This is a genomic window from Clostridium akagii DSM 12554, from assembly GCF_000686725.1.
Lineage (GTDB): Bacteria > Bacillota > Clostridia > Clostridiales > Clostridiaceae > Clostridium_I > Clostridium_I akagii.
The window spans coordinates 302,431-360,101 of the sequence record NZ_KK366008.1; the positions used below are offsets into that span (position 1 = coordinate 302,431).

Consider the following 57,671-nt stretch of genomic DNA (forward strand, 5'->3'; position numbering starts at 1 on the left):
ACATTATAATCGTTATTTAGTACTGAATTTGCTTTCCCATAATCATAAGATATACTGGTTCCTTCCCAATCATATATACTATTTGCTTTACCTAATGTACTGGTATTACCCTCAGCAATTTTTCTTGCAAAACTATCAATAACGCCATCTGACTTTATTGCGTCCTCTAGTGTTACTCCATTATAATATACAATAGTTTTTCCAATAGTATTCTGACTTCCTGCATTATTTACATCATTTTGTTTTACTACAACCTTCAAAGAATCACCAATTATTTCAGGGAGATTCTTTGCTACATTAGAATTAGTTATTGGTGTTAATAATTGCTTACAAAAATATTTATATGCATTTGAATCCGACAAATAATTATTGAACTGTTTGCTCGTACTAAACATTGATGCCACATTAAAAATAAACAAAACAACTAATAGATAACATATGCCTCTTGGTATTTCAAGCAATCCACCAATTATCCTTCTAAATAAGAACGCCTTGTTTTTTGTGATATTTTCAACTATATCTATTATATGATAAACCGTAATATTAACTATAAACATCAATATTAAATTTAATAATTTATATAAAATGTAGATTACTATAAGTAACACTATTGTGTATACAATGGTTGGATTTTGTTGCAATATATTTGAAACATTATTTGGTAGAACTCCAATTATGTTATTAATAACACTGTGTTCATTTATAATGAAAATATTTCTAAGATATTTAATTCCTATATAAATTGATAGAGCAAAAGAAATACTTGTTGTAAATCCATCTGTGTCCCTCTTAGCATTATAAGCAGAGAATCCCAAAATAATTCCTCTTAATATAGGATATAAAAAACTGCCTATTGTAATCAACGTTATTGGATTAAATTTCACCTAATCACCTCTATATATCAGTTTTTACCCATTACTTCTCTGATTTGCTTTTTTATTTGATCATTAGCAAAACCCCTACGCATTAAGTATTCCCATAATTTTTTATAAATTTTAGTTTCATCACTTTCTCTTTTTATAATTATATCATATCTCTTTTCAGCTGATACTTTTAGCTTCTCAAGATCCATAATATTTTTTTCATCATTAAATTCCTCATTTTCTTCCGATTCCTTTTTGTCTTTTAAAATTGTTTTAAGAATTTCATTTACCAATTCTCCATTATATCCAGCTCTAAAAAGGTAGCTTTTAAGTTTTGTATAAATTTTTGAGTAGTTACTTTCAGTTTTAACTATACTTTCGTATTTTTTTTTAGCTAAAATGTCTATGGCCGTTTTTTCTAAAATGGTTGAAACTTCATTTAATTTTTTATCAATAAGTTTAATATCAACGCCTTTTTTTAATAGATCATATTTTATCTTGATTTTACCATTCTTTTTTATCCTGTCACCTATATATAAGTCAATGTACTTATCGTCATCCACAAATCCATATTCTTTTAAAAACAAAAATACTCTTTCTATAACTTTTTCGTTATATTCCTTTTTTACAAGTTTTTCATGCATCTCTTTTTCCGTTTTATAGCTTCTGTCAATTACATTTAGTGCGTAATTTTTACAGGATATATAGTTATCTTCCTCAATTATTTTTTTAAGACTTTCAGCATCAAATTCATTACCAGTCTTTAATCCAAACATAAAAACCAAATCCGAACTGCAAGCGAAACTAAATTCTTCATTGATAAAAACATTAACCCTATTCTTTTTTCTTTTCTGTATTTCTATTTTAGTTATTTTATTATTCAAAATCATCACTCTCTTTTGACATAAGTATATGAACAGTTGGACTTGTAAATACTATTTTGGCACTTTCATAAATATCATGTTTTTTTATAACTTTCAAATTATTCATGTCACTTATAAATTCATATATGTCATCGCCGTCTACCATTTGTTGTATTATATAATCACATAGGCTTGTAGTATCTTCAATAATTGCTATTACTGATGTTTTTAATACTTTTTTCATTAATTCAATGTCACCATTTTTAAATAGATACTTCTCATTTGTTATATCTTCAATACATGACTCAATACAAGCCATGGCTTCTTCAGCATTTTTTTTACTTACAGAAGTATATATATATAAACTCTTTACAAAACTTGTAGTATCCAGTTCAGAATAAACATCATAGGCTAAACCTCTTTTTTCCCTCAATTCTCTGAACAGTATGGAGTTTCCACTTTCCCCAAATCTATGATTCAATATTTTCAGAGCTAATTCATGTTTTTTGTCGAGATTGTGAAAGGTATAAATATATATAATACTGCTTTGCTCTATATTATGCTTATAAGTTGTCTTCTTTATATTAATATTATCCTCAATTACTATTTCATCCTTAATAACCTCTAAAGGTATCCATTTACTAAAATATTTTTCCATCAATAAATGTACCTCTTCATATTCTAATGGTGATACTATAGATATGCAGCAATTATTCGGAACATAATATTTCTTATAAAAATCGAATATATCTTGTCTTGTGAATTTACTAATATTTTTTTCTGTCCCTATTGTATCATATTTTAAGGGACTATTTTTATAAGCCAATTTATGTGCTAATTTAAAGCTATAGTCTTCTACATCATCGGTACTAGTTCTTACTTCTGCTAATATGACTTCCCTTTCTTTCTCCATTTCATCCTTAGGGAAAATAGAATTAACAAGCATATCCGAAATAAGTTCTATTGCTTTTTCCAATTCATCGCTAATACCTGCAACATTTACAACCGTACAATTGTAGTCAGTATAAGCATTATATTCTCCACCTATATTTTCAAGTTCGTCATTTAATTTTTCATTATTCTTATTTTTTGTTCCTTTAAATAACATATGTTCGACAAAATGTGACATTCCGTTTTGCTCTTTATTTTCATATATTGATCCTATTTTCACTGCAGCATTAACTGAAAATAAGCCTGTTTCCCTTTTCACTACAGCTATTTGAAGTCCATTATTTAGAAAATACTCTCTAGAATCGAAAAAATCTTTATTCATAAAATCTCCTCATATTAATGTGTATTAATGATACTGTTAATTTTAAAGTCACATTTTTATTATACTCTAATAAGACCTTAAATGCTATATTATACAAAGCATTAAGGTCTTATTAGATATTATATTTAAATGTAAACTTTTTTTAAATTTAAAATACGTTTTAATCCATATGAAAATTTATCGTATTCTTTAAATATTAATTTAACTAGCTCATTAGCATCTAGCAAAGAACATAATTTTATAATCTCAGTATTGTTTTTTGCTAATGCTTCAAATCCGCCTAAACTAATTAAAATCAATTTATAATTTTCATTGATTTTGTTATTTTTAATTGCATTTTCCACATTGTTAACTTTAAGTTCTTTAACACTTTTAATAATTATTATTTTGCTTGAAAATTTCATCAGTTTGAAAGAATCCATATAAATAACATCAATTGAATACATCATATCATTTTCTTCCATATTTCTAAATATATACCCATTGGACCTGAATATCTCGTCCACAATTTTTAAAATCTCATTACTTTGTAAATTTTTCACTGTAACTTCACAGGAAGAGTATATTTTTTCAATCAAATCTATGTCTTTTGTAATTTCAAATTCCTCTTCACCATTTGAAATCAAATCATTAAATATTCTTTCAATTTCTGATTCATTATTTGTAATTTGATAAACCATTGAAGGTGAACTTAAAGAATTTTTTATTTCCTTTGAAATATTTGCTTGTAATATTGATTTATTAGTCCATTCCACTTTAATTATATTAGGTTCATCCTTTGAAACTTCAGGCAAAAAAACATAGTTATTTTTAACTGTTGCAAAATAATATGCCTCATCTTTATTACTATAAGTTATAATTTTATCATTGATATCGATTTCTCTACTAAATTTCCATAGTAGACTCTCAATTCTTATCCTAAATATAGGTGCCTCATTGTTATATACCTTATCGCACCTAACAAGCAATTTATCCTTTGTATCGTAATCTTTAGGATTTCCAATCTCACTAAATCCAATAGATACTATATTATTTTTTAACCACTTGTTTATTACTGCATTATCGTTATCATCATTTTTAATCATCCACCATTTTGGCACGTCATCACACCTCATCGTATAATTTAAATCATCAATTTGATATAATTTTAAATATTAATCCGGCATAATTATATCATAGTTTATAATTTAAGTCTAAATTGATTTTGATGCTATTTTAAACAAAATTTTACTACATTATTTCACTAACATGTAGTAAAATAATAAGATACTATGTCAAATTAAATTAGCTATCCAAAAATAGGCCACACTTTAGTCTATTTTCTTTGAGATAACTTATGGAGGAATTGAAAATGTCTCGTATTAAAAAAACAAAGCACAAAAGAATTAAGTTTTTACAATTTACTCTGTCATTAGTTATAATATGTGCTTTATTATTTTTTATTTATTCAAAACTTAAATCTAATGATTCAAAAAGCTATTCCACTGCAAATACCACTAATTCTACTACAGATAATAATACTCCTAACAATAAAACTGTTAATGAAGTAAACACATCTAATGATAATAATGTAAAAGTATCTACTGGTAATACTACTAATGGTAATAATATTACTCCTAATAAAACTGTTACTTCTAATTCAAGTACTTCCAATAAAACAAGTACGGGTAACACAGCTACAAATAAAACAAATTATGTAGTAGAACTACCAACTAACGCTGAATCTTCAAAAGGTAATGAAATTACCGTAGATAATGCTACAAAGCTTCTAACTACTAAACTTAATGGTAAAGGCTCCAAAATAAAAATCAGTTATGATCATACTCAAAATAAAAACAACATAAATTATTATGTTTTTCAAGCATTTGATTCTCAAGGTACATCTTCAACCTCAGACAATCATAGTGATACCTTAGGGTGGTACTATGTAAATGTTACTACTGGAGATTTGTTTACCTATGATTTAAATAATGACGTTCTAAATCCTTTAAAATAATTAAAAATGCTTAGTGAATATACTCAGATAAAGTGGTAATACTTATGTTAAGTGTTACCACTTTATCTGAGTATATTTTCTAAATAGTTTGATAATAATATTATTATATGGTATCATGAGTTGTTAAATTAAATATAGAAAGAGGATAACTGATGAAAAACATTACATTTGCAGAACTTGAATTAAGCGAAACTGTCCTAAAAGCCATCACTGAAATGGGATTTGAAAATCCTTCAGAAATACAAAGTGAAAGTATTCCAACTATACTAGATGGTTTTGATATAATAGGTCAAGCACAAACCGGTACAGGTAAAACCCTTGCTTTCGGTGCACCAATAATAAGTATGATTGACACTGAAAACAAAAATATTCAGGCAATTATATTAACTCCAACAAGAGAATTGGCAATTCAAATATATGAAGAATTGAAAAGAATTTCTAAATATAGTAATGTCCGTTCTTTACCAATTTATGGAGGTCAATCCATAGATAAGCAAATACAGGAAATTAGAAGAGGCGTTTCTATTATAGTTGGAACTCCAGGAAGAGTTTTGGATCATATAAAGAGAAAAACATTAAAACTTAGCCACGTTAAACACCTTGTGCTTGACGAAGCTGATGAAATGTTAAACATGGGCTTTATAGATGATATCGAAACTATAATCAAAGCTACAAACGAAGAGCGTCAAACATTATTATTTTCAGCAACAATGCCAAGACAAATTAAAAAGCTTGCAGAGCAATATCTTAAACCTGATAACAAGCATATAATGGTGTTAAAAAAATCAATGACAGTTTCATTAGTAGAACAATATTATTATGAAGTACAAAATAATGCAAGACTAGAAACTTTATGTAGAATCTTAGATGCAGAAAATCCTGAAAGTGCTATTATCTTTTGTAAAACAAAAAGAAATGTAGATGAACTTGTTGGAACTATGCAAGCAAAAGGCTTTATTGTTGAAGGTATGCATGGTGATATGAAACAATCTCAAAGAATGTCAACTCTAGCAAAATTCAAATCTGGAAAGTTGAACTTCCTTGCTGCAACAGATGTAGCTGCAAGAGGAATTGATGTTGAAAACATATCTCACGTAATAAACTATGAACTTCCTCAAGATACAGAATCATATGTTCATAGAATAGGTAGAACCGGAAGAGCAAATAAATCTGGTACAGCTTTAAGTATTGTTACAAAAAAAGAAATTTCAAAGTTAAAGCAGATTGAAAGAGAAATAAAGAGTAAAATAACTAAAAAACCAATACCTTCAATGAAAGATATAATGGCAGCTAAATCACAAAGTGTTATTAGTGGTATTGAAGATATACTTAAAGATGAAGCTAATTGTGATAAATTTTTACCTTTAGTTGAAACTCTAAATAAAGATTATTCTTTAGAAAGAATAACCGCAGCACTTCTAAAAGATATATTTGATAGAGAAGTTTCAATGGATTATAATGATGATAGTAAATCATTAAAAGTTGAAAGTTCAGTTAGATTATTTATTTCTGTTGGTCGTAAAGATGGTATAAATGTTAAATTACTTTTGGAACTTATTGATAATACATCTGGAGTTAATTCAAACTTTATTGGTTCAGTTGATATATTAGATAAATTCTCATTTGTAGATGTTGTTGAAAACAAAGTGCCTATAATCTTACAAAAGACCAGTGGTGAAAAATATAATGGCAGAAGAATAAATATTGAAATAGCTAAAGGCAGAAATAATTAACCTTTAAATTGTAAACTACTATGAATTAACATAGTAGTTTTATTATGTCTTAATTTTCATATATTTTGTAGTTTATGTCCTTGAAGATATTATCCAAAGATTCTATTTTTGTAAGATTCTTTACATTTATAGTATTCTTTGTAATTTCTTCACAAATTATATTAAACCTTTCTAAATGTGTATTAATTCTTTTAATTGCATAATTCACAGTGGTATTGTTTTTTATTATAAATGACCAATCTGAAGACTCTGCAAGCATTAATTCTCTAGCGGCCTGATTTAAAGCCCTTTTCTGAATTCCATTTGGCTTTTTATAAGTTTTTGCAAGTCTTATCATTATTTCCTCGCATTTATGCAAATCCTTATATATCCACTGATTTGAATCATTTATCCAAACTGAATAGTCACTATTTTCTCCCCAACTTGATGGGTTAGGACTGGAACATTGGACTATAGGATTCTTACTTAGATATTCTTTTGGTGTAGTTAACTCATAACAAGTTGGTTCTTCAGCACTTTTCCTTATAAATGCATCTATAAAATCAGGTCCCTCAAACCACCAGTGTCCAAACAATTCTGCATCATAAGGGCATGTTATTATAGGTGGCTTTTCCATCTGTTCTTGTAAAGCATTTATTTGTTCATTTCTACAAGATGCAAAATGCGCACCATGTTCTTTTGCTTTTTCCATTGCCTTTTCCCTATTATAAAGTTCCTTATTTTCAGTTTTCCCTGTAATCTTATAATATTTTATACCAGTATCTAGCCTAATACCTGAACTATTTATATATGGTCCTATGTAATCCATTGGCAATTCATATCCTATATCCCTATAAAATTCTCTATAACTAAAATCTCCCGGATAACCTATAAAATCGCTCCACACCTGATAAGATGATTCCATATCCCTTCCAAAAGCACACACACCACTTGGAGTAGATATTGGAGTTGCCGTTCCGTGCAGTGGTCTTGGCGATGCGAAAAGCACTGCTTTGCTCTCAGCAATAAAATATTTTATTCCATATTCCTTAAGCATAGAATCTAAAGAGTATGTATAGGCACATTCAGGAAGCCAGATTCCAGTTGGTGGATGCCCCATAACATCTATATAAGATTGTACTCCAGTTGCAAGTTGTGCTTTTATAGCTTCAGGATTAATAGCTAGAAGTGGCAAAAGAGCATGTGTGGCTGAACACGTTATCACTTCAAGTCTTCCTAATTTATCAAATTTTTTAAAGGCATTCATAAGCCTAGAATCATATTTTTCGTAAGTTTTCTTCAAATTATTAAATCTATCATTATAAAATACAGCCAGTTTATTTAGTTCACTATTATGTTTTGTTCTTATTAATTCCTTTTCAGCAAGCTCTATGGATTTATTCAAATACTCCATGTATCTCTTGTTTAGGTATTCGTCTTCAAGCATCGCCATAAGTGGTGGTGTTATAGACATAGTTATTTTAAAATTGATTTCATCTCTTAATAATCCATCATACACATTTATAAGCGGTATATAGCATTCATTCATTGCTTCAAACAACCATCGTTCTTCCATTGAATCTTTCACTTCTGGATGCCTTATAAACGGCATATGTCCATGTAATATCATAGATACATAACCTTTTTTCATATCTATCCCCCCTGCACTGCTTTTTAGCTAGTTCAACATTATGCCTTTTTGCTAGCATTGATGAAAATTTATTTAACCGGTGAACTAGGATAATCTCCATATTTTTTTAGAGAATCATCTATGTCTTTTTGGATAACTCCATTACGAAATACATTATAATATATATTTATTTTTGGATATGGTTCATTTTTTTTTTCTGTTCCATAAAAGGATAGGGTTTAGGTTCCCTATGAATATTGGATGGCTCATGACTATGTTTTGTGGTTGGTAGTTTGTCAATTTCAGTAGACTCCTGCTGTGAAACATCCAAATAATATACTGATAAATCATTTGACTGTTCTGACCTAGGCGTGGTAACCGTGTTTGATAATGCAACTGGAATAAATGTATCATCTGGTAAAATTCTTCCAAGCTTGACAAAAACATCAATGCCAGATTTATCAAGATTTATAAACCAGTTATTTGCAAATGCATCCAAATAAACTACTTTGACTTCATTTGCATTTCCATTATCTATTTCGAATACTTTTAATATTGGTTTTGAATTTTTCCAAGAATCCTGTCCATTTTGATCTTCAAAATCTTTAATCATTAATGGAGAAATACTAAAATAGCAAAATACCTTATGGGCATTTTGTACTAATAAAGCTATTGCAAATTTATTATCACTTATCATATAATCACCTCTATTATAGTGGTTGGCTAGTATAATTATAACTTAATATTACGTTAAAGTCATCCTCGAATATCGCATTTAAGTTAATTTTATTATATTTCCTTCATACAATTAACTGAGGTGATTTCTATGTCAATTTTCAAAAAACTCCTTATTGTTTTAATTAGTATTTTAATGCTAGAAATAATTATAATATTTGTCAACTATAAACTCCTACTTAGATAATAAAAAAACCGCAAAGTGTTTCACTTTGCAGTTTTTATAGTACAACTTATTTAATAACTGAATTTTTTAGTTGTTTTACCAATATCACACCGAAAATAGCTGGTATTATTTGTCCAATACATAAACTCAAAGCTAGTGCCTTGTATGGAATATGCGTAAGATACGAAAGCCATATTGGTACAACAAGACCTGGAATAAAAATTATAGGTATAATCATAAACCAATCGTTTAATTTAAGTTTTTTTATAAAATAAACTACTGATGCGGTTACTACTCCTACTAACGCACCTCCAATCATATCAAATGGTCCTAGTCCTCCCATTATGGTATTGCTAATAAGATTGCTTAACCCCATTGGTAAAATCAAAAACGGATATATTGATGTTAACGCATATAAAGATGTTGCTATTCTTATTTGATACTGTCCAAAGGCGAACCCTTGGGTAAAATACATTATCACTACATATATTGCAATTACAATTCCTGATATAGTTATCCTTCTTATTGATGAATCATTTTTCATATTTATCTCCTATTGACAAAAATTTTTTCCATAAATACAACAACCATAAGCCCCGTTGTATTGAGCATCGTCTATTACTACTACTTTCTCATAATCTTTTTTTAGATATCTTATTAATGCACTATTTTTGGAAGCTCCACCTGATAATAGCAAGGTCTCGCTTTTAAATTTGGAAAGAAGTGGCTTAAGCCTTTTATATAAAGAAAAGTTAACTCCTGCACACAGTTTTTCTAATGAATAACCTTCTGCTATTTTTCCAATTAGCTCTGATTCTGAAAATACAGCACAAGTAGAATTAAGTTCTACAGGATCATCACTAAAATTGAACATATCTAGTAATGGTACTTCAAGTACATTAGCCATATTCTCTAAATACCTTCCACAAGATGCAGCACATTTTTCATTAAGCTCTAAATCTGTTACAATCCCCTTTTCTACCATAATAACCTTGACATCCTGCCCTCCAACGTCTAAAAGCACAAAATTTTTTAGACCTGTACTATATATTGCACCATATACATGGGCTTTTATCTCTGTGATAGGCTTAAAAAGTTTAATATCTATATTATTTCTACCATAACCAGTGGACACAGCTTTGTCCACTTTATATATATTTAATTTTTTTAAATCCACCATTATCTTTCCGTCATAACTACAATAATCCCTATAAAAAGCCATGGTATTTACCATGAATTTATTGATTATTTTTTTATCCTCCATAAGCATAATTTTCACTTTCCTACTGCCAAGATCTATTCCTAATGTTATCACTTATCTCTCACTTCCTATCAATTAGCATATCTAAAAATGCCTCAATTCTTAATTTTGTCCTAGCATCTAAAACATTAAGTTTATCTCCCTCAACGTTTAGTATAGGTATATCTAGAGATTCCTTAATAATTATGTGCTCAATTTGTCTATAACAAAAAGCCTGAGTATAATTTATAACTCCATCTATTTTTCGCTGTTTAATTTGTTTCTTTATTTCCTGAATTCTGAATTCAATATCGTATGGATATGTATAATCATAATATTGTTCGTAAATATTTTTATAATTTATGCCTCTAGGAAAAGCGAACTCCCTTTGTACTTCGTTATACACTATTCTAGAATTAAATTTTTCTACAAAATCATATATATCACTGGTCATGGGAGGTGTACCTATATATGCTAATCTAAGCTTTTTTTCTATTGTTTTTCTACTCCTAATCTCTTTTATCTTGTTTCTTAATTCATCTTCAAAATTGTGATCATTACCATTAAAATCAGAACAACTTATTTGATAAATATGATTTTCAAGTGCTGTTGCTTTATTATCAATATAAGTGAGTTCATCTATCTTTTTCACTAAATTTCTTATTTTATTTAATCTTATCCGCACTTGCTCAACTTCACCCAATGACACTTTAAAAATATTCATAAAATGATCCAGTGAATTTTTTAAATCTGATAACTTATGATTGCTAGGATAGGCAAAAGGGTATACTTTTATCCCCTTCATTCTAAAAACCTCTTCTAATGCTTTTGAATTAGAACAATCCCCTTCAGTAACCCCCACTATTTCTTTAAAATCATTGTCCATGGCAGCACCATAAACTCCTTTTTTAAATGCACAAGAACTACTTGGAAATCCATCCCTTTCAGCCTTTTCAATTAATCCGGCATATTTATTAGACATTATAAATATATTGTTTAGATCCACCACCTCATATCCTGCTGCAATGAGAATTTCGATTGGAACTGTTGTGGTTATACCTATTTTTTTCATATTACCCTCCTTTCATTATTTATTGTACTTAATCCATCTATTATCCAGACAATAACACAAAAAAAAATAGAGCAGAAATCTGCTCTATAAACATAATGCATCTAAAATAAAATAACATACTTTATAGTTATTTCATCAAATTGCTAAATAAAAAAGAAGCATATTTTGCCTCTATAACCTCAATAAAAACACCACTATGCTGGTGATTCCTGGTTTTGTTTATAGACAGGATGGATTTCGAACTGTCTTTAAGCGCTTCATCAACAAAATAGCAATTCTATACTCTAATCTATTTTATTGTACGCTCTGCTATTGTACTTTATTTATTATATTAAGTCAAATAATTAACAACTCAAATGGTAACACTATTACAGAATATATACTTATATTTAACTAGTAAAATATCTAAAGACTTAAAACAATAAGGAGGCACCTAAATGAGAATTCCAAACCATGTGGCAATAATACCCGACGGTAACAGACGTTGGGCTGTTAAAAATGGATATTCCAAAGAGGCAGGCTATATACATGGGCTAATACCAGGGATAAAACTATTTAAATGCTGTGAAACACTTGGTATTAAAGAGCTAACATTTTATGGTTTTACTGTTGATAATAATAAAAGACCACCCTCTCAAAAAAAAGCCTTTACAACTGCTTGTATTGAAGCTGTTAAAATGCTTTCAAAAAACAATGCTTCTCTTTTAGTCATAGGCAATTATGACTCACCTATGTTTCCCAAAGAACTTTTACCATTTACCAAACGAAGAGATGTTGGTTATGGAGGCATTAAAATAAATTTTTTGGTAAACTATGGATGGGAGTGGGACCTTATGAACTTAAGTGATTCTAATTGTCATTCAAGGCAGAATATTTATGATAATATTAAATCAAAGGACATAAGCAGAGTTGATTTACTTATACGGTGGGGCGGAATGAGACGATTAAGTGGATTTTTGCCAGTTCAGAGCGTATATACTGATTTTTATGTTATTGATAATATGTGGCCGGACTTTACAGAAAATCAATTTTATGCTGCAATAAAATGGTATGATAAGCAAGATATAACTTTAGGTGGTTAAAAACAAAGAGGATATAGCAAAATATTTTTAATTATTTTGCTATATCCTCTTTATTCTAATAATTGTTATCTAATAATTGTTATCTAATAATTGTTTTTTTATATTACTTTTTACGCCTTTGACTATATTTACTATATCCATATAAGCATCTTGGGTTCCTTTGGTAACAATTGGTCTACCAAATCTAACCCAATTAAGTTTTCTTGACGTATACCCACCAATCTTCATTAGAAAATTCACCGCTGGCTTAGTATCCGCCATAAATAACTGATCAGTACTTCCATGAAAAATGCAATACATGTCTGCAATAGCTGGTATTACAAGGTTAGGTACATACTGCCTAGCCAAGGTATAAATTTTAGTTTTTGTTTCATCCTCTCCAATATAAATAAGATGACCCAGCTGCTCTTTTTTAATTTTATCAAATGTTGGCAAACTAAGTAGCTCATTTTTGCTTGGAATTCTATCCATTGGTAATTTATTAATATGTATATTGGCAGCAGTTGCTGCGGAGTGAGCACCACCTACATCATGATATATTACTATCATAAGTTTCACCTACTTTTTAATAGTTATATATATAGTATTTTAATAAAATACAAATATATTCAACAATTTAAGAGTAAGTTACTTTTAAGGCTAATATCCATACTTTAATTAATTTTGTATTATATGATTTTTATATTCTTATCATAACTATTTAGTATCTCACAACCATCTTTTGTAACTAAAACCAAATCTTCAATTCTCACGCCAAATTCATTTGGCAAATATATTCCTGGCTCAATGGAGAATACCATTCCTTCTTCAACTTCTGAATTATTTATACTGCTAACATCCGTTGGCTCATGAACATCAATTCCTACATTATGCCCTGTCCTGTGAGTAAAATATTCACCATATCCAGCATTAGCAATCACATCTCTTGCTGCTTTATCTATATCCGAAAATTTCGTGCCTGGTCTAACTGCTTTGATGCCTTGCAAATTTGCTTGATGCACAAGATTGTATATTTCCTTTTGTCTTTCACTTATTTCTCCATAAAATACTGTTCTTGTCATATCCGAACAATATCCATTGGTTTTTCCACCTATATCAATTATAATACTATTTCCTTTTTTCAAAATACTATTATCAGAACTGTGATGAGGTTCTGCACCATTCTTTCCAAAAGCAATCAATGGTTCAAATGAAAACTGTTCTGTTCCATGTTTTGCGTATATATCCACTAGATTTCTAGCCAAATCAACTTCTTTGCTACCTTCACTTATATTTTTAATGAGTTCATCAATCACCATATCATTAATCTTAGATGCCTCTTTAAGCAATTGTATTTCATCATCATCTTTTATTATTCTAACTTCATCCATTATAAAAGACCCATTTACCACAGAAATTCCTTGTAGTTTATCCATAAGTCTTATTAAAAATGATGATTGCCAGTTTTTATCTATACCTAGAACAGCCTTTTTATCAATAAATGGTGTCAACTTTTCTATAGGGTCTTCGCTATCATTAAAAGTAATGATATCAAATCCCGTATCATCATTTATTGGAAACAATGCATTTATCACAAATTTTTTTACTCCACTTTGATCTATAAATATAGCGCACATTCTTTCCCCTGATTCTATCCATTTGCCTGTTAAATAAAAAATTGCTGAAGGTGAAGTTATAATAAGCTGTGGAATTTTATATTTTTCCATACTAGTCAATATTCTGTCTAATCTTTTTTCTTCCATAATTCTATCTCCTCTGTGACTCATCTATTATGATGTAGCTTTTAGGTATCTAAAAACTGTAAGTATTTTACTTTTTTTCAGGTGCCTTAGATATTTTTACATCTTCATTAAGATTTACTCCTAAAATATCAATGAAGAAAATAAACATAGGAATTCCAAGTAATAAACCCCAAACCCCCATAAAGTGTTCTGAAAATATCAGTATTACAAACGTGAAAAATATTGGTAATTTAGTATTATGGGACATGAGTTTTGGATTTAATATATAGCTTTCCATTATATGAACAATAGCTATCATAATCAGTACATATAAAACCTTTATAAGTCCTCCTATTTTAAAACCAATCAAAACAAGTGGAATTAAAGATATTATAACCCCTGCCACAGGAATAAGACTTAATATAAATATCATGAACCCCAAAGCCAAAAGCTTAGGAAATCCTAAAATAGTAAGAAATATTACTGAAACTCCAGTATTAAACATAGCTATTACAACTTGTGCCTTTATAACTTTACCAAAAGAATTCAAGAAGTTGTTTCCAAAAAATTTAAAATATCTATAAATTCCGGAAACTTTACTGTATTCAAATTTTTTAACAAAGTCTTTAACTCTATCTTTTTCAAGCATATAAAACAGGCTTAATATCAATGCAATAAACAGATTACTACTCCATTTGCCTACATTTGTAGCTGCGCGAATAGCAAAATCCACACCAGATTGGGTATAATTTTTCATATTTATCTTTCTCAGCATTGGAAAAAGATAATTGCCCCACCCTCTTGGCAGATCCGATATAGCAATATTTTCGTAGAAATTTTCTCCTTGCTTTGTAATACTTATAATCTGATTAATTAATACTGGTACGTAGTTATATAATGCCACTATTATAAATGTAAATAGAATTATATATAAAATCAAAGTGATAATCCCTTTTTTAATGGGAATATATTTTTTTAAACTACCCACCACTAAATTTTCTAGACTATTAATCAAATACGTAAGTATAAATGTTAGTAACACTAAATTAAGTATACTTTTTATTATATACAAAAATAATGCAACAAACGCTATAAACAGTAAGCTTTTTACTAAATCCATACTAAATATCTTTTTCAAAAAATCCAACATTTCCACCTCATAAGACCTATTTTTTTACAAGTTTATTAAATCTATGCAAATATAATTATATTCATATGAATGATGCATTAATTTCTCATATGCACTATTATGTAACATTTTAAGTCCCCTTTATAAATTTAATTTTTTGTATTATAATTATATTTATAAGAATAAATTGTTAATACTAATTATACTATACCTTTTGGAAAATTCCAATTTATACTTTATTAATAATTGTCATATGCATTTAACAAAAATGACATATAATTGTCACAGTTTTTGTCTATTATTAAAGCATATGATTTATGAATTTGGGAGGTAGACGATATGAGCGAATTTAATGATAAAAGTAATGATAAAGATAAAAAAGATAATACAGATAATGCAGATGAATTTTCAATGTCAAATTACTCTGGGTATAATGTATCACATACTGAAAACTATGATTCCAGCAGTAATAGTGATAACGCTGATTATGATTATGAAGTTAAAACTCTAGAAAACAATGAAAAAAAGCATGGAAAAGGAATGGGAAAAAGGATTGCGTCCTATGTAGCAGTTGGTCTAATTTGTAGTTTACTTGGAGGTACTGTCTCTGGAGTAGCATCTATATATCTTCTTCCTAAGACAAGTTTCTTTAAGAATACTCCATTATATAAAAACCTGGCTAATGCTAATAGTAATTCAAACATGTATACAGATGCCTCCTCTGGGAGCAAAAATGTTAATGCCTCCCCTACTGTTTCAAGCGGTAGTAGTCTTACAGTGGCACAAATTGCAAAAGAGGTTGGTCCAGCAGTAGTTGGAGTTTCAACCAAGATACTCTCTTCAGATAATAATTATGGTTTAGGTAATGGTAGTAGTGAAGCAGAAGGGGTAGGATCTGGTATTATCATAAATAAAGATGGATATATATTAACGAATTATCATGTTATTCAAGGTGCTCAAACAATCACCATTACCCTGAACAATAAAAAAACGGCAAAAGCTAAAGTAATCAACTACGATTCTTCCATGGATTTAGCTGTAATTAAAATTTCCGATAGTACGATTACAATGCCTGGCGTTGCTGAGCTAGGTAGTTCTAGTTCTTTACAAGTAGGGGATTCTGTTGTGGCTATTGGAAATCCATTGGGACTTGAGTTCTTTGGCTCAGTAACTACAGGTGTTGTTAGTGCTTTAAATAGACAGGTTTCAGTAGGAAATTCTAAATCACAAACTCTAATTCAGACAGATGCTGCTATAAATCCTGGAAACAGTGGTGGTCCACTTGTGAATTCACAAGGTCAGGTAATTGGTATAACAAGTTCCAAACTAACAGATACTGGTGAAGGAGTTTCTGCAGAGGGAATGGGTTTTGCTATTCCTATTGATGTTGTTAAACCAAAAATAACTTCACTAACAAAACCAATGTTAATGCTTGGCATCACAGTTGAAGATGTAACTCAAGATGATTCACAATCTAATAATGTACCACAAGGAGCTGAAGTTAAAAACGTAACTTCAGGTAGTTCAGCAGATAAAGCCGGACTTGAATCCAGTGATATCATCACAAAATTTGGTGGTAAAACTGTAAAGAGCTCAGATGATTTAAATAATGCAAAAGCAGAACATAGCGCAGGTGATAAGGTAGCTGTTGAGATTTACAGAAATGGAGTAAATAAAAGCCTTACTATAACACTTGCAACTGCAAATTAAATAAACATGAAAATAGCCGCAAGGGACATGATAATTTTCTTGCGGCTACTTTCATGTTTAAAAATAAACTAATTGAAAATCTCATCCATAGCTTTACTTTAATTTCATATGTGTTTATCTTTATTTAAGCAGAAATAAAATGATACTCCACCAGGGTAATTTTCTACACCAAAATCGCTATTATGAAGAATAAGTATGTTTTTTGTAATAGCAAGACCTAGCCCCGTTCCTCCAAGATTTCTATTTCTAGATTTATCTATTTTAAAAAACTTATCCCATATCTTAACCAAATCTGGCTGGTCAATATTTTCTCCAGAATTTTTTACAACTACATATACTTTATCCGAATCTTCCTCCATATCAATTTTAATATTTCCATTTTCTTGCGTATGTCTAATTGCATTAGTAATAAAATTAGTAAGTACTTGTTCTATTCTCATTGTATCCCCATATACAAGTACATTATTGCCTAAATTCAATTCCACATCGATTTTTTTGCTATTAAAGATATTATAATACTTTTTAGCTGTTACATTTATAAGTTTATCAATGTAAAAACCTTCCCACTTTAATTTAAAATTCCCATTTTCAAGCTGTGCTAAATCTAACATATCTGATACAAGCACACCCATCTTTTTAGCTTCATCAATTATAACATCTACATAATACTCCCTATCATTCTCTTGAAAAACATCATCTTTAATTCCTTCCGCATATCCTTCAATAAGACTAATAGGAGTTTTAAGCTCATGAGAAATTCCACCAACAAATTCCCTTCTCATCTTTTCTAGGCTTCTCTCCTTTTCAATATCACCCTTTAATTTTAAATTAGCCGATTTTAATGATTTAAGTGCACCATCCAAGTTTTCTGACAAAAAGTTTAATGTAACTCCGAGACTACCTAATTCATCTTGACTGTCCACTTTGTATTTCTCGGAAAAATCTAACTTTGACATTTTTAGTGCTGTTTTATTTAATTTTATTAATGGTTTAGCAATCATATTTGAATATATAATTGATAGTAATATGGTAAGTGCAAAAGCCCCTATGTAAATATAAATAAATATTTTTTGAATTACTGCTGAGGCCTCATTGATTGGTTGCAAGGAAGATACTACAAAAATCACCTCATTTTTAGTTTGATTTGGTACAATACTTATAATTGTCTTAGTATCATAATTATTATTCTTAAATATATATGTTTTTATCTTGCCACTTCTCTTCATATCAACAAAGGCGCCAGGTTCTGAAGTAAGGTCGTTCATTGCCGCCCTTATAACTCTTACATTTGAAGATTCTTCTCTGGGGTCACTATTTGAAGCAAATTTTAAATAGCCGTTTTTATCTAAAATTCCAACCTTACTATTATTACTATCCTGGAAATTAACTAATAACTTTAAAATCTCATCTTCCCCACTAACCTTGTTATAACTTTCCTCAAGGTGTTGTGCATTTTTCTCCAATGTATCCATTTTCCAATTTGTATAGAATTTTTGAAAAAACAGAGTTTCAAATATAAATATACAACTCGTAAATATTGCCAGGAATATTAATGTAATAATAAAAATTTTTTTCGCTATGCTTTTGTTTATTTCACTTATTCCTTTAATTCTATTTATTTTAATTCTATTAATTTTCACTTTTTTACCTCTAATTTATATCCACTCCCTCTAACTGTAGTTATCAGGTAAGCCTTCTGCTTTAATTTTTCTCTTAACCTTTTAATATGAGTATCCACCGTTCGCAAATCTCCAAAATAATCCATTCCCCATACACCATCCAAAATTTTGTCCCTAGTAAGCAATATTCCTTTGTTTTTAGCAAAATATAATAACAAATCATATTCTTTAGGTGAGAGGTATATTTCCTTATCCTCTATTAGAACCTCATGGCTTAGTTCATCAATTATTAAACCCTCTATATTAATTGGGTAATTTGTATATTTTTCATCGGGGTAATATCTTTTAACTAGAGCTTTAGTTTTAGCAACTAAAATTTTAGGACTAAATGGCTTCGTTACATAATCATCAGCTCCTAATTCATAACCAAATAACTTATCATCTTCTTCTGCTTTTGCAGTTAAAATTATGATTGGAACATTTGATTCTTTACGTATATATTTGCATACATCAAACCCATCCATAAAAGGCATCATTATATCCAATATTATTAGGCCAATTTTGTTAGAATCAAAAGTTCTAATTGCTTCTAAACCATCTTTTGCTTTAAGCGTATTAAATTTTTCCTTTCTTAAATATGCTTCAATTAAATTTCTCATTCTTTCTTCGTCTTCAACAATTAATATACTGTCTTCCATAACGTTTCCCCTTTTAATATCCTTAGGATTTTAACTTATTTTCATTATATCATAATAAAAATATATAAAAATTAAAATATTGTTAACTCGAGTTTTTAGCACAATTTGGAAGTTGTATTTTCTTATATGATACATAATTAAATTAACTAAGCAAATAATATAAATATATTCATGACAGAAAAACTGAAAATAATAAAAAGAAGATGACATAATGCAAGTTTTGTTAAAATCAAGAAAAATTCTGTATATGGTTTTTTTTATAATACTTTTATTGTTAGTACTTACCTCAAAGTCTTATGCCAAAGAAACTATTGAAAACAATGATAAAAAAACCGTTTATTTGACCTTTGATGATGGTCCCAGTATTATAACTGATAAGCTCCTTGATACTTTAAAGAGTTGCAACGTAAAAGCCACTTTTTTCGTAGTTGGAAAAGAAATTCCTGGAAGAGAAAAAGTTCTAAAAAGAATATATAATGAAGGTCATAGCATCGGTCTTCATACCTATTCTCATAATTTTAAAAAAATTTATAAAAGCGATGATATTTTCATTAACGAAATGCTTTCCTCTCAAGAAAAAATAAAAGAGGTTACAGGTTATTCTTCTAATTTCATTAGATTTCCAGGTGGAAGTTCCAAACATTTAAGTGGATCCATGCTTGAAAAAATTCATAAAAATAATTTAAGAGTCTTTGACTGGAATTCCAGTTTAGAAGATGGTGTTAAACCAAATCTTTCTGTAGATGATTTGGTGAAAAATTCAAAGAAATGTAGAGTGTGTGATCATAGGATAATCCTACTCATGCACTGTAATTCAAACAATACAAATACAATAAAAGCTCTTCCAAAAATTATAGATTGTTATAGAAATCGTGGCTATGAAATTAAGCCCATTATTGATTCAACCCCTGAATATTACTACAAATTTAAAAAATAGCTACTGAATATATCAGTAGCTATCTAAATACAATTCAATTATTTTCTGAAACCTCTGTTGCTTTGTGCCTTCCTTGCTTTTCTGCATTCAGGACATCTTACAGGGTCATTTTCGAAACCTTTTTCTTTATAAAATTCTTGCTCACCTTCAGTGAATATGAATTCTTTACCACAATCTTTGCATACAACTGTCTTATCTGCCATCTAAACATACCTCCTTTTTTAGAATTAGGGATCTAACGGCTCATAAATTACACTTCCCGGAAAAAAAGGAGAATGCTAGTTTCATGATATTAAATCTCTCGATTACAAACAAATTATATCATACGCCCTTTTAAAACACAATATAAATAACCAATATTTTACTTTAAATGTTAAATTATAAAATATTTTCTATAATTCCCCCTCCAAGTAATAAATCGTCATTATAGAATACTACCGATTGGCCCTTTGTAATAGCCCTCACAGGTTTTTCAAACACCACCCTGACTTTTTCCTCACCAAGAGGATACACCATTGCTTCAGTAGGTTTGGATGCATATCTTATTTTAGCCTGAACCTTAATTGGCTCTTCAATTTTATCAAAAGGGATAAAATTCAAATTACCTGCTATGAGTTCTTTTTTAAATATGCCTTCTTCATTTCCTAAAACCACTTCATTTGTCAATGCTTTTATATCTTTTACAAATACAGGCTTTCCAAATGCTATTCCAAGACCCTTCCTCTGACCTATAGTATAATAAACTAATCCTTTGTGTTTTCCTAATATATTTCCAGTATCATCCACAAAATTTCCTTCTTTAACACTTTGTGGTCTTTCTCTTTTTATATAAGAACCATGATCATTGTCAGGAATAAAACAAATTTCTTCACTGTCCTTCTTATTATGAACATTCAATCCTATTTCCTTAGCTATTTCTCTTATTCTATCCTTCTTATAAGTTCCACAAGGCATCAACGTATGCTCTAACTGATATTGAGTCATATTATATAAAACATAGGTCTGATCTTTTTTATCATCTTCAGATTTTTTAATTAAATATCTACCATTCTCTTTATAAATGGTTGAATAATGACCTGTTGATACATAATCAGCACCTAATTCTTTGGCTTTTTTTAAAAATGCATCAAATTTTATATATTTGTTGCAAGCTATACATGGATTAGGGGTTTGCCCTTTTAGATACTCATCTATAAATGGTTCTATTACCTTTTCCTTGAATATATCTTTAAAATTTATTACGTAGAATGGTATTTGGAGTTTATATGCCACTCTTCTAGCATCCTCCACTGATGAGAGGGAACAACAACCATTCTCTCTGTCCTGAAATTCCTCATCCTCTGGCCATACCTGCATAGTTATTCCAATAACGTCATAACCTTGCTCTTTTAAAAGATATGCAGTTACTGAGCTGTCCACTCCGCCGCTCATACCTACTACAACTTTTTTATTCATAAGTTCACCTCATCTAAACATTTTGTATATTACGTATTATCTCTTTTAATGCTTTAACTGTATTCTCAACTTCTTGCTCCGAAGTTGAACTACCAAAACTAAATCTCATAGAACTCCTTGAATTTTCTTCACTAAGTCCCATTGCTATAAGCACATGAGACGGCTCAAGCGATCCTGCGGAACACGCACTTCCAACAGAAGCGCAAATTCCTCGTAAGTCTAGAGCCATAAGCAAAGTCTCTGCCTCTATTCCATGAAAACAAATATTTGAGTTACCTGGAATTCTATTAACCAGGTCACCATTTATAGATGTTCCATGAATTTCTAACACTTCCTTTAAGAACTTATCCCGTAGGCTTTTTAATCTAACTGTTTCAGTACTAATGCTAGAATTAGATTTTTCAATTGCTTTCCCAAGTCCCACAATTGCAGGGGTATTTTCCGTACCAGCTCTTCTTGCTCTTTCCTGCTCTCCACCATGAAAATAATTATCTACTTTCATGCCCTTTTTAATATACAGAACTCCGATTCCTTTAGGTCCATAAAACTTATGTGCTGACATAGATAACATATCCACTTTTAATTTTTGGACATCTACATTAATATGACCGATTGCCTGAACTGCATCTGTATGAAAAGCAATATTTTTTTCAGTACATATTTTTCCTATTTCTTCTATAGGCTCTAACGTACCAACCTCATTATTTGCTAGCATAATAGAAATTAAAATAGTCTTACTATTTATTGATTTTTCAAGGTAATCTAAATCTACCATACCATTTTTTTTAACAGGTACATATGTTACATCAAACCCTTGAGTTTCTAAATATCTGCACGTATTTAATACTGCTGGGTGCTCTATTTCACTAGTTATAATATGATTCCCACTTTTTCGTTTTGCAAAGGCTGTACCTTTTATTGCCCAATTATCACTTTCAGTACCACCACTTGTAAAAAATATTTCTTCTCTTTTACAATTTATTGCCTTAGCTACCCTACTTCTTGCTTTATCAATTGCCATTTTAGGCTCTAAAGAAAAAGCGGACACTGAAGAAGGATTTCCATAGAACGAACAAAAATATGGTTCCATTTCTTTAAATACATCCTTGTCTACAGGTGTAGTCGCTCCATAATCCATATATATTATTTTGTTATTCATCTTTTCATTACCTCAGCTTTTATATAAAAATAATTACGGTGCAAATAATTCTTGCACCGTAATCTACTATAACTCGCTTCATAAAAAGAAGCAACATGATTTTTTTATTTTAGGCTTCTAAAATGGAATATCAAGTCAAAATACTAGCCTATTTTATTAAAAATGCCTCAATCAAATACTGTAGTTGATAAATATCTTTGTCCTGTATCTGGAAGTATAACAACTATATTCTTACCTTTAAATTCAGGGCGCTTTGCAACTTCAATTGCTGCATATGCTGCTGCTCCAGAAGAAATTCCAACTAAAAGGCCTTCAATTCTTGCCAAATTTCTAGTTGTCTCAAAAGCATTTTCATTTGAAACAGATATTATTTCATCAACTAGATCTAAGTTTAAAACATCTGGTACAAATCCTGCTCCTATGCCTTGAAGTTTGTGAGGTCCTGGTTTTCCACCTTCAAGTACTGGTGAATCACTTGGTTCAACTGCAATTATTTTCACATTTGGATTATTTTTCTTCAATACCTTTGCAACGCCTGTAAGTGTACCACCTGTACCAACTCCAGCTATAAACACATCTACATTTCCATCAGTATCATCCCAAATTTCAACTGCCGTAGTCTTTTCATGATAAGCAGGATTTGATGGATTTTTAAATTGTTGTGGGATAAATGCATTTTCATATTCTTTTGCTAATTCCTCAGCTTTATTTATTGCACCTTTCATACCATCTGGTCCTGGTGTTAATACAAGCTCTGCACCATAAGCTATCAAAAGTTTTCTTCTCTCAATACTCATTGTCTCTGGCATTGTAAGAATTAATTTATATCCCTTAGCTACAGCTACAAGTGCAAGGCCAACACCTGTGTTTCCGCTTGTTGGCTCAATTATAACTGTATCCTTGTTTATTAAACCCTTTTGTTCAGCATCCTCAATCATTGCAAGTCCAATTCTATCCTTAACACTTCCAGCTGGATTAAAATACTCTACTTTTGCCAGTACCCTAGCACTAAGCTTATTAATCTCCTCGAATTTTGTAAGTTCAATTAGTGGCGTTTTTCCTATTAATTCAGTAACATTTTTATAAATTTTTGACATAAAATCACCTCATATTTTAAATATAATACATAAATACATCATTTGCAAGTTTGTTATATTTCATCACTAAATCTTCTAAAGTAATTGAGTCAACAATATCATTTATACTATCATTGATCTTACTCCAAACATTGTAGTTCACACATTGTTCCATTCTATCTTCATTTTTTAATTCACTTGCATCAACAACGTTCAAGTCACCCTCAAGAGCCCTTAAAATATCGCCAACAGATATATCACTTGGTGAATATCCTAAAATGTAACCACCTTGGGAACCCTTTTTACCTTGTATAAGACCTTTTTTTCTCAGAGAAGCAAAAATCTGTTCTAGGTACCCTTCTGATATTTTTTGTCTTTCACTTATACTCTTTAACGTAACACTATCATTAACTGCATTTATTGCCAAATCTATCATTGCTTTAAGTCCGTATCTGCCTTTTGTAGAAATTTTCATTTGCACACCTCATATTACTTAGTATTTCTATTTGTTTACTAGATTATATTATGAATCTCACTATTTGTCAATTGTTTCATGAAAAAATTTTATGGCTTTTCTATTTCTTTATTATTGTCGTCTATATTAGTTTTTAATACATCCCGTTTAAAAAGTATGGCAGCCGCCACTGCAGTTATTGGAATTGTACAAATTAGCCCAATGCTTCCGGCAAGAGAATTTAATACTGCTGATGCAATGGCATCTTGGTCCAAAATTCTATACATTGGGAGTTTATAGGAAGTCACAAGCATTATAACGTACATAGAACCGCCCACATAGGCTAATATTAAAGTATTGGCCATAGTTCCCATTATATCACGTCCTATGTTCATACCTGACATTATAAGTTCTGATGTTGTACTGTTAGGTCTATTTTGTTTTACCTCATTAATTGAAGATGCAATAGACATACTAACATCCATAACTGCCCCTAGAGCACCCATCAAAATACCAGCAAACATAAGTCCTCTAAAATTAAATTCAGTGTTTTGGGATATGTATATCATCATCTGTATTTCTTCATCCGTAAGTCCCGTAAGATTCAATTTATTACTAAAATATACAGCTATAAGAGCCGCTATAATTACTCCACCAATGGTGCCTATTATTGCCGCCACTGTTTTTTTATTTTTACCACTAATAATTAATAAACTTAATATACTGATACCTATACTTAATATTACCGATACAACTATTGGATTGAACCCTGCAATAATAAGTGGTATTAGTACTTTTAATATTACGATTCCTGTTATGATTAATGCTAGCACTGCTTTTAACCCTTTTATTCCACCAACAATTCCTAAAAGTAATACAAAAATCAATATTAATAAATATAATGGTTCATATCTATCAAGTTCATACATATAAGCTGATTTTATAGTTCCATTTGGATTTTCAGTTATATTTATAAGTACATCATCGCCTTTAGTTGCAGTGGTTTCCCTATATGTTTTGTCATTAATAAGATTGTCTAAAGACAATGTCTCGCCCTTATGATCTCCAGTTGAAATTTTAACTTGAACTTTGCCATGGGCAATTCCATTTTTACTGTTTTGTGCTTTGGAATTAGAACTAGAGTTCACATTATCCGATATAATTTTAGCATGAATCGGTTGATTTTCTCCATTAACCATTACAAAATTCTTTAAGCAAAAAATTATTACCACCAATAACAAAACTATTGCTGTAATAATAATTTCTTTCTTTTTTTTATCCATTTTCTTCACCTCTGTAAAATAACTCCTTTAATAATACTAATGTAATTAAAACTATTAATCAACATAAATAAAAATAATTCATAGTAATTTAATTAAGTTACTATGAATCTTTAACTCTCCAGTAACTCATCCTGCTAACTGGTTATTTTTTTCAGCATATTTAAGTGCAATAACAACATAAATTAATGTTATTATTGCATATAGAAATGTCCAATATGGAATATCTATTTTAAAAACAGACAATACTGTATCAAGAAATAACGGTGCTGTTAGTGAATATATACTTATTTTATACAAACTCTCAAAATCAATATTAATTCTCCTATAAAAAATTTGTACAAAAATAGAAACTATAAGTGCAATTAGTAGCCCTCCAATAAAATATCCTATGATTATTCCCAAAGTAATAAATGGTGGTATCATTCTCAATAATGGTAAATATTCATTAATTGTATCTTGGTTAATAATATTGCTACCAAAAGAATTGAAATATATAACTTGTATATTATATTTGTCAATTTTCTCAATAAGTTTATCTTTTAAAATAAGTATTCCTCTATCATATTTATTAAGCGCCGATTGCACGGTTTTTCCAGACGTATCTATTAAATAGTAATCATTACTTCTATTTGATATAATAATTGGCATTTTTTTATCAATCTTAAACTCACCATCTTTAATCTGAAAATTCCGAAGTTTTTGATTATACACATTTTTAAAATCTGTAATTTCTAAATTGCTATTAATTACTCCCCTCATAGAACCCAAAATTCCAAATATCAATGAGATTAAAAATAAATACAAAATTGCCTTGCCCAAGGTTTCTTTTAAAAAATTTGTATAGGATTTTAAGTTTGTAATACTGTTAAATATTTTATAGAATAAATTTATTTTCATATTCTCGCTATTATATTTCATATAATTCCCCCAATTATAATTTACCCAATATCTTAATAATAAATTAACATAATATATTATTCAACAAAAATACTCTCTATTAATTTAAAAATTACAATGTTGTATTATAGAGCAATAATAAATTATAATGGTATTGGGCGTTTTGTGAAAAATAGATAGTCTATTTTATTTAATACACCTTAGTCTTATTAACTGTTAGGAGATATTTATATATGAAAAAGATACAATTTAAGGGTGGAACTATGTTAAACCCAGTACCCGTAGTACTTGTTACCTCTAAAAATTCAAAAGGCGATACAAATGTTTTTACTGTGGCTTGGGCTGGAACTGCGTGCACTAAACCACCTATGCTAACTATCTCAGTAAGACCAGAAAGATTATCTTATGAATATATAAAAGAAAGTATGGAGTTTGTAGTAAACTTACCATCAGAGCAGCTAACAAAAAAAGTTGATTATTGCGGTGTTAAATCTGGTAGGATCACAGATAAAATTAAAGATATGGGCTTCACTCTTTCCCCTGGGATAGAAATTGATTGTCCTATAATTCAAGATTGTCCTATATCCTTAGAATGTAAAGTAAGAAGTATAACCCCCTTAGGTAGTCATGATTTGTTTTTAGCTGAAATTGTTAAAGTTCACGTAGATGAAAGTTTAATTGATAAGAGTGGAAAAATACATTTTGAAAATGCAAAACTCATAAACTATTGCCATGGTGAATATTATCCCATGACCACTCAACCTATTGGTAAGTTTGGGTTTTCAGTACAAAAACGCAAATAAACATATTCAGTATTCAAGTTAAAAAGATTTTTCGGCTTAGGCCGAAAAATCAATATAATACGCCTTCAAAAAAATAGCCATCCAGTATCTTAGTCTATTTTTTTCTCCACAAATTCTCTTTTATCTACATCCCATTCTGTATCTGATGCCTCTTGTTTTGTTGATTCATATATTTTAACAGTTAATCTGGCTACTTCATTCCATGTGTATTTTTCTTTAACTAACTTCTCAGCGTTTTTTTTCACATAACGCGAAAGTTTATTATCCGTTAACAGTTCAATAACATTATAAGCAAGACTATTAACATCTCCGTTAATCATCTTCATACCTGTATATTTATGCTTAATAATTTCCCCAAGGCCACCAGTATCTGATACTACCACAGGACATCCTGCCGCCATAGCCTCAAGAGCTACAATTCCAAATGGTTCATAAAGAGATGGAAACACTGCAACACTAGCCACCCTATATAGATTACTTTTGTTATAGTTATCCATGTACCCAACAAAAATTATCTTATTTTCATAACCCATATCTTTAACCTTACGTTTTAATTCTTCCGTCATTGGTCCTTGCCCTGCTAAAACAAATTTAACCTTATTATGTTTTTCCATTATTTGCGGTGCAGCATCAATCAATAGCTGTATTCCCTTTTCAAAAACATGTCTACCAATAAAAAATATTATCTTTTCATCATCCTTAGCATACTGCCTTCTAAAAGAAGATAGATCAGTTTCAATATCATATTTTTCAGTATTAACGCCATTTGGAATAACCTCAACTTTTTCTTCCAAAACATTAAAGGTACTTATAATTTGACTCTTCATATAATCGCTACAAGCAATTATTTTCCAAGATTCATAACATAATAGCCACTCAGTGGAGGATATATACCTCTGCATATCAGTTCTTATTCCATTGTTTCTTCCTGATTCTGTTGCATGTATTGTTGAAACCATTGGTATGTTAAATGCCCACTTTATGGCTTTTGCTGAATATGTAGAGAGCCAATCATGAGCATGAATAATATCTATCCTACCTAATTTTCTTATAATCCTTATACATTCTTCAATCATTGAAAAATTAAGTTGCATAATCCATTTGCTAAAATCTTCTGTTTCTATTCTATATGGAGTTACCCTATGTACAATAACTCCATTATCGTTCTCTTCTACTGGTGCTGTTCCTTCTTCACAGGTTATGATATGTACCTCATGACCAAGTAAAGTCAAACCTTTACACAAATTATAAACATGATTAGATAATCCACCTACGTTCCTAGGTGGGTATTCCCAAGAAATCATTACTATCCTCATTAAAAGCGCCCCTTTTCAATGTTGTAATAACAATATTAGCCATAAGGAAAATATAAACTTTATAATTCCATAATATTATATATATAATTACAAGTAAATTGTTTATATTTTAAATTTAAACTAAATTCAATATTTCTATATTGGTTTCTGAATCTTTTTCATAATCAATGCCCTCATAACCGAATCCAAATAATTTAAAAAAGTCATTTCTAAATATATTTATATCTGTGATCTGTTGTATGTTTTCTGTAGTAACTTTATCCCACAATTCAGCGATTTTTCCTTGAACATCCGCCCTCATTTCTCTGTCATCAATTCTTAACCTACCCCTATCATCTACAATGACATTTCCAGAGGCAATTTCTGAATATAACCTATAAATTTGCTGAACAGAATCCTCTTCCAAGTTTTTTTCCTTAAGAACCTTGCCAAGTAATGAAATATATAAAGGTACTACTGGTATAGCGGAACTTGATTGAGTGACTAGTCCTTTGTTTATAGAAATATATGCACTTCCCCCAATTTGCTTAAGCTTCTCATTTACCTTTGACGATACTCTTTCTAAATCCTCTTTTGCCTTTCCAATAGTTCCATTTCTATATATAGGGTATGTTATTTTAGGTCCAATATAAGAATATGAAATAACATTTGCTCCCTTTTCAAGAACCTCTGCATTTAAAAGCTTGTCTACCCACATTTCTAGGTCTTCACCACCCATTACATTGATGGTTTGCTCTATTTCATTATCATTTGCAGGCTGGATTTCCACATCTGACACTTCAAAAGTATGAAAATTCACTGACTTGTTTTTAAACGATTCGCCTACAGGTTTAAGCGCTGAATAGGATAGCTCTCCAGTGATTGGATGTTTTCTCCTTGGCGAAGCAATACTATAAATAACAAGATCAATCTTCCCAAGATCATTTTTTATTAGTTCAATAGTTTTTGCCTTAATTGCTTCTGAAAAAGCATCACCATTTATTGTCTTTGCATAGTGACCTTCTTCTATTGCTCTTCTCTCAAAAGCAACTGTATTATACCATCCTGCTGTGGCAGTTCGATTTTCTGTTCCAGGCTTTTCAAATACCACACCTATTGTACTTGCATCCCATCCAAAGGTTGAAACTATTCTTGATGATAAACCATATCCAGTTGATGCCCCAATTATTAATACTCTTTTAAATTTATTACTTATTTTATCTTTTTTCACATAATCGATCTGCATATCCACATTCTTTTTACATCCATCAGGATGTGCTGTTACGCAGATGAAGTCTCTAAATCTTGGCTTTATTATCATTTTTTTTACCACCTCTCTAATTATTTATTAAAGTACAATTGTATTATATCATTTGCTAAAACACATGATATGTAAATATAAAAAAGCTTAAAGACTTATATTTTATAAAATATTCGTCTTTAAGCACAGAAGGAGCTTATTTTTTAAGCATTTCACCAATAGCCGCTATACTTCCAAATGAAGAAAGTATTTCGTTAGGAAGTATCAACTTGTTAGCAGGATTTTTAGCCATTTCCTTTAATGCTTCAATCTGCTTTAATGCTATAACAGTTTCATTTGTCCCAGATTCTATAATTGCTCTATTTACCTTTGTAATAGCGCCGGCCTCTGCGATTGCTATTACCTCTATTGCACGAGATTTACCTTCTGCCTCAAGTAATTGTGATTCCTTTAAGCCTTCAGCGCGCCTTATATTAGATTGTTTATCAGCCTCTGCTTGAAGTATCTTAGCCTGTTTTTCACCTTCTGCTTTTGTGATAGAACTTTGTCTGTCACCTTCTGCTTGAAGTATTTTAGCTCTCTTTTCTCTTTCGGCTTTCATCTGAGTTTCCATGCTAATTCTAATATCTTCAGGAGGCATTATGTTTTTAATTTCTACTGATATAATTTCTATTCCAAATGTTGATGTAATAGCTTCAACATTCTTTAAAATCTCTATATTTATTTCATGTCTCTTTGAAAGTATTTCATCTAAAGTCATTGAACCAACGGTATTTCTCATTTGAATAGTTGCAGTATAAATAATACCCGCTCTAAAGCTTTCTATGTTATAAACTGCATCTCTTGCATTTTTTACAACATAAGAACAGACATTATCTATAGTAATTTTAACGTTGTCAAGTGTTATAACAGCTTGAGGTTCAATATCAATGTAAGTTATTTTCATGGAGATTCTTTTTCTTACATACTCAATAACTGGAACAACAATATGCCATCCTGGCTCTAAAGTTCTGTTATATTCACCAAATCTTTCTACTACTACTAAATAACCTGTACTAACAACTCGAACACTTGAAACCAAAATCAATAAAATAATAACAACTATAACTAGTATAATAATTAATTGCATAAACATCACTCCTATTTTTATATTTTTTTCTATCTCTTTATTTTATCATAGTTTTTCCTAATTTTATCTACTAATTAAATCATTATAATTTATATTTTTGTTAAGCTATGTTTTATACTTACTTATTTGTGTATTGAATATAAGTAGCACTTTATGATAATCTATTAGTTATAACTAAAATATACAATACAATATAAAATTGGAGTGAAAAAAATGATAGATTCTTTCATAAAAGTATCTGCTGCATGTCCTAAAACTAAAGTTGCAGATATTGATTTTAATTTAGATAACATAGAAGAATGTGTTAATAAAGCACTAAAGGATAGCTCAAAACTTGTGATTTTCCCAGAGCTTTGTATAACTTCCTATACTTGTGCTGATCTATTTTCTCAGCAAATTTTAATAGATAAATCTTATGATTCCATAAAACAACTTTGTTCTTTTTCAAAGCAAAAGGATATACTCATATGCATCGGAGCACCTCTATTAAATAATTACAACTTGTATAATTGCGCTTATATAATATTTAAAGGCAAAATATTAGGTATTGTTCCTAAAAGTTATTTGCCTAATTATACTGAATTTTACGAAAAAAGATGGTTTACTGAAGGCATTGGCATAAAAGATACTACCATAAGCCTTTCTTTTCAACAAGATATCCCCTTTGGCACTAATTTAATTTTTCAAGCCGGTAAGTTAAAACTTGGCCTAGAAATCTGTGAAGACCTTTGGGTTACAATACCTCCAAGTTCTTATTTAAGTCTTGCCGGTGCTAATGTACTTGGAAATCTTTCCGCCTCAAATGAAATTGTAAGTAAAGCTGATTATAGAAAAAGTCTTGTGCAAGGTCAGAGTGGACGTTGTATATCCTCTTATGTATATTCATCTTCTGGTATTGGTGAATCTTCCACTGACCTAGTTTTCAGTGGCCATCTTTTGATTGGAGACAATGGTTCTATAATAAATGAAAATCATAGATTTCAAAGAGAAAATCAAGTTATTACTTCTATAATAGATTTAGATAGATTAGATATGGAACGTTCAAAAAATATAAGCTTCAGCGACAGTATGAAATTTTGCCCATATGAAGTAAAAAACATCCAATTTGAATATGAAAACATGGATATTGGAGTTTTTAATAAAACTATTGAAAAACATCCTTTTGTTCCTTCTGATAAAAAGGTTAGAGATTATAGGTGCAAAGAAATATTTAATATTCAAACATCTGCGCTGGCTAAAAGATTGGAACATACTGGTATAAAAAAGGCCATCGTAGGCATTTCTGGTGGACTTGATTCAACTTTAGCTCTGCTTGTAATAGTAAAAACTTTTGATCTTTTAAAAATACCTAGAAAAAACATAATAACTATTACCATGCCTGGTTTTGGAACTACAGATAGAACCTATAACAATGCTGTTAACCTTTGTAAAAACTTAAATACTGATTTTAGGGAGATTAACATAGTTGCGGCATGTCTGCAACATTTTAAAGATATTGGTCACCCAGTAGAAAAGCATGACGTAACCTATGAAAATGTTCAGGCAAGAGAAAGAACTCAAATACTTATGGATATTGCCAATAAGGAAGGAGGTCTAGTCATTGGTACTGGGGATCTGTCAGAACTGGCTTTAGGTTGGTGTACCTATAACGGTGACCATATGTCTATGTATTCAGTAAATTGTTCAATTCCAAAAACATTAGTTAAATTTTTAGTTAAATATGTTTCACAAAAGGAATCAGATAAAAATATCTCTGACCTTTTAGTAGATATACTAGACACTCCAATTAGCCCAGAACTTTTACCAAAGGATAGTGAAGGAAATATAGCTCAAAAAACGGAGGATTTAGTTGGACCTTATGAGCTCCATGATTTTTTTCTTTATTATTTTGTGCGACATGGTGCAACACCTGAAAAAATACGTTTTCTTGCAAACATTGCCTTTAAATCTATATATGATGATGAAACTATTGCGAAATGGCTAAAAAAATTCATTACAAGATTTTTTACGCAGCAATTTAAACGTTCTGCAATTCCTGACGGTCCAAAGGTAGGAACAATAAGCCTTTCTCCAAGAGGTGACTGGCGAATGCCCTCTGATGCTTCATATAATTCATGGCTCTAAACATAAAAAAGCATTCCCTATAGGCTAGCCCTATGGAGAATGTTTTTTACTTGTAAATATCGACGATTAAACCTGAAATTTCATCTATAGTAGAAGCTACATTCAATTTTTCTCTTTCTTCACTAAGAAGCATTTTTGTAAGATCTTCTAGCTTGCTATCAATTACATCCACTGTAATAAAATACTGTGTCTGCCAAAAACTTATATCCTTCTTAATTGAATACATGTGGCTTAATACTGACGTAAGATATTCTTTTATCATATTTTTATATGCCTTTACATCAACATAACACTTTGTAATAGAAAGTCTATTACCTTTTTTTTTAATTTTATCATGCATATCTTTTAGTTGCTGTTCTGATTTATGTTCCCTAGCAAAATTAAAACTCTGTGAAAAGTCCTTCTTCATGGTAGCCTGTTTTTTTTCCATAGGTGCCATAGAACTACTTTTAAGCCTTGATATCTCCATTAATTTCACCTCTCAAATTAATTTCCAATCACACTGCACTAATATTTCAACAAACTTTTTAAAGTATTCTTCTTCCAGTTCTCCAAATCTTGCAACAGTCGGGCTATCTATATCCAGTACTCCAACTAGTTTTTCATCAATTACAATTGGCAGAACAATTTCAGAGTTACTTGCACTATCACAAGCAATATGTCCTTTAAATTCATGGACATTGTCGATTCTCATAATCTTTTTAGTGGCCGCAGCAGTTCCACAAACGCCTTTTCCAATCTTAATCCTGTTACACGCAGGCATCCCTTGAAATGGCCCAAGTATTAATTCATTATCACCTGCTAAATAAAACCCTGCCCAATTTATATCGTTAGTCATAGCCTTTACTATAGCAGAAGCATTGCTTAAGTTTGCTATTATGTTCATTTCATCACTTATTTGACCCTTTAGCATCAATAGCATTGTGTCATAATTATCTTTTATATTATCAGTTTTATAAATGTTTTCATCCATAACTATTACCTCACAATAAATGTCATTCAATTAATCTCTTTAATGAATATATTATCACACATATATATTTTTTAATAGTATTAAAACATTCAATCAAATTATATTTTTTATTCCAATGTACATTATCAAATTAAAGAAGAACCATTTCAAAATGATTTTACTCATGTGAAATAGCTCTTCTTTAAGTATTTTTTAATTTATTTCCCTAACAATTCCTGTATCTTTGGTGTGCATCTTCTACCACCGCATCCACCCGAACCTGCTCCTGTTATTTTTTGCACATCTTCTAATGTTTTAGCACCGCCGGCAATAGCCTCTTTAATTTTAGCTCTGGTTATGCTTTTACAAATACAAACCTTAGTTAATTTGTCCATAACTTCTTTACTTGCGTTATTCTCCATTTGTATCACCTCAGATCTCTTTTAGAATCTAAATTTGTTTATATATTTAGTCCTTTCCTTCTCTCCTCTATAATTGCTTCAAGTTTATCTGCTGCCTTAACTACATCACCTTCAATTATAAGTTTTCCGCCTGTGATATTAACCAGGTCTTTTGTAAGTGTTTGGGTAACAACTTCACTACCATCAATAAATGGTGAAATTGCTACGTGAAGTGGAAGTCCTAAAGTAAGTCCAAATGCAGCATCTGCGAGTGCCTGTTCTTCTAACCATTGTGGTGCTGAAAGCACCAATGGAAGCTGTGGAATATCAATGTTTAATACTTTAGCAAGTTCTACTGCCACCATTTCAAGTCTTCCTATAGCAAGACATGGTCCAAAATTAAGTACTGGTGGAATCCCTAAGGCTAAACATACTTCTTTAAGATTATTACCAGCAAGATTTGCTGCACTCATTGACATAAGTCCTACATTTTCAAGTCCACCTGAAGAACATCCTGCTGAAAGAACTAGGATATCTCTTTTAATAAGTTCTTTTGTAAGTTCAACGGTAAATACATCATGACCCTTAGCCGTAAGATTGGAACATCCAACAACGCCTGCTATTCCTTTTATTTTACCCTGAGCAATTAATTTTATTAGTGGCTCAAAACTTCCACCTAAGAAATCCTTTAACGAACCTTCGCTTACTCCAGTTATAACATCATCATAACCGTGATCTTTTGGTATGTCTATATCTACGATTTTTCTTCTACTATTATAACTTTTTAATGCTTCATCTATTAACTTTTCACTTATGTCTTCTGCTTTGTCCATATCAAATGGAATATAATCTGCATCTTTCTTTTTAGCCACGTCATCTATACATATCATTTTAACCTGATATTTTTCTGCTATAGTTTCGATACCCGGTATTGTGCAATTAAATTCTGAAACCACAAGATCAATTCCTCCGGTAGCAAGAACCGCTTCGCTAGTATAATTATTTCCCGCATGTCCAGCAAATACTTCCTTATAATGCTCTCCTCTTAATTGTAAATCCTGACCAACACAAGTACATCCCACTAGCCTAAAGCCTTTTGCACCAGCCTCTTTCGCTCTAAGTTTAACCTGTTCTGTGATAAGTCTATCCTGAAGATCTGCAATATCTGAATGTTGATGTCCCGTAACCATTATATTAATGTAATCTGCATCTATAACTCTAAAACCAACCTTGGCTTCTCTAATCTTTGGTTTTCCTAGCATAACATCATTCAACAAATTTGTAAGCATGAGTCCATAAATTCCTGTTGAAACCCCAAGATTTAATGCATTCATCAGCATATCTATTGGATCACTACTTAGATTTGTAGAAGTTTTCACTATAGCATCAAAAACTTCTGACTTTGCGCCTCCTGGAAGTATTCCTATCTTTTTCCAGTTCTCATACCTTGGTCCATAAGCAAGTTTTTTTACAAGTTCCATCTTTTCAAACCTTGGTTTATAAAGATCTGATATAACAGCCTCTGCAACCTTTACTGCTTTTTTATTTATATCTCCTTCCTCAATGTCAAAAATGTGAGCAAGCATATCTAAAGTTTCTGGGCTTTTAATATTTAAATTTCCACTTCCACTACCAATTTTCTTTAAATTCCAAGCAGTATTTTCAACCACATGAAGATAACAAGCTGTTCCAGCTGCAATAGCCCTCAAAAAATTCCTAGCAACTATTGTATCTGCATCAGCTCCACATACACCACGGGGGGATTTGGGTGTAATTCTACATGGCCCGTTGGAACAGAGTTTACAGCATACTCCATCCTTTCCAAATTTACATTTATGGCTTTGCTTTTCTACTCTGTTAAAAGATGTTTCGAGGTCACCTTTAGTTTCAAGATAGTTAGTTAATTTACAATCTGCTGATTCACACAATGACATATACATTTTCCTCCTTAAATTTAGAAACTATACTAAATCAGTATAGTTTAATATATAACATCCCATATAAAATTCCAAGTCTAATATGTAAAATTGTATAACATACTGACTAGTTATTTTTTAAGATGCCTAAAATAGGATTACCCTATCTTTTAACTTTACCACGCGCCCTGTTTAAGCTCTTCGAAATTTATGCTTTCTAGTTCATTAATCATTTTTGACTGAACATTATGTAGTGCCATATGAATTGCGCAATTATCGCCCTTGCCCGCTGAACATGTTGCTTTATCATAAAGACATCTATTTATCCATATGGGTCCTTCTATAGATTCTATAATCATTCTTAAATTTATTTCTTTTGGACTCTTTTCAAGTGAATATCCTCCATTTGTTCCTCTATGTGATTTTATAATTCCAACTTGAGTTAATTTTCTTAAAAACTTGAGCAAAAACCTTATAGGTATGCCTCCAAGTTCACTTATTGTATTGGCAGTTAAAACCTCCTGCTCAGAACTTTTGGACATAATTAATACTGCTCTTATTGCATAATCACTTTCTTGAGTAATATTCATTTTATCCCGCCTATTTACAATACTATACCTTTTTGGTACACTTTTATATTATATGTATTGATTTTATTTGTCAATATATAATTCTTTCATTCTTTTTTATGTTAATATTATCATGGAACGCAATACCTTCTATTTAGGCATATTTTAAATGTCATGCTGTTTTTTGGCTTTATTTCTGCTTTTATGGAATTTGAATTATATAAAAATCAATAGTATAATACCACATGTAGTATGTGTTATCGCTAATAGCACTACATATTGTATCTGTAAGGAGGAACAAAATGAACAACATAAAAGATTTATTCAAAAGAGTTTTTACTAAAGAGTTAGATTTACAAGGAGATAAAACAGTATACGATCTATTTAATTGGAAAAAGGTAGACGTATTTATGAAGGATTTTAAAACAGGCAAAGTCTTAATTGATATGAAAGATTTGGAATTTCCCGAACATTATTCTCAAAATTCCTGTGATATAATTGCTTCAAAATATTTTAGAAAAGCTGGCATTCCCGAAGCGCCGCATTATGAAAATAGCCTAAGGCTTGTAGCTCATAGATTAGTGAATTTTTGGCGTGAAGCTCTAAAAGATGAAGGTCTCATTGAAACAGAAGAGGAGAGCAAAATATTTTACGATGAATTGGTTTTTGCATTTTTAAATCAAATGTACGCTCCAAACTCCCCTCAATGGTTTAATACAGGTCTTGCCCAAAGCTACAATATAAAAGGAAAAAAGCAAGGTAACTACTATTATGATGAAAAAGAAAAAAAAGTAGTTCTCTCGGATGACAATTATACTAGAACTCAAGCCTCTGCTTGCTTTATCATCTCAATTGAAGATAAACTTTTAGGCAATCATTCTATATCTAATCAATACGTTACCGAAACAAAGCTATTTAAAGGTGGTTCAGGAACAGGTACAAATTTTTCAACCATAAGAGCAAAGGGTGAAAAATTATCTGGTGGTGGGTATTCTTCCGGTCTCATGAGCTTCTTAAGAGGTTTTGATAGGAATGCTGGTGCCATAAAATCAGGTGGTACCACAAGACGTGCTGCTAAAATGCTTTGTCTTGACATAGATCATCCTGAAATATTTGACTATATAACTTGGAAAGCTAAAGAAGAAGATAAAGTTCGTGCACTAGGTAAAATGGGATATGACATAGGTTTTGAAGGTGAAGCTTATGAAACTGTATCAGGTCAAAACGGAAACAACTCGGTTATGTTTTCAAATGAATTCATGACTAAGGTTAAAAATCTTCATAAAAATCCTGATGAAACTATTGAGCTAAAAGGAAGACTTGATACTTCAGTAAATAAAGTTGTAAAGGTTAAAGACCTTTGGGATACATTTAACAAATCAGCTTGGGAATGTGCTGACCCTGCACCTCTTTTTGGGGACACCTTAAACGATTGGCATACTTGTCCTAATGGTGAAGATGGTAAATATAACGCTACTTATAATAAAATAAACTCCACAAATCCTTGCGGAGAATATGCATTTTTAGATGATACATCCTGTAATCTTGCTTCTATCAATGTGTACAAATTTTATGATAATACAACTAAACATTTTGATTTAGAAGGTTATCAGCATATAATTGGTCTAGCACAATTACTGCTAGAAGCATCCATTCACTGGGGTCAATTTCCAACTGAAGATGTGGCAAGAAGGACCCATTTATTTAGAACTACAGGTCTTGGTATATGTAATTTAGCATCGCTTTTAATGGTTAAAGGTTATCCTTACGATTCCGAGAAAGCTAGAACTTTGGGAGCTTCACTAGTTGGAATACTAACAGGTCGTGCATATTATGTATCAGCCTTAATGGCAGAAAAAGTTCACAGTTTCCCTAAATATGAAATCAATAAAGACAGCATGAACAGAGTAATAAGAAACCACGCAAGAGTAGCTGGTGCAATTGATTCCCCCTACGAAAATCTTCATTACAAACCAATAAAAGTTAACCATAATCTGTTAAAAAGTGAACATTTAGAAGATTTAAGTAAAGCTTTAAAAGAAAACTTTAAAAATGCTATAGAATATGGCAAAAAGTTTGGATATAGAAATGCTCAAGTTTCAGTTATTGCACCTACAGGAACTATTTCATTTGCAATGGACTCTGGAGCTACTTCAATAGAACCATTTTTCAGTCATGTTATCTACAAGAAATTATCTGGTGGAGGATTCATGACAATAATAAATCCAATTATAGCTGCTGCTCTAGAAAATTTAAATTACACTAAAGAACAGATAAAAGATATAATGAACTATATTTTAAGAAAAGAAACCGTGCAAGAAGGCGACTATTCATATGAAAAGATAATAGATGGAAAAATAGAAGGTGCCCCTCATCTTAAAGAAGAACACTTTGCTATATTTGACTGTGCTAATAAATGTGGTAGTGGTGAAAGATATATTGCGCCTAATGGTCATGTGCATATGGTAGCAGCTCTAGTTCCTCTTATATCGGGTTCTATATCTAAAACTGTTAACCTTCCTAAAAACGCTACTATAGATGATTTTAAAGCCGTTGTTTTAAAATCTTGGGAACTTGGAGTTAAAGGTATTACTCTTTATAGAGATTCATCAAAAGCAAGTCAACCATTAAATACTACGCTTGACGAAGATACTGATGTAAAACTTGAAAACATGACCTATAATGCATTAATTGAAAAAGTTAAAAGCTTAGAAATACATGCTCCAAAACCAAGTCGCGTAAAGCCAATGGGCATAAGACATGGCACAACACATCCTGCACAAATTGCTGATGTTAAAATATACACTACAGTAAATAGAGATGAAAATGGAAAAATAAACGAAATATATATAACTACAGATAGAGAAGGTACCATAATTACAGGGCTTTTAAATTCTCTTTCGAAATCTATTTCAGTTATGCTACAATACCATGTTCCACCAAAGGATATTTCAAGAATGCTAAAAGGACAGAAGTATGAGCCTTACGGTTTTGTTCAAAAACATCCTTATATTAAACATGTTTCATCTATTTCAGATCTTATAAGCAAAATCATAGATATTGAAATGGACGATTTTTCAAGCTGCCAAGTTAAACCAGCAGATTATGCTACTCTGGATAAAACAGATTATACTTCCCTTGATAAAATCGAAAAAAGTTCTGATTCAGAGAGAGTGTATGATGCTACTTGTACTACTTGTTCCTCCACTCGAATGGTTCGAAACGGAACCTGCCTAGTTTGTATGGATTGTGGTACAACAACTGGATGCAGTTGATACATTAACGTGAAAAAACTAAAATAAAAATACAACTAAGTGGTATTCTAAGACAATTAACTACTGCCTAAATACCACTTAGTTATTTTTTGATGTAATTGTTTTTATCCTTGCAAATAATGTTACCTACTTAAAGCACTATAGGAGTAGGTTGAGTTTTTTAATTGCCCATTGAGCCATTTCTCTTACCTTTTCATTACCGTCATTACATGCATCAAAGATAGATTCCTTATATTGCTGCTTATACTCATTTACCATTACATTTATTGCATTAACTTTCCATTTCCAGACATCTTCTTTTTTTATATACCAAAATTTGGGTTGTATTGTATTTTCTAAAAATTCATAGTCCATCTTAAGTATTTTTTCTAATGATATATGTTGACCTAATTCATGTAAATTAGGGAATTCTTCTGCGTCCTTCCAACAATTTTTATTCATAGGACAAATATCCTGACAGACATCGCACCCATAAACCCAATTTCCAATATGATCATTATATTTTTCGTTTGGCATGTCCCTGCCCCGAAATGTGGTAAGGTTAGAAATACACGATACTATGTTCATAGTATATGGTTGTGATAACGATGCTGTAGGACAAGCTTTAATGCACAAATCACATTTTTCAGGACAAGCTCTCACATTTGGTATTTCTATAGATTCTAATTCCTTATCAATCAACCATGCTTCTAAAAACATCCATGAACCATCTTCTGTATAAAAAAAATTATTTTTACGAATTACTCCAAGTCCAGCTTTCAGCGCTGCCCAGCGCAATGCAGTAAGACCAAATTTTCGTTCAGTTTCTGCCCTAAGTCCAGTACCTTTCATATATTTTTCGAATTTTAAACTGTCTTGAAAATCTTTAGAATTTTCGTCTGTTCTACTATCAACTAAATAGGATTTTGCAATCATACCTTTTAGATGCTCTGGCACATGATATTTTCCATATTTCCTTACACATATAACAATGGATTTTGCCCATGGATATTCCTCTTTAAGGCGAGCAAAACGATAAAATCCTTTATAATAAGGCTTAGCCTCTGGAACTCGGTTAATACGTTCATTAAGTTTTTCCTCATAACCTGACATATCAGATATTTTAATAATACCGCACTTTTCATAACCCATATTAATCGCTGCATTTTTTATTTGAGATGATGCTGAATACATTTATTAATCACCCCTTTTTTATTTTTATCCATTTTCTATATCTTCTTTTATAGCCTTTAACTGCCTAATTTGATAATAGACCGTACAGTCTGTTTTGTCAATAAAAATTATAAAATATCTATTTATATAATTTGTAGGATTAAATCTACATCAATTTTGCTGGAAAGTCTTAGAATAAATAATAAAGAGCTTGAAGTCAGTGAAATGAAGGTTTGAGAGATGGTTCATGAGTATATTAATAGACGATACTTTAACTTATAGAGTTTCCTGATGGGACTTTCAATACATTAGATGTAACTCAATACTTTACTATTTTGCCACTCCCTAAATTAAACCTTACGTCCAATCATTGAAATAATTGGACGATTTTCGAAGATATCATTCACTATAAAAGGTCCAATTTATCAAAATTGTCAGCTGATTTTTTATAAGCCAGAAAAGCTATTAATATAAATAGGATAACTCCGAGAAGAAGTACAGGGAGCTGCTTTATCTGGTTTTCCACACTGACGCTGTCACAATAATCTCGCATATACGGGATTACACGAAGTATTACCTCAGCTCCCAGCATATAAAAAAGCATTATAGTGCTTGCCTTGGCAAAAGGCACTCCTATTTTATACCCGCTTTTATAATATTGGGTAAGAAAAATAAAATTGAACAAACAAAGCATAATAAATGCCAAACCGATGAATGCTACATTTGCTTCAATACCCACTTGATTATTCATCAAAATGAATTTATCCCTGATAAAAGCAAATGGAATACATGTCACGACCTGTGCCAGTTCAATGCAAACCACTAAATAAAATCTTGCTTTTACCATGTCTCTTTTTTGAATTGGCAAGCCAAACATATAGTATATATCACGATTTTCACGGTTTGCCTGGAATACAAAAAAAATACCCAGACAGTTATAGAAAAATACTATATAATACGGGTAACTTGGAATACATAAAAGTGCACTTAAACTTAAGAAAATATATGCTACAGGATGCATAGAAAGTTTAATCTCTTTATACATTAACTCTTTCATTATTGTCACTCCTTCTCAATATAAATCATGATGGATTCCAAATCAGCCGGTAAAATTTCTATATCCCCATCAATTGGAACATTTTCAGTAGAAACTAGTCCACAAAAGCCATCCGCATGTTTCTTAAAACTTATCAGTTTTTTACTCATTGCCCCCGTAAGCTGCTCTAGGCTTCCTTTTACAATCCTGTAGGCATCCAAAAATGATTTTTTATCTGTGCTTGCAATAATTTCACCATTTTTTATATAGGTAATATCGCTTGCGCATTTTTCCAAATCCGTTGTGATATGGGTAGAAAACAGAATACTTACCTGTTCTTCTTCCACAAGTGTGATAAATAGATCAAGCAGATCATCTCTTGAGACAGGATCAAGTCCACTGGTGGGTTCATCAAAAATCAATAATTTGGCATGATGGGACAAGGCTAATGCCAACTGATATTTTACCTTCATTCCTTCAGATAACTCATCCGCATTTTTCTCCGTATCCAGATGAAATCGATCTAAGTACGCTTCATAAACCCCATCATCCCATTTTTTATAAAACCTTTTAGTAACCTCTGTTATAGTTTTCAATTTTTTCTTGGGGTAGTAATTTACTCCTCCGGATACAAACCCAACTTTCTGCTTGATTAAAAACTCATTATCTGAAAAATCTTCCCCAAAAAATTTAATTGTTCCACTATCTGCATGTACATAATTAAGTAAAGCTTTTAATGTGGTAGTCTTGCCTGCACCATTACGTCCGATAAAACCCATAATGGTCCCCGAATTCATTGAGAATGAAACATTCTTCAATGCAAATTTGTCGTATTTCTTGTTTGAATTTTGTATTGATAATACAACATCCATATACAATTCTCTTCTATTTGATTTTCTTTTATTAATTTTCAAGCAATTGAAGCCTTACTCTAATATCAAGCAATCCGTCTTGCAATGATGCGCCTACGCTACCACCCATCTGTTTGGCAAGTAGTTTTACGATTGACAAGCCAAGACCAGTATTGCTACTCCTTGTTTTATCTGCTGTATAGAAACGATCGAAAATCCGGTTAACGTCAATTTCCGAAGCATTTTTCACAGGATTACTGAAGGATATAACCGCATTTTCCATAGACATTAGCCTCACATCTACATCACAATTACAGTGCTGAACACAATTCCGAATTAAATTTTGAATAATCCTCATGACCATTTCTTTATCCGCAAAAACAAAAATATTTGGAGTTTCCTCAATGTGTACCACCAAATTATTTTCTTCTAATGTTGGAACTGATGCTGCAAGACACTCTGTCACAAGATTTGTAAGATTAACTCGTTCCATATTAAGTTCTGGTTCTGAGTTTATAAGATAAGAATACTCAAAAAAGTGCTCAATTAACTGTCCCAATTCCTCAGTATGTTTTTGGGCAATTTGAAGTTTTTTCTTCTGATTATGGGTTAATTCATCATTTTCCATAAGTTGCTGATACCCTTTTATTGCCGTAAGAGGCGTACGAAAATCATGGGAAATATTCGCAATCAATTCCTTGAAATTTTTTTCTCTCTTAATACTATCAAAACGCAATTTTTCTTCTACAGCTAAACTTCTGTTAATATTAGCGGTGAGGGTATTTAACTGGCGGTTAATTAACTCTAAACTAATGGGTTGTTTCGTTTTTTCAAGCATCCTCTTGGCGAGTTGATGGTTTATATTTCTTAGTTGCATTTGAATATACACAATATAAATTATGAGCATGATACATAAAATTCCTAGCACAATTGTTAGCACTCTCACCACCAACCTTTCAGCTACTTTATTTCTGATTTTCTAAATGTGCAGTACGTAACGCCTAGCATTACAATTATAAATATAAGACTAACAGAGATTGCTTTTAAGATGTCTTCCACTGCTGAATTAAATGTGAGAAAAGTGTAGTTACCTCCAAATGGTGTACATGCAAAAATGCGATCAAACATAAGAGACCTACCTCTTAATCCAATCAGCTGAACACAAAAAATTGTAAACACATAATAAACAGGCACCACAAGAATTGGTTTCTTGAGCACAAAGGCAAGAGGTATACCCACACTGAGTTGTGCCATATATACAATCATCAAGGTAAGCATTACAACAATAAGTTTCATTATTTTTGACGCAGAAAACACCATGCCTGCGTCTTTAGTCAATATATGAAGAAAACCCACCGCATCTGTCCCCATACTGAACTTTGAGCCTGTGCTAAGAGCAATACCAGTTATGATTGCATATGGAAGCAAAATTAGCGCTATGGAACAGAAAAATACTATTGCTTTACTAACTATGACGGTACCCCTTCCATAACCATTTGAAATAGCATCATTGATTGCTTTATTATCAAAATCTCCGCAAATAAAAATTCCTGCTAGAACAGCACCGAGAATACTCATCACATTGGCATCAGAGAACAAAAACCAAATTCCGGTGGTTCCAGCGCCAATCTTACCATGTTGTATCAGATATGCAACTACTACAACTGTAACCGCACTTACAGTTGTTATGCCAAATAGAATCTTAATTGCCATTGATTTACGTAACTTAAATAAGTCGGACAGAATGAGATTATACATTTCTGCCACCTCCAACAATAGAAATAAAATAATCTTCTAGAGTATCACCCTCATTTGAAAAGTTTGTAACCATAATTTTGTTTTCAAAGATAGCCCTTGCTACTCGTTCTTTTTCGTCTAGATAGTCATATAACTTAATGGTTTTATCCGGCATAACTTTGTAATTACTTGTATTCAGTTCCATTTCCAAAATACTTACCAACTTTTCCGGCTCATTACAACTTATGAGAATATGATGTTTGCAACATTCATCAAGCTCAGCGTGAGTTAGTGTCTGTTTAATTTCGCCTTTGCTAATAATAATATAATCAGTTGCAGTTTGATACATTTCGGGTAAGTTATGACTTGAAATTAGAATTGTCATTTGCCGTTCTTCGCATAACTTTCTTAACAAATTACGTATTTCCACAACACCTAATGGATCAAGGCCATTTATGGGCTCATCCAAAACAAGAAATTCTGGATTTCCAATGAGAGCCATAGCAATACCTAACCGTTGCTTCATGCCAAGAGAAAAGTTTTTTGCTTTCTTTTCCTTTGTATGAGAAAGTCCCACCAGTTCTAATAATTCATCCTCAATTTCCTTGTTTGGAATGCCTAGCATAATTCTACGAAACTTCAGATTTTCCTTTGCTGTCATATTAGGGATAAAACTAGGATATTCAATCATACATCCAAGTCTTTTACGCTCCATCTGTAATGCTTTTTCACCTACATGGCCGAAAAGCTCAATGCTACCACTTTCCTTAAAAGAATGTCCAGCAACAATACGCATCAGCGTAGATTTACCTGCGCCATTTTGTCCTATTAAGCCATAAATTCTGCCAGCTTCTAACGTCACCGATACATCATGCAAAACATTTGTGCCGTGATAGCTTTTTGTCAATCTATTTGTTTTCAAAACATATTTATTCATTTTTGTTCACCATCCTTTCTATCTTTAGTATAAAGCCCAAAGGTTTAGAAAAGGTTAAGAGTTTCAATAAAAGTGTTTGGAAAGTGATAATTAATCCTTGTATAACCGATAGCCTAATCCCCATACCGTTTCGATATATTCCTCGCTAGAATTTGCTTTGTTTAACTTGTTACGCAAATTACTCATATGGGTTTTTATTGCATTATCATCTCCAAGATATTCTTCTTTCCATATGGATTCATATATATTTGACTTAGCGAATACTTTGCCTTTATTCTTCATTAATAAATCGATAATAAGGTATTCTTTTGCTGTAAGGTCTAATTCTTTACAGTTAACCATAAGACTCTTTGCATTAACGTCCAGCACCATATCCTTATACTTAAGCACATTATTCATTTTCTCTTGCTTATGAGAACGTCGCAAATTTGATGCTATGCGGGCTACAACTTCTCCCAAATCAAATGGCTTGGTAATATAATCATCAGCACCCAACTTCAATAAATCAATTTTGGTTCCTACCATATCCTTAGCAGAAATTATGATTACAGGTACATCTGAAAATACTCGAACCTCTTTTAATATCTCATCTCCGCTTTTATAAGGAAGCATAATATCAAGCAGAATCAAATCAAACTCTTCTGTCTTTGCCTCCATAATCCCCTCAATTCCAGTATAAGCAGACTTTATCTGATATCCTTCACCATTTAATGTCTCCGCAAGCATCAGATTCACATCTTTGTTATCTTCAATAATAAGTATTCTATCCATTTGGCTCACCCACCAGTTTATAAATAATCTTAATTTTCATTATATACATAATTCATACCTGAATTTATTACTGTTTCTATAACATTCTATCTAAATATAATTCAACAGGCACCCATAATTGTCCTGCACTTAGTAAAAAAAAGTAAATCTGTTTTCTCATTATAATACAGTGTTCTTACAGTAACTCACACATATTATTGGACGAATTTAAATTTTTTGGGCATTGGAGAATATTATATATATAAATTTAATATTAAATTAGAATATCGCAAATCGATTCATAAATAAGAATAGATTTGCGATATTTTTTATTGCGTATTAATAGAATGTTACGACACAAAACTCTAATCGGTTGTTCAATTTATAACGTTTAGTATTAAAAACCGTTTTAGATGGGGAGAGTTATTATTTCTTAGCCTGATTTAAAATATCTGAAATATTGGCATTAGGGTGATGATATCTTTTACGAGTTGGTGTTTTCTTTCCATATTGAATAGCTTCTTGAGGACACCACTGCAAACAAGCTAAACACTGTTCACATTTATTATTCCATATTGGATTTCCACTATTCATATCAATATTGCAAACAGGACAAATCTTTTGGCATATACCACATTTATTACATTTTTCATCAACCCAAAAATTCTTATCCATTTTGGCAATATTCTTAGCTGAATGGTTGTAAATTAAATTTGAAAATAGTAAGTTTACAAGTATGTTGTTATTTTCCTTTTTACCCTGCTTGTTAGTTTTAATATATTCAGCAATGACTTTAACTTTTTCACCACACTTATCAAACAATTTCTTTTGCTTTTCTTCGAGAAATGCTCCATATTTTGGCACGTAATTACCAGGCATATTTACGGTAAATCCTGCCGAAAGCTTTCCTTTACAACTTTCTATTACTTTTTCAAGTATGTTGATCGCAACACCAGGCATACCACCATGTGTAGCAATTGCATAAACGTATTTATCATTAAGATCTTCAAAGTTTTTGATGAATCTTTCAATAATGAGAGGTATCCCCCACATATAAACTGGAAATATTATTACTACAACTTTTGCATTAGTTTTAATAATACCCTTCCCTAGTACATAGGGAATAGAAATAAGATCACCCTCTATTTTTTTTGCAATATCTTTAGCTACTGTCAACGAATTTCCTGTACCTGTAAAATAATATACATCTGGTTTCATTCCAATTCTCCTCTCTTTATAATAATATAGGAATCTATCTAAATGTAACGTTTCACCTTATTCATATATTTTATATACACTTCTCCAAATTCCTTAATACACCATCTTTCTTCTGAAAGAATAATCCAATGCGCTGATATTTGAAAACATATTAATAGCACAAGCAATATCCATGATTGAGTTAGAATTACACACCCTAAGAAATAAATAAAATATGCAATGTACATAGGATTTCGGGATACTCGATATAACCCATTTAAATTTATTCCGCTCATTTTAGGCTTAGCATAATTTATTATAGATACCGCATATAAAATAATTCCTAAACTATAGATTATTAGACCTATGTAAAACCACTCAGAGTCTGCCCTGATTTTAAGTAATACCAAATATAGTAAAATAAGGGTAGTTGAAATTTGATAAACCCAATATGCTACTTTTTCTCTTCCGATTACTGGAGCAAATAAACCCGCACGTTTAAGTGCTTCTTTGTTTACTATACTTAAAAGCCCATACCTAATAAGTATAATTGGTATTACTGTCAAAACTGCATTCATTTTATCCCACCTTCTATATCTTTAATTTATAACTACTTCCTACCATTCCATGTGGTCATCCGGATAATACCTCATATTAATTTAACCTTTTTATATTTAATAATTGTGACGTAATAAGTTACCATTGTGACGCAAGATTAGAATTTTACATAATTTAATTTTCAAAAAATACTTTATTTTGTAAATTCAAATACTCCATTAGGATTTATTTTCAAAAAAGAAAAGATTTCATTTAGTGCAGTTATAGCATCTTGTTCTGAAGAAAAATATGCTAATTGATGAGCATCTCGTCCCCAAAACGTGCGAGTTGCAACACCGATTAACACATATTTCTTATCTTTCATTCCACTACATGCTCTAATATAAAATTGATAACAATTTACAATTGCTAAATTTCTATGATTACAATTACTTTTAATCCACATAATTTATAAGCCCCGCATTATACAATTTATTTTTATTTCGTTATTTTTTTACGATTGTTGAACAATTAATAAGATTTCGAATTACTTCCCTGTCCATCTGAATTTGTGGGACATCCATAGGTGTAGGTATACTTATCCCCCACTTCCTCGCCGTTTCGGCAGTACCGTTCTGTATGGTCACTGCGAAGAAACCCAGTTACCTCAATTTCAAATTTGTACTCCTCATCATACCATTTTTTCATGATTAACCTCCAAAGTAACACCAAACACCAATTACTATTTACCTTTATGCCAATTATAAAAATCTTTTAGTTCTGCTTTACGTTCCTGTGGTAACTCTGTTTTCTTAACAGCATGAATTGCACCTTCCAGTGCTAACAATCTATGAATACATGCAGAAGAATCAATTTCTTGTATTTTCAGCCACGCCTGTTCAGCACCAATATTTTTTAATTCATAACAAGTAAATATACCTACTTCATTCAACTGTCTTTCAACTTCTTTTCCGATATTAGGTAGTTTTGATAATTCTCCCATAATGAATCTTCCCTTCAAATTAATATTCATAATAATCAACCTTAAATTGGATTTTATTTGTTTTTAAAATAAGAATATACTATTCTCATTTTCCATAATATCATTATACTCCAAATTTTATAATCATCTATTAATTTTACCTATAATTTTCTATTAACCCTTAAATATACTAATATTATTATTATGTATTGACCTAAAATAGAATTAATTTTTTTAAAAAAGTGTCAAGCCTAACACGATGTCATAGTGTAATGTAAAAATATGTCTTGAAGATGCAATATAAAACTCGTAGCCGGCAGAGTTTTGGTGAGTTTTGACATCTCTAAAATTATATTGGATGTATATAGCCATGAGAACAGTGAAACAGGTTTCAGATCTAGCAGGAGTAAGCGTACATTTACTCATCTATTGTATAAATATACACAAAATACAATTCTGGTACACATCATAATTGTATCTCTACTAAATAAAAATACAACTAAGTGGTATTCTAAGACAATTAACTACTGCCTAAATACCACTTAGTTATTTTTTGATTTATGATAATATCTCATATAGTGTATTTGATGAACACGTTATTTTACGTATGTAGAAATAAACTCTTTTGACATTTTGGCGATTTTATCTGCATTTGTCCAATGTAAATAGTGTCCCCCACTAAGAACTTGAATCTTTTGAATATCCGAGTTTGAAATTACTTCTTCATGAAGTGGCAACCACTTTTTATCACTGTCTACCGAATCTTTTGATATGAATGATAAAACAGGTAAATTATTTGGATATTTCACGTCATATAGTTCTTTTGTATTTGTATTCACCATATTAAATTCATTTATCACAGAGACATTTCCGCTATTCCAAGCTGTTGCCATTTTTTTCATTTTAACTTGTTTAGCAGAATAATAATTGTTTTTGTTCATGCCATCATCAACACTTGGCAAAAGGTATGTAGTGTCCCGTACAATTCCAAACGTGTTAAGTAACGTCAAATAGGGTGACATGCTAGCCTCTTTATTGATTTTTGTTTGATTAGGTGTAGATTCGTCAATTCCAATAATCGCCTCCACTTCCCTGGGATAATTTATTGCATAGTACATCGAATATACTCCCGATATCGAGTGGGGCATCAATATATATGGTCCCTTAATTTTTAATTCTTTAAGTGCTGTCCTTATTTCATTTACAATGTTTGCATTAGAACGTTCTTCTTTTGTAGTGTCGCTAAAACCGTATCCAAAATATTCAAGGATTACGACTTTATAATCTGAGCCTAATCTTTCTGCCAACGGCATAAAGTCTGTTATTGGTGATGCTGTTCCGAGCCCGCTTAGTAACACGATTGTTTTTTTTCCTGAGCCAGTAACATAAGCTTGCATGTTTTTACCGTCCACATTTATGGTTTGACCGGTTTTATATTTGTTCTTTTCAATTAATTTCAGGACATTATGAGTTACTGCTGAGATTATCAATAATCCAACTATAATCCCCAAAATCCATAGTAATACCATACGGGTTATTTTAAGTGCCTTTTTCATCTACTTTTTCCTCCATTATCTTCATTTGCTATTAGTTACAGCTTGAGTTATTTATCCAATCCAACTTTATTATAAGTATATATAAATGTAACTCCAGCGATTATTATCCAGATTAAGATTACTGCTATATTCTTGGCTTCTCCCGTTCCAATCTCTCCCCCACTAAATACCTTTTGAAACATTAGGTTCATATTATAATTAGGCAAAAACCTTGCTATTAGTTCTATCTTTTTACTGAAGTTTGAAAGTAATGGCACCATTAAAAAAAACATAAGTATAGGCATTCCTACTGTTCCTGCCGCCATTTGATCCGGAACAATAATTCCTACTACTGCTCCAATTTCTATCATGCTAATAACTACTAAAGACGTTAACAATATAAATTTTCCTAAGTGCACAGAATCCATTCCAACTATATAAAATATAACTATATTTAGAATTTCTGATACCAAAAAAGTTATTATAACTTTTCCTGCTAAAAACTCCAAAGGTGACACACCTGAAAGCATAAGAGTTCTAAGTGTATTTTTTTCTTTCTCTTCTGCAATCAGCATGGCTATCATAAAACCAGCTATAAGTACAATATTCATACCTACACACATGGATAATATCTCTAATTTACCAAACCCATCATTCTTACCTACTCCACTAACTGCCTTAGTGTATATAAAACTAAATAGAATTGGCAACAAGCACATTAACAAAACATTTGCATTTTTGGATAAGCCTTTTACTTCCTTTTTAAACAATGCAGCAATTTTCCTCCTTGAAAATCCCATTATAGTTTCCTCCCTGTAAGATTTAAAAATATTTTTTCTAGACTAGGCTCCATAGAATGAATTGATATAAGCTTTCCGCTATCCATCCACATTTTAATCTTTACAGAACTTTCTGGGCTATTCTTAAGCATAATTACCCTATCACTGTCTCTTAAGATTACCTTGATTTCTTCCGTGGTATATTTTAATTTTAAAGCTTCTGGCTTTCCTATTTCCGCTATTTCACCCGAGTTTAAAAATGCTACTCTATCACAAAGTTTATCCGCTTCTTCCATGTTATGAGTAGTCAAAAATATAGTTGTACCTTCTTGATTAAGTTTCCTAAGCAATTTGTGAATCTCTAAAGCAGTCCCCGGATCCAATGCAGAAGTTGGTTCATCTAGGAATAATAGGCTTGGTTTGTGAAGTACCGCTCTGGCTATCATAATTCTTTGCTTCATACCCTTAGAAAGCTTTATTGCTTCTTTCTTTATAGTATCACTCATTCCTACCTTCTCTAATATTTCCTCTACATTTTTCTTGGGAACTCCATATATGTCTGCATATAGCATTAAATTGTCCCCAACTGTTAGTTTGTCGTATACGCCACTATTATCTGACAATATTCCAACGTTTCTAAAGATATATTTTTTATTCGCATATACCTCTTTGCCAAATACCTTAATTTCACCACTTGTTTGAATTAATTGTGAAGTCAACAACTTAATCGTGGTGGTTTTTCCGGCTCCACTCGGTCCTAAGAAACCAAATATTTCACCTTCCTTCACATGAAAGGTTAAATTCTTTAATGCCATACTATCCTTAAAATTCTTTTTTACATTTTCCATCATAATGATATTATCCATTTTCAAGCTCCTTTCTGCCCGGTTGTTATATCAATTATGTTACAGGTTGGATATTGACACAACAAAATAGCTATGAATGGAGTATTAAATTGCTTTTGTGGCTCCTTTTTTAAGCCCAATGGAGAATATAATACCATGAATTAACATGGTAAATAAGTTCAAATTTTGAGAATTACAATTTGAGTATTGTTTTTAATTCGTCTAATCTTCCTTTTGACAAAGGCACGGAACTCTTTATTTTATCATCCAAATTCACACTGTAACTGTTTCTTGTCCAAGTAATTATTTCACGAACTCTTTGTAAATTTACAATATACGATCTATGACATCTGAAAAATCCAAAGTGTTTTAACCTTTCTTCCAAATCGGTAAGGGAAATAGTGCAAGGAAACCGTTCTCCGCTGATATATAGATTACTAATTCCTTGTTCACCCTCAATATAATCAATCTCTATCGGATCAAACAACAGAATTTTCTCCCCCATCTTAACAGGTATCTTTTGAATTTTATATATTTTGTTTGTGCTGACGATTTCTTCTAAATGGATGCTTACCCCATCTTTATTCGTTTCCGCTTTTGGGCTATCATGTTCTTCTCTGTTATTGTTTAAAAACACCAATCCATCTGCATCTAATCGATACGCTTTTTCGCCAATCATTATCGTATCCTTAAAAAGCACGGAAGTAATCAACACAGCTGTTCCACCAGAACATAAATCATCTATATTTTCTAATATAGACATGGTCCCCTCAATGTCCATATTAAGAATTGGCTCCTGAAAAATCAACAATTTAGGCTGCTTTAATCTTTCTCTTGCAAAGCTAACACGTCTTTTTTGTGAATAACTTAACTTTTTAATTTGGGTATTTGCAATGTCCAAAAGAGCTAGCCCCATCAATATTTCTTTGTAATCGACCTTGCTACCAAAAATTTCAGCAAAAAACTTCATATAACCCTCTATGGTCATATTTTCATAAAGAGCTTCCTCTCTGAGTACAACACCTATTCTAGTTATATTTTTCTTAATATACTCCAAATTTTTAATACCCTCTATAAAAATCTCACCTTTTCCTGGTATTTCTCTTCCTAATATCAAATCTATCAGCAAATTACTTATTTCGTTACTACATTCTATACTTACAGAGCTTCCATTATCTATATTAATATCTATACCTTTCAAGATATTATTCTTTTTCTCTTTATACAAACCTCTAATTTTAAGCATATAAATTCATCCCTCTGACTTTTTGTTAATAATTATAGCATAGATTCGGACAACTGAATAATTGAATGCAATTAATGTTTCAATGACCGAAAACTATAGAAAGCATCCAACTTCATATTTCATATGACAACTAATAGATATGTTAAATAATATTCTATGGGTGTTACACAACATTTAACCATTGTGGCATAATTTAAGAAAATTATGCCATGACTCTATTGTTTGCTTTTATGATAACGTAAAATGTTTATGAACATCTGCGTGTAATAATAAAGATAAATCATTGCAACCCCTATTATTAGGTATTCATATGGGAATTTAGATTTTTCCACTGTATGGTTAATTTCAAGTGTAAAAGCATACGAACTGGCTTTTCGTAAATGCCAAGGTGAGGATACAATAACTGCTGTTCTCAATCCTCTATCTTTCATGATTTTCTTTGAATTTACTAAATTTTCATATGTACTCTTTGCAAGTTTCTCACGAATTATACTGCAATTAGGCACTCCTAATTCAATCAAAGTTTGTGCTATAACATCTGCCTCAACGTAGTTATTAGCTACAGCCGCACCAGTGCAAATAATCACTTCAGCGATTCCTTCATGATATAGTTTCGCTGCTTTATTTATTCGCTCTCGCAGAATTGGTGACACACTTCCATCTTTTTTTACGGGATAACCAAGTACAATAATCACATCTTTCTTTTGCCCATTATTATAGTTTGCTTTCTTTAAACCTCTACAAAGAACAACATACTCAATCATAAAGCATATTAATATTGTACATATAATATATAATATTATCATATCTCCTCCTATATGTGAGATTCTTTGCATGACCAAACTCTTTACACCCACTCATCAGGATGATTCATTGTCCGTTGTAATTCATCTAAGAATACCTTTATTTGATAGCCATCCACCGTAGCATGGTTAGCCGTAATAGATAAAGGCATTTTAGTCATGCCATTATTTTTAGCAAATCCGCCGGCTTCAAAAATCGGTGCATAATATTTTTTTGCACCTTGAAGATTCATGGATAAACTATTAAAAGTAAACCACGGAACACAAGATATGATGTAGTTGTTTGGAGGTGGTGTACCCTTTGACGACATAATACCATGATTGTTTCTGTGATGCTCAATATCTTCCATATAGCGTTTATAAAATATCTTAAAACCTTCATCATATTCTGTCCAAAGAAATGTTATTGTTTTATCGTCTTCATGAAATATGGGATAAAAAGGCGTTAGCGCGTCCCAATATCCTAACACATCGTCCTTAAATGCCATACGAAATTCCTGTTGTTTGCCAATAGCTCCAGTTACCAGATATAGATATGCTGGAAAGAATTTAATTCCTTTCTTTTTTAATGTATTCCTAAGAATTGTGACATCCAGTGTTACATTAATTGAATAGGTTATTGGATTTACTGTTTCCGTAAAATAATTATATGTTTCTGCTCTTGACCATTTCTGTATGTCAATAGCATGGAAACCTCCTGTCTGCATATTCATTTTTACCCCCCTAAATAGTTATAGTTCAAGAAATTTTATTTCTTTTGTCTTAGCTTGAGTTTTCACAAGCAAAACCATATTTCATACCCTATATCTGAATCAATGGAAAAATTCTATAAAATCTATATTCTTCACTTTATTATTGTCGTTCTTTTTATACAAATTAATTTTGACATCCTCTAGCGTTAGATCTTTCACATGATGATCTATAATTTTTTTAGTACACATTTTTTTGGGAAGAATAGCTATGCCTTTTTTGCATTCAAGCATTGATAGGATTAGGTCCATAGAATCTATTTCAATAACTTTCCAGTCGTTTTTTACTTTCAGAAGAAAATTAAGTGTAGCTTTCCTATAAGGACAGCCCTTATCTCTATTTACTAGAACTGATATATTTTTAAAATCATTTAATTTTATTTCTTTTGATCCTAGCCATCCAATCTTCTCATAAAAAGAATGAAATAATTCTATTTTACTGTCTTGCCATTCTCTATTTATTATTGCCACATCAATTTGGGATGTTTTTAGTAAAAATAGCAGTTCTTCAGTTGGTCGCGTATATAAGGAAAACTTAGCATTATTATTTATTAACAGATTGGATAAATAGTTTTTAGTAATTGTTTGTGTAGCACCTATTTTTATTTGAGTATTGTTATTGGATATTCTTACCTTTGCTTCATCTATTAAATTTATTATCTTTGTTGCGTAATCTAGCAATATCTCTCCATCTAAAAGTAACTCTACCCCTGTATTAGTTCGTGTAAAAAGCGACTTATTTAATTCTCTTTCTAATATCTTTAATCGAGCAGTTACATTCGGTTGAACATAACCTAGCTCCTTAGCTGCCTTTGAAATAGAACCTAATTCTGCTACTTTAGTAAATATGACTAGATCATTTATCTCCATTGCTTATCACCCCTTGTATATCATTTTAACTGATATACAACATAATTTATAGTTATTTTACTTATATATACCTTAGGCGTAAAATAAGGCTATAAAACAGAAATGAGGGATAATTATGATTGGTATGCAATATAAAATTACACTACCCAGAGATTATGATATGAATATCATTAGAAAAAGAGTACAGGATAATGGTTATAAGACAGATGGTTTTCTAGATTTACAATTTAAGGCTTATTTAATTACTGAAAAAAATAAAAATAAAAATAAAAATATATGCAATTCTTATTCTCCTCTTTATATTTGGAATAATAATGTTGGCATGAATAAGTTTCTATTTGACGGGTATTATGATAATATTATTGATTCTTTTGGATGGCAACAAATTAATATCGGCATCCCATTATATACCAAAATGAAGCCAAATTTTTCTGGTAGTACACACATTCTTGAAATAACAGGCTCAATACCTGAAAGTGCTAGTTTAACTACTTTTAAGAAACAACAAGTAGATTTAGAAACTAGCTATGAAATTCTTGGAGAAACTTGTATATATACTCCGGATAAATGGGGCTTTAGTAAAATATATTTTTTTAAAGAAACCCCTGAGGAGCTTCATGATTTAGGTACAATCTATGAAATATTACACCTATCGCTTGGTTAATAAGAAAGGTATAAAAACATAACTATTTACTTATAAGACATAGTTATGTTTTTTTAAGCCACTAAATACTTTTTTACAACCAAAAGACTTCCTATAGTATCTAGCGTTATTCCAATAAGTATAAAGATCCATGACATGGTTGTGAATATAAATGACGGATGCATAAAACTAATAAGGGTTGCTACCAAAAAATATCTATATATAAAACTATAAAACAGATAAATTGCTATTACTGATGAAACTGCTCCTAAAACTCCAATTATCATTCCCTCAAAAATAAATGGCCATCTAATAAACCAATCTGTTGCACCAACAGATTGCATTAAACTAATTTCATTACGCCTTGGATATATAGCAAGTTTTATTGTATTTTTAATTAAAAAAAATGAAGCCACCAGAATTATAGGGAAAAGTATCACCCCTATAAATTGAATCTTTGAAGCCATTGATGAAACGTTCCTTTGAACATTTTGTACAACGTTAATTTTATTTATACCTTGTAATCC

Annotated in this window: 57 protein-coding genes and 1 pseudogene (2 of these 58 only partly in view); 9 read left to right on the top strand and 49 right to left on the bottom strand. The window is 31.0% G+C overall.

The features are described from left to right. The 4 genes from BR66_RS0119905 to BR66_RS0119920 all read right to left on the bottom strand — a co-directional run. A protein-coding gene (locus BR66_RS0119905; protein WP_026884484.1) for a transglutaminase-like domain-containing protein crosses the window boundary here: on the bottom strand, window positions 1-884 show its 5' portion. Its footprint begins 286 nt before the window's first position; 884 of the gene's 1,170 nt are visible here — the first part of the coding sequence; its start codon is at window positions 882-884; its stop codon lies off the left edge, out of view. A gap of 17 nt (window positions 885-901) precedes the next feature. Further along, window positions 902-1,747 carry a recombination regulator RecX gene (gene recX, locus BR66_RS0119910; protein ID WP_026884485.1) on the bottom strand — a complete coding sequence of 282 codons (846 nt, stop codon included), beginning with the start codon at window positions 1,745-1,747 and terminating at the stop codon, window positions 902-904. Then, a complete protein-coding gene (locus BR66_RS0119915; protein WP_026884486.1) occupies window positions 1,740-2,999 on the bottom strand; it encodes a M16 family metallopeptidase in 1,260 nt (419 codons plus the stop codon). The genes recX and BR66_RS0119915 overlap by 8 nt, the downstream gene beginning before the upstream one ends. A 125-nt stretch (window positions 3,000-3,124) precedes the next feature. Beyond that, window positions 3,125-4,099, bottom strand: coding sequence for a hypothetical protein (locus BR66_RS0119920; RefSeq protein ID WP_026884487.1), 975 nt, complete (start codon window positions 4,097-4,099; stop codon window positions 3,125-3,127). 251 nt (window positions 4,100-4,350) lie between these two features. Here BR66_RS0119920 and BR66_RS24985 point away from each other — a divergent pair, with 251 nt between their 5' ends. Both BR66_RS24985 and BR66_RS0119930 read left to right on the top strand, forming a co-directional pair. Further along, window positions 4,351-4,995, top strand: a complete 645-nt coding sequence (locus tag BR66_RS24985) for a hypothetical protein (RefSeq protein ID WP_026884488.1) — start codon at window positions 4,351-4,353, stop codon at window positions 4,993-4,995. Between the two features lie 152 nt (window positions 4,996-5,147). Further along, complete coding sequence (locus tag BR66_RS0119930) at window positions 5,148-6,728, top strand: DEAD/DEAH box helicase (RefSeq protein WP_026884489.1); 1,581 nt, start codon at window positions 5,148-5,150, stop codon at window positions 6,726-6,728. Between the two features lie 49 nt (window positions 6,729-6,777). Here the strand turns inward: BR66_RS0119930 and BR66_RS0119935 are convergent, their stop codons facing one another. The 5 genes from BR66_RS0119935 to BR66_RS0119955 all read right to left on the bottom strand — a co-directional run bounded on the left by BR66_RS0119935 (window position 6,778) and on the right by BR66_RS0119955 (window position 11,550). Next, a complete protein-coding gene (locus tag BR66_RS0119935) occupies window positions 6,778-8,358 on the bottom strand; it encodes a glycoside hydrolase family 57 protein (protein WP_026884490.1) in 1,581 nt (526 codons plus the stop codon). A gap of 166 nt (window positions 8,359-8,524) precedes the next feature. Continuing rightward, window positions 8,525-9,034, bottom strand: a complete 510-nt coding sequence (locus tag BR66_RS0119940) for a DUF4912 domain-containing protein (RefSeq protein ID WP_026884491.1) — start codon at window positions 9,032-9,034, stop codon at window positions 8,525-8,527. A gap of 271 nt (window positions 9,035-9,305) precedes the next feature. Continuing rightward, a complete protein-coding gene (locus tag BR66_RS26050) occupies window positions 9,306-9,782 on the bottom strand; it encodes a QueT transporter family protein (RefSeq protein WP_084156564.1) in 477 nt (158 codons plus the stop codon). A gap of 9 nt (window positions 9,783-9,791) precedes the next feature. Beyond that, entirely contained in the window at window positions 9,792-10,553 is a 762-nt protein-coding gene (locus BR66_RS26055; protein ID WP_026884493.1) for an acyl-CoA dehydratase activase, read from the bottom strand. Between the two features lie 7 nt (window positions 10,554-10,560). Then, window positions 10,561-11,550, bottom strand: coding sequence for a 2-hydroxyacyl-CoA dehydratase family protein (locus BR66_RS0119955; protein ID WP_026884494.1), 990 nt, complete (start codon window positions 11,548-11,550; stop codon window positions 10,561-10,563). 437 nt (window positions 11,551-11,987) lie between these two features. Here BR66_RS0119955 and BR66_RS0119960 point away from each other — a divergent pair, with 437 nt between their 5' ends. Further along, a complete protein-coding gene (locus BR66_RS0119960; protein ID WP_026884495.1) occupies window positions 11,988-12,632 on the top strand; it encodes an undecaprenyl diphosphate synthase family protein in 645 nt (214 codons plus the stop codon). A 69-nt stretch (window positions 12,633-12,701) separates the two neighbouring features. Here the strand turns inward: BR66_RS0119960 and BR66_RS0119965 are convergent, their stop codons facing one another. The 3 genes from BR66_RS0119965 to BR66_RS24355 all read right to left on the bottom strand — a co-directional run bounded on the left by BR66_RS0119965 (window position 12,702) and on the right by BR66_RS24355 (window position 15,491). After that, the gene (locus BR66_RS0119965; protein ID WP_026884496.1) at window positions 12,702-13,181 is read right to left on the bottom strand and encodes a DUF3189 family protein; all 480 of its coding nucleotides are present in this window, start codon (window positions 13,179-13,181) and stop codon (window positions 12,702-12,704) included. Window positions 13,182-13,300: 119 nt separating this feature from the next. Beyond that, entirely contained in the window at window positions 13,301-14,374 is a 1,074-nt protein-coding gene (locus tag BR66_RS0119970) for a M24 family metallopeptidase (protein WP_026884497.1), read from the bottom strand. Between the two features lie 67 nt (window positions 14,375-14,441). Next, on the bottom strand, window positions 14,442-15,491 hold the full coding sequence (locus tag BR66_RS24355) for an AI-2E family transporter (protein WP_341350081.1): 1,050 nt from the start codon (window positions 15,489-15,491) through the stop codon (window positions 14,442-14,444). A gap of 330 nt (window positions 15,492-15,821) precedes the next feature. Here BR66_RS24355 and BR66_RS0119980 point away from each other — a divergent pair, with 330 nt between their 5' ends. After that, window positions 15,822-17,192, top strand: coding sequence for a S1C family serine protease (locus BR66_RS0119980; protein WP_026884498.1), 1,371 nt, complete (start codon window positions 15,822-15,824; stop codon window positions 17,190-17,192). A 104-nt stretch (window positions 17,193-17,296) separates the two neighbouring features. Here BR66_RS0119980 and BR66_RS0119985 read toward each other — a convergent pair whose 3' ends face one another. Next, entirely contained in the window at window positions 17,297-18,832 is a 1,536-nt protein-coding gene (locus tag BR66_RS0119985) for an ATP-binding protein (RefSeq protein ID WP_035796692.1), read from the bottom strand. Then, window positions 18,829-19,509, bottom strand: a complete 681-nt coding sequence (locus BR66_RS0119990; RefSeq protein WP_026884500.1) for a response regulator transcription factor — start codon at window positions 19,507-19,509, stop codon at window positions 18,829-18,831. Before BR66_RS0119990 ends, BR66_RS0119985 begins: the two co-directional genes overlap by 4 nt. Window positions 19,510-19,720: 211 nt before the next feature. Here BR66_RS0119990 and BR66_RS0119995 point away from each other — a divergent pair, with 211 nt between their 5' ends. After that, window positions 19,721-20,446, top strand: coding sequence for a polysaccharide deacetylase family protein (locus tag BR66_RS0119995; protein ID WP_026884501.1), 726 nt, complete (start codon window positions 19,721-19,723; stop codon window positions 20,444-20,446). 38 nt (window positions 20,447-20,484) lie between these two features. Here the strand turns inward: BR66_RS0119995 and BR66_RS0120000 are convergent, their stop codons facing one another. The 7 genes from BR66_RS0120000 to BR66_RS0120030 form a co-directional block, all read right to left on the bottom strand. Continuing rightward, a complete protein-coding gene (locus tag BR66_RS0120000) occupies window positions 20,485-20,649 on the bottom strand; it encodes a zinc-ribbon domain-containing protein (RefSeq protein WP_026884502.1) in 165 nt (54 codons plus the stop codon). A gap of 175 nt (window positions 20,650-20,824) precedes the next feature. Then, window positions 20,825-21,901, bottom strand: coding sequence for a tRNA 2-thiouridine(34) synthase MnmA (gene mnmA / locus BR66_RS0120005; RefSeq protein WP_026884503.1), 1,077 nt, complete (start codon window positions 21,899-21,901; stop codon window positions 20,825-20,827). Window positions 21,902-21,914: 13 nt separating this feature from the next. Next, window positions 21,915-23,060, bottom strand: a complete 1,146-nt coding sequence (gene nifS / locus BR66_RS0120010) for a cysteine desulfurase NifS (RefSeq protein ID WP_026884504.1) — start codon at window positions 23,058-23,060, stop codon at window positions 21,915-21,917. A 167-nt stretch (window positions 23,061-23,227) separates the two neighbouring features. Next, entirely contained in the window at window positions 23,228-24,157 is a 930-nt protein-coding gene (cysK, locus tag BR66_RS0120015) for a cysteine synthase A (RefSeq protein ID WP_026884505.1), read from the bottom strand. Between the two features lie 16 nt (window positions 24,158-24,173). Continuing rightward, window positions 24,174-24,611 (bottom strand): RrF2 family transcriptional regulator, encoded by a 438-nt coding sequence (locus BR66_RS0120020; RefSeq protein WP_026884506.1) that lies wholly within the window; start codon window positions 24,609-24,611, stop codon window positions 24,174-24,176. An 89-nt stretch (window positions 24,612-24,700) separates the two neighbouring features. Beyond that, window positions 24,701-25,873 (bottom strand): YibE/F family protein, encoded by a 1,173-nt coding sequence (locus BR66_RS0120025; RefSeq protein ID WP_026884507.1) that lies wholly within the window; start codon window positions 25,871-25,873, stop codon window positions 24,701-24,703. A 126-nt stretch (window positions 25,874-25,999) separates the two neighbouring features. After that, entirely contained in the window at window positions 26,000-26,791 is a 792-nt protein-coding gene (locus tag BR66_RS0120030; RefSeq protein WP_026884508.1) for a DUF1189 domain-containing protein, read from the bottom strand. Between the two features lie 212 nt (window positions 26,792-27,003). On the opposite strand from BR66_RS0120030, the gene BR66_RS0120035 reads away from it, so the two are divergent. Further along, window positions 27,004-27,573 (top strand): flavin reductase family protein, encoded by a 570-nt coding sequence (locus BR66_RS0120035; RefSeq protein ID WP_026884509.1) that lies wholly within the window; start codon window positions 27,004-27,006, stop codon window positions 27,571-27,573. 89 nt (window positions 27,574-27,662) lie between these two features. Here BR66_RS0120035 and BR66_RS0120040 read toward each other — a convergent pair whose 3' ends face one another. The 3 genes from BR66_RS0120040 to BR66_RS0120050 all read right to left on the bottom strand — a co-directional run bounded on the left by BR66_RS0120040 (window position 27,663) and on the right by BR66_RS0120050 (window position 31,258). Continuing rightward, window positions 27,663-28,889, bottom strand: coding sequence for a glycosyltransferase family 4 protein (locus BR66_RS0120040; RefSeq protein WP_026884510.1), 1,227 nt, complete (start codon window positions 28,887-28,889; stop codon window positions 27,663-27,665). Window positions 28,890-29,004: 115 nt separating this feature from the next. Next, window positions 29,005-30,189: an enoyl-ACP reductase FabV gene (gene fabV / locus BR66_RS0120045; protein WP_026884511.1), complete on the bottom strand. Its 1,185-nt coding sequence runs from the start codon at window positions 30,187-30,189 to the stop codon at window positions 29,005-29,007. Window positions 30,190-30,325: 136 nt separating this feature from the next. Then, window positions 30,326-31,258 (bottom strand): SPFH domain-containing protein, encoded by a 933-nt coding sequence (locus BR66_RS0120050; protein WP_026884512.1) that lies wholly within the window; start codon window positions 31,256-31,258, stop codon window positions 30,326-30,328. Window positions 31,259-31,471: 213 nt separating this feature from the next. Here BR66_RS0120050 and BR66_RS0120055 point away from each other — a divergent pair, with 213 nt between their 5' ends. Then, a complete protein-coding gene (locus tag BR66_RS0120055) occupies window positions 31,472-33,382 on the top strand; it encodes an NAD(+) synthase (RefSeq protein ID WP_026884513.1) in 1,911 nt (636 codons plus the stop codon). 46 nt (window positions 33,383-33,428) lie between these two features. Here the strand turns inward: BR66_RS0120055 and BR66_RS0120060 are convergent, their stop codons facing one another. From BR66_RS0120060 to BR66_RS0120080, 5 genes are all read right to left on the bottom strand, one after another. Further along, a complete protein-coding gene (locus BR66_RS0120060; RefSeq protein WP_026884514.1) occupies window positions 33,429-33,851 on the bottom strand; it encodes a YaaR family protein in 423 nt (140 codons plus the stop codon). 12 nt (window positions 33,852-33,863) lie between these two features. Beyond that, window positions 33,864-34,355 (bottom strand): GAF domain-containing protein, encoded by a 492-nt coding sequence (locus tag BR66_RS0120065; RefSeq protein ID WP_026884515.1) that lies wholly within the window; start codon window positions 34,353-34,355, stop codon window positions 33,864-33,866. A 197-nt stretch (window positions 34,356-34,552) separates the two neighbouring features. Continuing rightward, on the bottom strand, window positions 34,553-34,756 hold the full coding sequence (locus tag BR66_RS0120070; RefSeq protein WP_026884516.1) for a (2Fe-2S)-binding protein: 204 nt from the start codon (window positions 34,754-34,756) through the stop codon (window positions 34,553-34,555). Window positions 34,757-34,794: 38 nt separating this feature from the next. Beyond that, window positions 34,795-36,669, bottom strand: coding sequence for an anaerobic carbon-monoxide dehydrogenase catalytic subunit (cooS, locus tag BR66_RS0120075; protein WP_026884517.1), 1,875 nt, complete (start codon window positions 36,667-36,669; stop codon window positions 34,795-34,797). 158 nt (window positions 36,670-36,827) lie between these two features. Next, entirely contained in the window at window positions 36,828-37,241 is a 414-nt protein-coding gene (locus BR66_RS0120080) for an RrF2 family transcriptional regulator (protein WP_026884518.1), read from the bottom strand. Window positions 37,242-37,522: 281 nt separating this feature from the next. On the opposite strand from BR66_RS0120080, the gene BR66_RS0120085 reads away from it, so the two are divergent. Beyond that, the gene (locus BR66_RS0120085) at window positions 37,523-40,495 is read left to right on the top strand and encodes a vitamin B12-dependent ribonucleotide reductase (protein WP_026884519.1); all 2,973 of its coding nucleotides are present in this window, start codon (window positions 37,523-37,525) and stop codon (window positions 40,493-40,495) included. Window positions 40,496-40,633: 138 nt separating this feature from the next. Here BR66_RS0120085 and BR66_RS0120090 read toward each other — a convergent pair whose 3' ends face one another. The 19 genes and pseudogenes from BR66_RS0120090 to BR66_RS24360 all read right to left on the bottom strand — a co-directional run bounded on the left by BR66_RS0120090 (window position 40,634) and on the right by BR66_RS24360 (window position 56,501). Then, a complete protein-coding gene (locus BR66_RS0120090) occupies window positions 40,634-41,668 on the bottom strand; it encodes an epoxyqueuosine reductase (protein WP_026884520.1) in 1,035 nt (344 codons plus the stop codon). Window positions 41,669-42,053: 385 nt separating this feature from the next. Then, on the bottom strand, window positions 42,054-42,704 hold the full coding sequence (locus tag BR66_RS0120095) for an ABC-2 transporter permease (RefSeq protein WP_026884521.1): 651 nt from the start codon (window positions 42,702-42,704) through the stop codon (window positions 42,054-42,056). Window positions 42,705-42,709: 5 nt separating this feature from the next. After that, entirely contained in the window at window positions 42,710-43,555 is an 846-nt protein-coding gene (locus BR66_RS0120100) for an ABC transporter ATP-binding protein (RefSeq protein WP_035796696.1), read from the bottom strand. 31 nt (window positions 43,556-43,586) lie between these two features. Continuing rightward, entirely contained in the window at window positions 43,587-44,483 is an 897-nt protein-coding gene (locus BR66_RS0120105) for a sensor histidine kinase (RefSeq protein WP_341350082.1), read from the bottom strand. An 11-nt stretch (window positions 44,484-44,494) separates the two neighbouring features. Further along, entirely contained in the window at window positions 44,495-45,292 is a 798-nt protein-coding gene (locus BR66_RS0120110; RefSeq protein ID WP_026884524.1) for a hypothetical protein, read from the bottom strand. Beyond that, window positions 45,285-46,208 (bottom strand): ATP-binding cassette domain-containing protein, encoded by a 924-nt coding sequence (locus tag BR66_RS0120115; protein WP_026884525.1) that lies wholly within the window; start codon window positions 46,206-46,208, stop codon window positions 45,285-45,287. The genes BR66_RS0120110 and BR66_RS0120115 overlap by 8 nt, the downstream gene beginning before the upstream one ends. A gap of 90 nt (window positions 46,209-46,298) precedes the next feature. Then, a complete protein-coding gene (locus tag BR66_RS0120120; RefSeq protein ID WP_026884526.1) occupies window positions 46,299-46,979 on the bottom strand; it encodes a response regulator transcription factor in 681 nt (226 codons plus the stop codon). A gap of 405 nt (window positions 46,980-47,384) precedes the next feature. Continuing rightward, entirely contained in the window at window positions 47,385-48,176 is a 792-nt protein-coding gene (locus BR66_RS0120125) for an EFR1 family ferrodoxin (RefSeq protein WP_026884527.1), read from the bottom strand. A gap of 38 nt (window positions 48,177-48,214) precedes the next feature. Then, the gene (locus BR66_RS0120130) at window positions 48,215-48,733 is read right to left on the bottom strand and encodes a methyltransferase family protein (protein WP_026884528.1); all 519 of its coding nucleotides are present in this window, start codon (window positions 48,731-48,733) and stop codon (window positions 48,215-48,217) included. Window positions 48,734-48,906: 173 nt separating this feature from the next. Then, window positions 48,907-49,158: a hypothetical protein gene (locus BR66_RS0120135; RefSeq protein WP_026884529.1), complete on the bottom strand. Its 252-nt coding sequence runs from the start codon at window positions 49,156-49,158 to the stop codon at window positions 48,907-48,909. 74 nt (window positions 49,159-49,232) lie between these two features. Next, window positions 49,233-49,400 (bottom strand): annotated as a pseudogene (locus BR66_RS25880) (TIGR04076 family protein); the annotation flags it as partial. Window positions 49,401-49,434: 34 nt separating this feature from the next. Continuing rightward, window positions 49,435-49,695 carry a TfoX/Sxy family protein gene (locus tag BR66_RS0120145; RefSeq protein ID WP_026884530.1) on the bottom strand — a complete coding sequence of 87 codons (261 nt, stop codon included), beginning with the start codon at window positions 49,693-49,695 and terminating at the stop codon, window positions 49,435-49,437. A 575-nt stretch (window positions 49,696-50,270) separates the two neighbouring features. After that, window positions 50,271-51,230: an alpha/beta hydrolase gene (locus tag BR66_RS0120150; RefSeq protein ID WP_026884531.1), complete on the bottom strand. Its 960-nt coding sequence runs from the start codon at window positions 51,228-51,230 to the stop codon at window positions 50,271-50,273. Window positions 51,231-51,277: 47 nt separating this feature from the next. Further along, entirely contained in the window at window positions 51,278-52,009 is a 732-nt protein-coding gene (locus BR66_RS0120155) for an ABC transporter permease (protein WP_026884532.1), read from the bottom strand. Next, window positions 52,009-52,854, bottom strand: a complete 846-nt coding sequence (locus BR66_RS0120160) for an ABC transporter ATP-binding protein (RefSeq protein WP_026884533.1) — start codon at window positions 52,852-52,854, stop codon at window positions 52,009-52,011. Before BR66_RS0120160 ends, BR66_RS0120155 begins: the two co-directional genes overlap by 1 nt. Window positions 52,855-53,026: 172 nt before the next feature. After that, the gene (locus BR66_RS0120165) at window positions 53,027-54,079 is read right to left on the bottom strand and encodes a LytTR family transcriptional regulator DNA-binding domain-containing protein (RefSeq protein WP_026884534.1); all 1,053 of its coding nucleotides are present in this window, start codon (window positions 54,077-54,079) and stop codon (window positions 53,027-53,029) included. Between the two features lie 215 nt (window positions 54,080-54,294). Then, window positions 54,295-54,885, bottom strand: a complete 591-nt coding sequence (locus BR66_RS0120170) for a YdcF family protein (RefSeq protein ID WP_026884535.1) — start codon at window positions 54,883-54,885, stop codon at window positions 54,295-54,297. A gap of 41 nt (window positions 54,886-54,926) precedes the next feature. Continuing rightward, on the bottom strand, window positions 54,927-55,595 hold the full coding sequence (locus BR66_RS0120175; RefSeq protein WP_242841188.1) for a CatA-like O-acetyltransferase: 669 nt from the start codon (window positions 55,593-55,595) through the stop codon (window positions 54,927-54,929). 99 nt (window positions 55,596-55,694) lie between these two features. After that, window positions 55,695-56,501 (bottom strand): LysR family transcriptional regulator, encoded by an 807-nt coding sequence (locus BR66_RS24360; RefSeq protein WP_051624321.1) that lies wholly within the window; start codon window positions 56,499-56,501, stop codon window positions 55,695-55,697. 115 nt (window positions 56,502-56,616) lie between these two features. On the opposite strand from BR66_RS24360, the gene BR66_RS0120185 reads away from it, so the two are divergent. Beyond that, window positions 56,617-57,165 (top strand): DUF4865 family protein, encoded by a 549-nt coding sequence (locus BR66_RS0120185; protein WP_026884537.1) that lies wholly within the window; start codon window positions 56,617-56,619, stop codon window positions 57,163-57,165. Between the two features lie 53 nt (window positions 57,166-57,218). On the opposite strand, the gene BR66_RS0120190 is transcribed toward BR66_RS0120185, so the two are convergent. Next, on the bottom strand, window positions 57,219-57,671 hold the 3' portion of the coding sequence (locus BR66_RS0120190) for an FtsX-like permease family protein (protein WP_026884538.1). Its footprint extends 360 nt past the window's final position; the window shows 453 of its 813 coding nt (coding positions 361-813); its start codon lies off the right edge, out of view — the gene reads right to left on this strand; the stop codon is at window positions 57,219-57,221.

Coding starts and splice junctions, on each gene's coding strand:
- BR66_RS0119915 (WP_026884486.1), bottom strand. CDS start 2,999: ATGAATAAAGATTTTTTCGATTCTAGAGAGTATTTTCTAAATAATGGA.
- BR66_RS24985 (WP_026884488.1), top strand. CDS start 4,351: ATGTCTCGTATTAAAAAAACAAAGCACAAAAGAATTAAGTTTTTACAA.
- BR66_RS0119930 (WP_026884489.1), top strand. CDS start 5,148: ATGAAAAACATTACATTTGCAGAACTTGAATTAAGCGAAACTGTCCTA.
- BR66_RS0119935 (WP_026884490.1), bottom strand. CDS start 8,358: ATGAAAAAAGGTTATGTATCTATGATATTACATGGACATATGCCGTTT.
- BR66_RS0119940 (WP_026884491.1), bottom strand. CDS start 9,034: ATGATAAGTGATAATAAATTTGCAATAGCTTTATTAGTACAAAATGCC.
- BR66_RS26050 (WP_084156564.1), bottom strand. CDS start 9,782: ATGAAAAATGATTCATCAATAAGAAGGATAACTATATCAGGAATTGTA.
- BR66_RS0119955 (WP_026884494.1), bottom strand. CDS start 11,550: ATGAAAAAAATAGGTATAACCACAACAGTTCCAATCGAAATTCTCATT.
- BR66_RS0119960 (WP_026884495.1), top strand. CDS start 11,988: ATGAGAATTCCAAACCATGTGGCAATAATACCCGACGGTAACAGACGT.
- BR66_RS0119965 (WP_026884496.1), bottom strand. CDS start 13,181: ATGATAGTAATATATCATGATGTAGGTGGTGCTCACTCCGCAGCAACT.
- BR66_RS0119970 (WP_026884497.1), bottom strand. CDS start 14,374: ATGGAAGAAAAAAGATTAGACAGAATATTGACTAGTATGGAAAAATAT.
- BR66_RS0119980 (WP_026884498.1), top strand. CDS start 15,822: ATGAGCGAATTTAATGATAAAAGTAATGATAAAGATAAAAAAGATAAT.
- BR66_RS0119990 (WP_026884500.1), bottom strand. CDS start 19,509: ATGGAAGACAGTATATTAATTGTTGAAGACGAAGAAAGAATGAGAAAT.
- BR66_RS0119995 (WP_026884501.1), top strand. CDS start 19,721: ATGCAAGTTTTGTTAAAATCAAGAAAAATTCTGTATATGGTTTTTTTT.
- BR66_RS0120000 (WP_026884502.1), bottom strand. CDS start 20,649: ATGGCAGATAAGACAGTTGTATGCAAAGATTGTGGTAAAGAATTCATA.
- mnmA (WP_026884503.1), bottom strand. CDS start 21,901: ATGAATAAAAAAGTTGTAGTAGGTATGAGCGGCGGAGTGGACAGCTCA.
- nifS (WP_026884504.1), bottom strand. CDS start 23,060: ATGAATAACAAAATAATATATATGGATTATGGAGCGACTACACCTGTA.
- cysK (WP_026884505.1), bottom strand. CDS start 24,157: ATGTCAAAAATTTATAAAAATGTTACTGAATTAATAGGAAAAACGCCA.
- BR66_RS0120020 (WP_026884506.1), bottom strand. CDS start 24,611: ATGAAAATTTCTACAAAAGGCAGATACGGACTTAAAGCAATGATAGAT.
- BR66_RS0120025 (WP_026884507.1), bottom strand. CDS start 25,873: ATGGATAAAAAAAAGAAAGAAATTATTATTACAGCAATAGTTTTGTTA.
- BR66_RS0120030 (WP_026884508.1), bottom strand. CDS start 26,791: ATGAAATATAATAGCGAGAATATGAAAATAAATTTATTCTATAAAATA.
- BR66_RS0120035 (WP_026884509.1), top strand. CDS start 27,004: ATGAAAAAGATACAATTTAAGGGTGGAACTATGTTAAACCCAGTACCC.
- BR66_RS0120040 (WP_026884510.1), bottom strand. CDS start 28,889: ATGAGGATAGTAATGATTTCTTGGGAATACCCACCTAGGAACGTAGGT.
- fabV (WP_026884511.1), bottom strand. CDS start 30,189: ATGATAATAAAGCCAAGATTTAGAGACTTCATCTGCGTAACAGCACAT.
- BR66_RS0120050 (WP_026884512.1), bottom strand. CDS start 31,258: ATGCAATTAATTATTATACTAGTTATAGTTGTTATTATTTTATTGATT.
- BR66_RS0120055 (WP_026884513.1), top strand. CDS start 31,472: ATGATAGATTCTTTCATAAAAGTATCTGCTGCATGTCCTAAAACTAAA.
- BR66_RS0120060 (WP_026884514.1), bottom strand. CDS start 33,851: ATGGAGATATCAAGGCTTAAAAGTAGTTCTATGGCACCTATGGAAAAA.
- BR66_RS0120065 (WP_026884515.1), bottom strand. CDS start 34,355: ATGGATGAAAACATTTATAAAACTGATAATATAAAAGATAATTATGAC.
- BR66_RS0120070 (WP_026884516.1), bottom strand. CDS start 34,756: ATGGAGAATAACGCAAGTAAAGAAGTTATGGACAAATTAACTAAGGTT.
- cooS (WP_026884517.1), bottom strand. CDS start 36,669: ATGTCATTGTGTGAATCAGCAGATTGTAAATTAACTAACTATCTTGAA.
- BR66_RS0120080 (WP_026884518.1), bottom strand. CDS start 37,241: ATGAATATTACTCAAGAAAGTGATTATGCAATAAGAGCAGTATTAATT.
- BR66_RS0120085 (WP_026884519.1), top strand. CDS start 37,523: ATGAACAACATAAAAGATTTATTCAAAAGAGTTTTTACTAAAGAGTTA.
- BR66_RS0120090 (WP_026884520.1), bottom strand. CDS start 41,668: ATGTATTCAGCATCATCTCAAATAAAAAATGCAGCGATTAATATGGGT.
- BR66_RS0120095 (WP_026884521.1), bottom strand. CDS start 42,704: ATGAAAGAGTTAATGTATAAAGAGATTAAACTTTCTATGCATCCTGTA.
- BR66_RS0120100 (WP_035796696.1), bottom strand. CDS start 43,555: ATGGATGTTGTATTATCAATACAAAATTCAAACAAGAAATACGACAAA.
- BR66_RS0120110 (WP_026884524.1), bottom strand. CDS start 45,292: ATGTATAATCTCATTCTGTCCGACTTATTTAAGTTACGTAAATCAATG.
- BR66_RS0120115 (WP_026884525.1), bottom strand. CDS start 46,208: ATGAATAAATATGTTTTGAAAACAAATAGATTGACAAAAAGCTATCAC.
- BR66_RS0120120 (WP_026884526.1), bottom strand. CDS start 46,979: ATGGATAGAATACTTATTATTGAAGATAACAAAGATGTGAATCTGATG.
- BR66_RS0120125 (WP_026884527.1), bottom strand. CDS start 48,176: ATGAAACCAGATGTATATTATTTTACAGGTACAGGAAATTCGTTGACA.
- BR66_RS0120130 (WP_026884528.1), bottom strand. CDS start 48,733: ATGAATGCAGTTTTGACAGTAATACCAATTATACTTATTAGGTATGGG.
- BR66_RS0120135 (WP_026884529.1), bottom strand. CDS start 49,158: ATGTGGATTAAAAGTAATTGTAATCATAGAAATTTAGCAATTGTAAAT.
- BR66_RS0120145 (WP_026884530.1), bottom strand. CDS start 49,695: ATGGGAGAATTATCAAAACTACCTAATATCGGAAAAGAAGTTGAAAGA.
- BR66_RS0120150 (WP_026884531.1), bottom strand. CDS start 51,230: ATGAAAAAGGCACTTAAAATAACCCGTATGGTATTACTATGGATTTTG.
- BR66_RS0120155 (WP_026884532.1), bottom strand. CDS start 52,009: ATGGGATTTTCAAGGAGGAAAATTGCTGCATTGTTTAAAAAGGAAGTA.
- BR66_RS0120160 (WP_026884533.1), bottom strand. CDS start 52,854: ATGGATAATATCATTATGATGGAAAATGTAAAAAAGAATTTTAAGGAT.
- BR66_RS0120165 (WP_026884534.1), bottom strand. CDS start 54,079: ATGCTTAAAATTAGAGGTTTGTATAAAGAGAAAAAGAATAATATCTTG.
- BR66_RS0120170 (WP_026884535.1), bottom strand. CDS start 54,885: ATGATAATATTATATATTATATGTACAATATTAATATGCTTTATGATT.
- BR66_RS0120175 (WP_242841188.1), bottom strand. CDS start 55,595: ATGAATATGCAGACAGGAGGTTTCCATGCTATTGACATACAGAAATGG.
- BR66_RS24360 (WP_051624321.1), bottom strand. CDS start 56,501: ATGGAGATAAATGATCTAGTCATATTTACTAAAGTAGCAGAATTAGGT.
- BR66_RS0120185 (WP_026884537.1), top strand. CDS start 56,617: ATGATTGGTATGCAATATAAAATTACACTACCCAGAGATTATGATATG.